Annotated in this window: 46 protein-coding genes and 2 pseudogenes (2 of these 48 running past the window's edge); 20 read left to right on the forward strand and 28 right to left on the reverse strand. The window is 73.3% G+C overall.

Annotated elements, in window-relative coordinates:
- Positions 1-1,575, reverse strand: the 5' portion of a protein-coding gene (locus R6Y94_RS12825) for a RecQ family ATP-dependent DNA helicase (protein ID WP_318396018.1). Its footprint begins 627 nt before the window's first position; the window shows 1,575 of its 2,202 coding nt (coding positions 1-1,575); the start codon lies at positions 1,573-1,575; the stop codon falls past the left edge of the window.
- Between the two features lie 132 nt (positions 1,576-1,707).
- Here R6Y94_RS12825 and R6Y94_RS12830 point away from each other — a divergent pair, with 132 nt between their 5' ends.
- Positions 1,708-4,425: a hypothetical protein gene (locus R6Y94_RS12830; RefSeq protein WP_318396106.1), complete on the forward strand. Its 2,718-nt coding sequence runs from the start codon at positions 1,708-1,710 to the stop codon at positions 4,423-4,425.
- 50 nt (positions 4,426-4,475) lie between these two features.
- Here R6Y94_RS12830 and R6Y94_RS12835 read toward each other — a convergent pair whose 3' ends face one another.
- On the reverse strand, positions 4,476-6,488 hold the full coding sequence (locus R6Y94_RS12835) for a BTAD domain-containing putative transcriptional regulator (RefSeq protein ID WP_318396019.1): 2,013 nt from the start codon (positions 6,486-6,488) through the stop codon (positions 4,476-4,478).
- Between the two features lie 164 nt (positions 6,489-6,652).
- Here R6Y94_RS12835 and R6Y94_RS12840 point away from each other — a divergent pair, with 164 nt between their 5' ends.
- Entirely contained in the window at positions 6,653-7,450 is a 798-nt protein-coding gene (locus tag R6Y94_RS12840) for a hypothetical protein (RefSeq protein WP_318396020.1), read from the forward strand.
- Between the two features lie 118 nt (positions 7,451-7,568).
- On the opposite strand, the gene R6Y94_RS12845 is transcribed toward R6Y94_RS12840, so the two are convergent.
- Both R6Y94_RS12845 and R6Y94_RS12850 read right to left on the reverse strand, forming a co-directional pair.
- A complete protein-coding gene (locus R6Y94_RS12845; protein ID WP_318396021.1) occupies positions 7,569-8,315 on the reverse strand; it encodes an SDR family oxidoreductase in 747 nt (248 codons plus the stop codon).
- 102 nt (positions 8,316-8,417) lie between these two features.
- Positions 8,418-8,987: a TetR/AcrR family transcriptional regulator gene (locus R6Y94_RS12850; RefSeq protein ID WP_318396022.1), complete on the reverse strand. Its 570-nt coding sequence runs from the start codon at positions 8,985-8,987 to the stop codon at positions 8,418-8,420.
- 124 nt (positions 8,988-9,111) lie between these two features.
- Between R6Y94_RS12850 and R6Y94_RS12855 the strand changes: the two genes are divergently transcribed.
- Together R6Y94_RS12855 and R6Y94_RS12860 are read left to right on the forward strand one after the other, a co-directional pair.
- A complete protein-coding gene (locus R6Y94_RS12855) occupies positions 9,112-10,530 on the forward strand; it encodes a DHA2 family efflux MFS transporter permease subunit (RefSeq protein ID WP_318396023.1) in 1,419 nt (472 codons plus the stop codon).
- Between the two features lie 159 nt (positions 10,531-10,689).
- The gene (locus R6Y94_RS12860; protein WP_318396024.1) at positions 10,690-11,628 is read left to right on the forward strand and encodes a hypothetical protein; all 939 of its coding nucleotides are present in this window, start codon (positions 10,690-10,692) and stop codon (positions 11,626-11,628) included.
- A 44-nt stretch (positions 11,629-11,672) separates the two neighbouring features.
- Here R6Y94_RS12860 and R6Y94_RS12865 read toward each other — a convergent pair whose 3' ends face one another.
- The 13 genes from R6Y94_RS12865 to R6Y94_RS12925 form a co-directional block, all read right to left on the reverse strand.
- Entirely contained in the window at positions 11,673-12,818 is a 1,146-nt protein-coding gene (locus R6Y94_RS12865) for a branched-chain amino acid ABC transporter permease (protein WP_412102748.1), read from the reverse strand.
- Between the two features lie 146 nt (positions 12,819-12,964).
- Positions 12,965-13,855: a branched-chain amino acid ABC transporter permease gene (locus R6Y94_RS12870; protein ID WP_318396025.1), complete on the reverse strand. Its 891-nt coding sequence runs from the start codon at positions 13,853-13,855 to the stop codon at positions 12,965-12,967.
- Complete coding sequence (locus tag R6Y94_RS12875; protein ID WP_318396026.1) at positions 13,852-14,613, reverse strand: ABC transporter ATP-binding protein; 762 nt, start codon at positions 14,611-14,613, stop codon at positions 13,852-13,854. The genes R6Y94_RS12870 and R6Y94_RS12875 overlap by 4 nt, the downstream gene beginning before the upstream one ends.
- Positions 14,610-15,353, reverse strand: coding sequence for an ABC transporter ATP-binding protein (locus R6Y94_RS12880; RefSeq protein WP_318396027.1), 744 nt, complete (start codon positions 15,351-15,353; stop codon positions 14,610-14,612). The genes R6Y94_RS12875 and R6Y94_RS12880 overlap by 4 nt, the downstream gene beginning before the upstream one ends.
- Before the next feature lie 3 nt (positions 15,354-15,356).
- Entirely contained in the window at positions 15,357-16,562 is a 1,206-nt protein-coding gene (locus R6Y94_RS12885) for a substrate-binding domain-containing protein (protein ID WP_318396028.1), read from the reverse strand.
- Between the two features lie 172 nt (positions 16,563-16,734).
- Positions 16,735-18,480 carry a protein kinase domain-containing protein gene (locus R6Y94_RS12890; protein WP_318396029.1) on the reverse strand — a complete coding sequence of 582 codons (1,746 nt, stop codon included), beginning with the start codon at positions 18,478-18,480 and terminating at the stop codon, positions 16,735-16,737.
- A gap of 114 nt (positions 18,481-18,594) precedes the next feature.
- Positions 18,595-20,160 carry a fused MFS/spermidine synthase gene (locus R6Y94_RS12895; protein ID WP_318396030.1) on the reverse strand — a complete coding sequence of 522 codons (1,566 nt, stop codon included), beginning with the start codon at positions 20,158-20,160 and terminating at the stop codon, positions 18,595-18,597.
- Positions 20,161-20,196: 36 nt separating this feature from the next.
- Positions 20,197-21,165 (reverse strand): hypothetical protein, encoded by a 969-nt coding sequence (locus tag R6Y94_RS12900; protein WP_318396108.1) that lies wholly within the window; start codon positions 21,163-21,165, stop codon positions 20,197-20,199.
- Between the two features lie 404 nt (positions 21,166-21,569).
- Positions 21,570-22,391, reverse strand: a complete 822-nt coding sequence (locus tag R6Y94_RS12905) for an inositol monophosphatase family protein (protein ID WP_318396031.1) — start codon at positions 22,389-22,391, stop codon at positions 21,570-21,572.
- Positions 22,384-22,836, reverse strand: coding sequence for a response regulator (locus R6Y94_RS12910; RefSeq protein ID WP_318396032.1), 453 nt, complete (start codon positions 22,834-22,836; stop codon positions 22,384-22,386). Before R6Y94_RS12910 ends, R6Y94_RS12905 begins: the two co-directional genes overlap by 8 nt.
- A gap of 28 nt (positions 22,837-22,864) precedes the next feature.
- Positions 22,865-24,574 (reverse strand): sensor histidine kinase, encoded by a 1,710-nt coding sequence (locus R6Y94_RS12915; protein WP_318396033.1) that lies wholly within the window; start codon positions 24,572-24,574, stop codon positions 22,865-22,867.
- Positions 24,571-25,815, reverse strand: a complete 1,245-nt coding sequence (locus R6Y94_RS12920) for a PP2C family protein-serine/threonine phosphatase (RefSeq protein ID WP_412102749.1) — start codon at positions 25,813-25,815, stop codon at positions 24,571-24,573. The genes R6Y94_RS12915 and R6Y94_RS12920 overlap by 4 nt, the downstream gene beginning before the upstream one ends.
- Before the next feature lie 176 nt (positions 25,816-25,991).
- Positions 25,992-26,354, reverse strand: a complete 363-nt coding sequence (locus R6Y94_RS12925; RefSeq protein ID WP_318396034.1) for a hypothetical protein — start codon at positions 26,352-26,354, stop codon at positions 25,992-25,994.
- A gap of 171 nt (positions 26,355-26,525) precedes the next feature.
- Here R6Y94_RS12925 and R6Y94_RS12930 point away from each other — a divergent pair, with 171 nt between their 5' ends.
- Positions 26,526-28,883, forward strand: a complete 2,358-nt coding sequence (locus R6Y94_RS12930; RefSeq protein ID WP_318396110.1) for a M28 family peptidase — start codon at positions 26,526-26,528, stop codon at positions 28,881-28,883.
- Positions 28,884-28,915: 32 nt separating this feature from the next.
- Positions 28,916-30,319: a glycosyltransferase family 2 protein gene (locus tag R6Y94_RS12935; protein ID WP_318396035.1), complete on the forward strand. Its 1,404-nt coding sequence runs from the start codon at positions 28,916-28,918 to the stop codon at positions 30,317-30,319.
- Between the two features lie 134 nt (positions 30,320-30,453).
- Here the strand turns inward: R6Y94_RS12935 and R6Y94_RS12940 are convergent, their stop codons facing one another.
- Positions 30,454-32,739 carry a glycoside hydrolase family 9 protein gene (locus tag R6Y94_RS12940; RefSeq protein ID WP_318396036.1) on the reverse strand — a complete coding sequence of 762 codons (2,286 nt, stop codon included), beginning with the start codon at positions 32,737-32,739 and terminating at the stop codon, positions 30,454-30,456.
- Positions 32,740-33,319: 580 nt separating this feature from the next.
- Here R6Y94_RS12940 and R6Y94_RS12945 point away from each other — a divergent pair.
- The 5 genes from R6Y94_RS12945 to R6Y94_RS12965 all read left to right on the forward strand — a co-directional run bounded on the left by R6Y94_RS12945 (position 33,320) and on the right by R6Y94_RS12965 (position 40,048).
- Positions 33,320-34,270, forward strand: a complete 951-nt coding sequence (locus R6Y94_RS12945; RefSeq protein WP_318396037.1) for an FAD-dependent oxidoreductase — start codon at positions 33,320-33,322, stop codon at positions 34,268-34,270.
- A 173-nt stretch (positions 34,271-34,443) separates the two neighbouring features.
- Positions 34,444-35,319 carry a hypothetical protein gene (locus R6Y94_RS12950; RefSeq protein WP_318396038.1) on the forward strand — a complete coding sequence of 292 codons (876 nt, stop codon included), beginning with the start codon at positions 34,444-34,446 and terminating at the stop codon, positions 35,317-35,319.
- A 95-nt stretch (positions 35,320-35,414) separates the two neighbouring features.
- Positions 35,415-35,798: a hypothetical protein gene (locus tag R6Y94_RS12955; RefSeq protein WP_318396039.1), complete on the forward strand. Its 384-nt coding sequence runs from the start codon at positions 35,415-35,417 to the stop codon at positions 35,796-35,798.
- A 176-nt stretch (positions 35,799-35,974) separates the two neighbouring features.
- Entirely contained in the window at positions 35,975-36,631 is a 657-nt protein-coding gene (locus R6Y94_RS12960) for an HNH endonuclease family protein (protein ID WP_318396040.1), read from the forward strand.
- Between the two features lie 204 nt (positions 36,632-36,835).
- Complete coding sequence (locus R6Y94_RS12965) at positions 36,836-40,048, forward strand: BTAD domain-containing putative transcriptional regulator (protein WP_318396041.1); 3,213 nt, start codon at positions 36,836-36,838, stop codon at positions 40,046-40,048.
- Positions 40,049-40,063: 15 nt separating this feature from the next.
- Here R6Y94_RS12965 and R6Y94_RS12970 read toward each other — a convergent pair whose 3' ends face one another.
- The 4 genes from R6Y94_RS12970 to R6Y94_RS12985 all read right to left on the reverse strand — a co-directional run bounded on the left by R6Y94_RS12970 (position 40,064) and on the right by R6Y94_RS12985 (position 42,618).
- Complete coding sequence (locus R6Y94_RS12970; protein ID WP_318396042.1) at positions 40,064-40,633, reverse strand: dihydrofolate reductase family protein; 570 nt, start codon at positions 40,631-40,633, stop codon at positions 40,064-40,066.
- Between the two features lie 209 nt (positions 40,634-40,842).
- Complete coding sequence (locus R6Y94_RS12975) at positions 40,843-41,097, reverse strand: Smr/MutS family protein (RefSeq protein ID WP_318396043.1); 255 nt, start codon at positions 41,095-41,097, stop codon at positions 40,843-40,845.
- A 91-nt stretch (positions 41,098-41,188) separates the two neighbouring features.
- Entirely contained in the window at positions 41,189-41,557 is a 369-nt protein-coding gene (locus tag R6Y94_RS12980) for a tetratricopeptide repeat protein (protein WP_318396044.1), read from the reverse strand.
- 302 nt (positions 41,558-41,859) lie between these two features.
- On the reverse strand, positions 41,860-42,618 hold the full coding sequence (locus R6Y94_RS12985) for an ROK family protein (protein ID WP_318396045.1): 759 nt from the start codon (positions 42,616-42,618) through the stop codon (positions 41,860-41,862).
- Positions 42,619-42,682: 64 nt separating this feature from the next.
- Here R6Y94_RS12985 and R6Y94_RS12990 point away from each other — a divergent pair, with 64 nt between their 5' ends.
- The 5 genes and pseudogenes from R6Y94_RS12990 (at position 42,683) to R6Y94_RS13010 (ending at position 46,922) form a co-directional block, all read left to right on the forward strand.
- Positions 42,683-44,320: an ABC-F family ATP-binding cassette domain-containing protein gene (locus R6Y94_RS12990; RefSeq protein WP_318396046.1), complete on the forward strand. Its 1,638-nt coding sequence runs from the start codon at positions 42,683-42,685 to the stop codon at positions 44,318-44,320.
- Positions 44,321-44,379: 59 nt separating this feature from the next.
- Positions 44,380-44,628 (forward strand): annotated as a pseudogene (locus R6Y94_RS12995) (hypothetical protein); the annotation flags it as partial.
- A 150-nt stretch (positions 44,629-44,778) separates the two neighbouring features.
- Positions 44,779-45,501: a methyltransferase domain-containing protein gene (locus tag R6Y94_RS13000; RefSeq protein ID WP_318396048.1), complete on the forward strand. Its 723-nt coding sequence runs from the start codon at positions 44,779-44,781 to the stop codon at positions 45,499-45,501.
- A gap of 122 nt (positions 45,502-45,623) precedes the next feature.
- Positions 45,624-46,556 carry an NADP-dependent oxidoreductase gene (locus R6Y94_RS13005; protein WP_318396049.1) on the forward strand — a complete coding sequence of 311 codons (933 nt, stop codon included), beginning with the start codon at positions 45,624-45,626 and terminating at the stop codon, positions 46,554-46,556.
- A gap of 78 nt (positions 46,557-46,634) precedes the next feature.
- Positions 46,635-46,922 carry a YciI family protein gene (locus tag R6Y94_RS13010; protein WP_318396050.1) on the forward strand — a complete coding sequence of 96 codons (288 nt, stop codon included), beginning with the start codon at positions 46,635-46,637 and terminating at the stop codon, positions 46,920-46,922.
- Between the two features lie 52 nt (positions 46,923-46,974).
- On the opposite strand, the gene R6Y94_RS13015 is transcribed toward R6Y94_RS13010, so the two are convergent.
- Positions 46,975-47,817, reverse strand: coding sequence for an alpha/beta hydrolase (locus R6Y94_RS13015; RefSeq protein WP_318396051.1), 843 nt, complete (start codon positions 47,815-47,817; stop codon positions 46,975-46,977).
- Positions 47,818-47,961: 144 nt separating this feature from the next.
- Here R6Y94_RS13015 and R6Y94_RS13020 point away from each other — a divergent pair, with 144 nt between their 5' ends.
- The 4 genes from R6Y94_RS13020 to R6Y94_RS13035 all read left to right on the forward strand — a co-directional run bounded on the left by R6Y94_RS13020 (position 47,962) and on the right by R6Y94_RS13035 (position 52,052).
- Positions 47,962-48,750, forward strand: coding sequence for a TetR/AcrR family transcriptional regulator (locus R6Y94_RS13020; protein ID WP_318396052.1), 789 nt, complete (start codon positions 47,962-47,964; stop codon positions 48,748-48,750).
- Positions 48,751-48,794: 44 nt separating this feature from the next.
- The gene (locus tag R6Y94_RS13025) at positions 48,795-50,081 is read left to right on the forward strand and encodes an MFS transporter (protein WP_318396053.1); all 1,287 of its coding nucleotides are present in this window, start codon (positions 48,795-48,797) and stop codon (positions 50,079-50,081) included.
- A gap of 241 nt (positions 50,082-50,322) precedes the next feature.
- Positions 50,323-51,096: a DUF6071 family protein gene (locus tag R6Y94_RS13030; RefSeq protein ID WP_318396054.1), complete on the forward strand. Its 774-nt coding sequence runs from the start codon at positions 50,323-50,325 to the stop codon at positions 51,094-51,096.
- Positions 51,093-52,052 carry a glycosyltransferase family 2 protein gene (locus tag R6Y94_RS13035; RefSeq protein ID WP_318396055.1) on the forward strand — a complete coding sequence of 320 codons (960 nt, stop codon included), beginning with the start codon at positions 51,093-51,095 and terminating at the stop codon, positions 52,050-52,052. Before R6Y94_RS13030 ends, R6Y94_RS13035 begins: the two co-directional genes overlap by 4 nt.
- 69 nt (positions 52,053-52,121) lie before the next feature.
- On the opposite strand, the pseudogene R6Y94_RS13040 reads toward R6Y94_RS13035, so the two are convergent.
- The 5 genes and pseudogenes from R6Y94_RS13040 to R6Y94_RS13060 form a co-directional block, all read right to left on the reverse strand.
- Positions 52,122-53,081, reverse strand: a pseudogene (locus R6Y94_RS13040) (Gfo/Idh/MocA family protein); the annotation flags it as partial.
- 26 nt (positions 53,082-53,107) lie between these two features.
- On the reverse strand, positions 53,108-54,028 hold the full coding sequence (locus R6Y94_RS13045) for a sugar phosphate isomerase/epimerase family protein (RefSeq protein WP_318396056.1): 921 nt from the start codon (positions 54,026-54,028) through the stop codon (positions 53,108-53,110).
- Positions 54,028-55,035, reverse strand: coding sequence for a Gfo/Idh/MocA family oxidoreductase (locus tag R6Y94_RS13050; protein ID WP_318396057.1), 1,008 nt, complete (start codon positions 55,033-55,035; stop codon positions 54,028-54,030). Before R6Y94_RS13050 ends, R6Y94_RS13045 begins: the two co-directional genes overlap by 1 nt.
- Positions 55,032-56,480, reverse strand: a complete 1,449-nt coding sequence (locus R6Y94_RS13055; protein ID WP_318396058.1) for a hypothetical protein — start codon at positions 56,478-56,480, stop codon at positions 55,032-55,034. The genes R6Y94_RS13050 and R6Y94_RS13055 overlap by 4 nt, the downstream gene beginning before the upstream one ends.
- Positions 56,477-57,671, reverse strand: partial view of an ROK family protein gene (locus R6Y94_RS13060; protein ID WP_318396059.1) — the 3' end only. The gene runs 1,271 nt beyond the window's last position; the window shows 1,195 of its 2,466 coding nt (coding positions 1,272-2,466); its start codon lies off the right edge, out of view; its stop codon occupies positions 56,477-56,479. Before R6Y94_RS13060 ends, R6Y94_RS13055 begins: the two co-directional genes overlap by 4 nt.

Here is a 57,671-nt window from a genome sequence, read left to right on the forward strand (position 1 = left end):
CTGCGCGGCGGCGAGCGCCGGCGCCGACACGTCGGCGTCGAACCGGGCCCCGGTGCAACGGTCGCAGCGCCCGCAGGCGGTCGCCGCCGGGTCGTCCAGGCAGCGGCGGAGGAACTCCATCCGGCAACCGGCGGTCGCGGTGTATTCCCGCATCGCCTGCTGCTCGGCGGTGCGCGCCTGCGCCACCCGGCGCAGCCGGGCCGCGTCGTAGTGCCACGGCTCACCGGTGGCCAGCCAGCCGCCCCGGACCCGGCGTACCGCGCCGTCGACGTCGAGCACCTTGAGCATCAGCTCCAGTCGGGTCCGGCGCAGGTCGACGATCGGCTCCAGGGCCGGTGTGGAGAGCGGACGGTCCGGATGCAGGGCGGCGAGGACGGCCCGGACCTGCTCCTCCGGCGGAAAGGCCAGCGAGGCGAAGTACCGCCAGATGGCCTGGTCCTCGGCACCGGGCAGCAGCAGCACGTCGGCCGCTGCGACGGCCCGGCCGGCCCGGCCGACCTGCTGGTAGTAGGCGATCGGCGACGGCGGCGCACCCAGGTGCACCACGAAACCCAGGTCCGGCTTGTCGAATCCCATGCCCAGCGCCGAGGTGGCGACCAGGGCCTTGATCTTGTTGTCGAGCAGGTCCTGCTCGGCGGCGCGGCGGTCGGCGTCGTCCGCCTGGCCGGTGTACGACGCGACGGCGTAGCCCCGGCCGCGCAGGAACTCGGCGGTCTCGCCGGCCGCCGCCACGGTCAGGGTGTAGATGATCCCGGAGCCCGGCAGCCGGTCGAGCTGGTCGGCCAGCCAGCCGAGCCGGTGCGCCGGGCTCGGCAGGTCGAGTACGGCCAGCCGCAGCGACTCGCGGTCCAGCGGTCCGCGCAGCACCAGTGCGTCGCCGAGCTGCTCGGCCACGTCGTCGGTGACCCGGCTGTTGGCGGTGGCGGTGGTGGCCAGTACCGGCGTGCCGGCCGGCAACCCGGCCAGGAAGGTACGCAGCCGCCGGTAGTCGGGACGGAAGTCGTGCCCCCAGTCGGAGACGCAGTGCGCCTCGTCCACCACCAGCAGCCCGGTGGTGGCGGCGAGCCGGGGCAGTACGCCGTCCCGGAAGTCCGGGTTGTTCAGCCGTTCCGGGCTGATCAGCAGTACGTCGACCGTGCCGGCCTCGATCTCGGCGACGATCTCGTCCCACTCGTCGAGGTTGGCCGAGTTGACGGTGCGGGCCCGGATCCCGGCCCGGGCCGCCGCCTCCACCTGGTTGCGCATCAGCGCCAGCAGCGGCGAGACGATCACGGTAGGCCCGGTACGCCCCGCCCCCGCCTCGGCGGACTGCCGGAGCAGGGCGGTCGCGACGAAGTAGACGGCGGACTTGCCCCAGCCGGTCCGCTGCACGCAGAGCACCCGGCGCCGCTGCACCACCAGCGCCTCGATGGCCCGCCACTGGTCGTCCCGGAGCCGGGCGTGCTCGCCGGCCAACCGGCGCAGTACGCCCTCGGCCCGCTCGCGTACCGACCCCGGCTCCGCGGCGGCCGGCCCCCGATCGTCGGGCTGCCCGCCGGTCGGCTCGTGGTCGTCGGGGGTCCGGTCTGCATCCATCCGGCCTTTCTACCAGGACACCACGGCGGACCCCCGGCGCACCGTTACCCGGGTGAGGCCCGTCCGGCCTTGTCCCCACCTACCACACTGTGGTGATCTGTGGAGCACGCATAGCAACGGCCGGAGGTGAGCATGCGAGGAGCGGCGACGACCCAGGGGCAGCCGACCTCGGGACGGGAACGCCTGCCGTCCGGCGGTTCGGAGTTCCTCGCCCTGCTGGCCCGGCTGCTGCGCCGGCCGCGTCGGGGTGACCGGCGGCTGCCGCTGATCTGGCTGGTCCGCTCGCCCGCCTCACCGGACCTGATCGCCCTGCTGCGCCGGGTACTCGGCCGGGGCCAGCGACGACGCATCCCGCACGCGGTCCTCGACCTGACCGAGCTGACCGCCACCGACATCGCCGGTGAGCTACGGGAGGTGCACCGGCAACTCTCCCTGGAGGCGTTCGGGGGCGAGCGGTTCAGATTCCGGCACTATCCGCTGGCCGACTGGCTGCTGCACCAGCCCGTGCCGGAGTCGGCGGAGGCGGGCGAGGACCGCCGCCCCGCCCTGGCCCGGCAGCTCCGGGACCGGCGCGGCACCCGGCCGGGCAGTGACCCGGCCGGTGGCGGCGACGGCGACGGCGACCTCTTCTCCACCGTCTACCAGCTCGTCTTCTGGCTGGTCCGGCGGGCGATCCCGAGCGCCGTGTTCCGGGTCGCGGTCTCCGGTCGGGTGCCGTTGCTCGGGCCGCACTACCGGTGGTTCATGCGGCAGCAGTATCTGGCGCCCCGGCAGTCGGTGACCTTCCTCGGGTTCGCCGAACGACTCACTGCCGGCTGGCGTGACGGGGAACAGCCGGACCAGGTGAACAAGCTGCTCGTGCACGCTTTCCTGGAGGACCTCCGGCAGGCGTACCGGCGGCGGCTCTGGCGGCCGTCGAGCTGGCGGCGCACGGCGTATCCGGTGTTGCTGCTGAACAACGTGACGGCCGACGATCCGGGGCACACCCTGATCCGGCTGGTCAACGACGTCCGCAACGAGACCGGCCGCAACGACCCGCTCCTGGTGGTTGCGGCCGGTGCCGAGCCACCGCCGGAGCTACCCGAGCCGTACGCCCTGGTCGACGCCGAGGAGGCGTACGACGAATGGGTGGACGTGCTGCCGGAGACCCGGCGGCTGCGCCGGCCGGCCGCCTGGCTGATCGCCCTGCTGCTCGGCGACCCGAGCGCGGGCTCGGAGCCGAGGGGCGGGCTGCTCAACTTCACCCCGCCGGGTCCGCCGTGGTGGAGTCGCCGGTTCCTCCCCACCGCGCTCGTCCTGCTGCTGGCCGCCGTCGTGGGAGTCTGGGTGAACTCGCGCTGGAGCCTGGACTGCCATCCCCGGCCGTTCGACGGCGCGGTCTCGGTGGAACGGGTCGGCGGCGAGTGCATCGGCTACAGCGACACGGCCGGGCATGTCTTCAACCGCGACCCGGGGCAGGACCGGCTCCGCGCCGTGCAGCGCCGCATCTTCGCCCAGAACGCCGCCGCCGAGCAGGTCTGGCAGCGCAGCGCGCAGCGCCGTCCGCTGGTCACCCTGGTCTACCTGGGCACGCTGACCGGCAACCGGACCCGGGCCGACGAGGAGTCGTACGTCTCCGAACGGGAGGAACTGGAGGGCATGGCGACCGCCCAGTACGCGCTGCTGCGCGAGTCGGCCGGTGCCGACGGTGCCGCGCTGCTCCGGGTGGTGGTCGCGAACGCCGGACAGCAGATGCGGCACGCCGGCCGGGCGGTGGCGATGCTCGAAGGGCTGGTCCGGGACGACCCGACCGTGCTCGGCGTGGTCGGGCTGGTGGAGAGCCGGACCAGTACCGCGGCGGCGCTGCGGGAACTCAACCGGATCGGCCTGCCGGCCCTGGCCCCGACGCTCTCCGCCGACGGCATGCACGAGAACTCCAGGCTCTACCTCCAGATCTCCGCGCCCAACCGCGACCAGGCCGCGCTGATGGACGAGTACGCCCGGCAGGTGCTCCGGGTCAGCGGTGCGCACGTCTACTACACCACCGGGGAGAACAGCTCCCTGACCGAGGACCTGTACGTCGGCACGCTGGTCAACGATCTGCGCCAGCGGTTCGGCAACCGGCTGACCCGGGTGGAGGAGTGGCGTACCGGCCAGCGGATGACCCAGGAGTGCGGCTACACCGGCGTGCTGATCTTTGCCGGCAGGTGGTCCGAGTTCGACGGCTTCCTCCGGGCGCTCAAGGAGTGCGGCCCGAACCCGCCCCGGCACCTGGTCGGCGACGACTCGGTCAACCGGTACATGGCCAATCCCGGGCTACGGGCCAGCGCGCCCGGCAACCTCCCGGTCACGTACGTCTCGAAGGCGGCCCTGGCCACCTGCGCCTCGCTGCGTACCGCCCGGGACCAGCGCGACGACGTACGCGGCAGCTTCCTCTCCTGGATCCAGGCCGACGACCTGCTCGACTGGCCGCGCTGCCGGGACGACGGCCCGAGCGCCCAGGTCGGGGAACGGGTCAGTCTCGCCTACGACGCCGCCACCATGGTGGTACGCGCGGTGGAGAGCCTCGCCGCCCGGCTGCGGCACGGCAGTCCGCGCGAGGCGTGGGATCCCCGGGCCGTCAACCCGGCCGGGGTGCACACCGAGGTACTGCGGCAGAACGCCGAGAACGGCTATCCGGGGGTCAGCGGCCTGATCCGGTTCGCGGCCGACTCGGGCGAGCCGGTGGCGAAGCGGCTCTCCCTGGTCCGGGTCGAGCGGGTGAATGACATCAACACCGAACCGGTCGAGGTCTTCCACTGCGGCTCGGCCGACGACCCCGCCGAGCAGCGCTGCCAGCCGGTGCAGTCCGGCCGGGCCGGACCGGCCTGATCCCGCAGACCCGGCATGCTCATCCGCAGCCGCCCGAGAAACCCCTGGCTTTAGCCATGGGGGTGGTCAGGCGTGGTGTTGGCCGGCCGGCCGAGCGGGGGCAGGAAGACGAGCACCTCGCGGAGCGAGTCGGCCACCTCCATCGGGAGCAGACAGCGGGCGACCAGTTCCTCCATCGAGGCGTACGGCCCGCGTACCAGGCGGTCCACCAGGATGTGCCGGCTCTGCTCCGGTGACGGCCCGGGCAGCCCCAGCACCACGTGTTCACCGACGGCGTTGATGTCGATCAGGCCACCGTCGTCGAAGTTGCGCGGCAGGTCCGGCCGACCGATCCGCAACTCGGTGCGGGCCGTCGGGTAGTGGTAGAGCAGGTACCGGGCGTGCTCCCGGCGTACCCGGTGGTCGGCGGCGCTGCGCGGGGCGGCCGGCGCGCGCTGGCGCCGCCCGCCGCCGAGTACCCGCTGCACCCCACGGTTGAGCAGGATGACGTGCAGCATGCCGCCGAGCCAGTTCACCAGGAAGAGTCCGAGGATCGCGAACACCTGGCCGGTGCTCGCCGGAGCCGCCGGGTCGGGATCGCCGCTCTCCATCCCGAGGACGAATCCGACCACCATCGCGAGATACCCGACGCCGGCCGCCACCAGCCACCTGCTGCGACGTCGCCAGGCGTAGACGAAGACGACCAGCCAGGTGAGGAGTCCGAAGGTGAGCAGGACGCCGACCGCCCCGAGTACCGTGCCGACGGTGCTGGTCCAGTGCCTGCCGCCACCGTCCTGCCGGCCGGCACCCGGCGGCGGCGCGATCGGCAACAGCGGTGGCGGTAACGCCGACGGCGGCAGTGGCACGGCCGCCGGCGGCGCTCCGGGAGACGGCACCGCCGGCCCGGGCTCGACCGGGGCCGCCGGCCGGGGCTCCGGCACCACCGGCACCGCCCGCACGGCCGGCCCGACTCGCCCGTCCTGCGCCGCTGGCTCGACCGGCACGGTGGGCTGAACCGGCACGGTGGGCTGAACCGGCACGGTGGGCTGAACCGGCACGGTGGGCTGAACCGGCGCGGTGGGCTGAACCGGCACGGTGGGCTGAACCGGCACGGTGGGCTGAACCGGCACGGTGGGCTCGGCGAGAGTGGCCGGGGCAGGTGTCGTCGGCTCGGATAGCCGGGGCGAGGTCTCGGCTGTCGGGGGCTGACCGCCTGGCAGCGTGGCGCGGACCGATGGCTCGCCGGCCGGGGATCGATCGACCGCCGCCCCGGTGACCTGCGCAGGTGCGGCACTCCCGGACCGGTCGGGAACGGCCAGCGTCGGGTCGGAGCGCAGGATCCGGCGATGCAGCTCCTGAAGCTGCTCACCGGGCTCCAGCCCGTGCTCCTCCCGGAGCAGCGTGCGTACCTCGCGGAACGTGTTGAGCGCCTCCGCCTGCCGTCCCTCGCGATACAGCGCCAGCATCAGCAGGCCGCGCAGCCGCTCGCGTACCGGGAACTGGGCGACCAGCCGGGCCAGTTCGCCGACCACCTCGTGGTGGTGGCCGAGCCGCAACTCGAGTTCGGCCCAGCTCTCCAGGGCGGCGGTACGCATCTCCACCAGCCGGTGCCGGGCGGAGTCGAAGAACGGCCCGGTCAGGCCGGGAAACGGCTCGCCCCGCCAGAGGTCGAGCGCGGCGCGTAGTCCGGCCGCCGTCTCCGGCCACCGGCCGGCGTCCCGGGTCGCCGCCGCCTGCCGGGTCGCCCGCTCGAACCGCAGTGCGTCGACGTCATCCCGGCCGACCCGCAACAGGTAACCGGCGTCGGTCAGGCTCAACACCTGCCCCGGGGTACGCGGCGACCGGTCCGGTTCCAACACCCGGCGGAGCCCGGCGACGTACTTCTGCACCACGTTGGGGCCGTTCGCCGGGGGATCCTCGGCCCAGACCGCCTCGATGATCCGGCTCGTCGGCACCGGCCGCCCCGCCTGCAGCAGCAACACGGTCAGTACGGCCCGTTGCTTGCCCGGCCCGAGTTCAAGTTCGCGATCGGCGTGCCAGGCGCGCAACGGCCCGAGGATCTCGAAGCGCACCGCCTCCACCATGCGCCCATCACCCCCCGGCTGCTCGCGGACCAGCGCACGGCAGTCCGACGGCAGCATAACGGCAGTGGCCGAGCGCAGGTACGCAGTGACAGGTCAGTACGACGGCAGTCCCGGTCGGCAGCATTTCCGGCGTCGAACCACGACACCGGTGAGAAGGGAAAGCAATGAACAGAGATATCCGCGCAGCACGCTGGGTCCGGCACACCGCCGGCCCGCTGGCCGCACTGCTCGGCGTGACGGTCCTGCTGGGCGGCTGCGGGAAGCTGAAGGAGGAAGTGGCCGCCGTCACTGCCAAGCAGACCCTGCTGGAGACGGTGCCGGACGGCAGCGAGGGACCGTTCCGGTTCAGCGGCAAGGACGGTACGGACGACGTCTCCGGTTCGGTGGACCCGGCGGCGAAGGGGCTGGAACTCTCCACCGCGATCAAGGATCCGGAGCACGGCTTCACCACCACCATTGCGTTCCGGGTCCTCGGCGAGGACATCTGGACGAAGATCTCCTTCACCGGGACCGAGGGTCTGACCGGGCTGCCCAAGCTCCCGAACAAGTGGCTGAAGCTGGACCCCGCGAAGCTCACCGAGGCGGAGAGCGTGCCGAAGTACGAGGGGGCCGACCCGGGCAACGCCGGCCCGCTGCTCCAGGCGGCCACCTCCGTCACCGACGCCGGCAACGGGAAGTACTCCGGCGGCATCGACCTCACCTCCGGGGAGGCGGCGAAGGTGCTGGAGGCGGAGCGGATGACCACGCTCGGCGAGGCGGCGAAGCAGGTGCCGTTCACCGCGACGGTCGACGGCGAGCACCTGACCTCGCTCACCCTCGACGTGCCGGCGGCCGGCAGCGCCAAGGCGTTCCAGTACGTCGTGCACTACCGGGACTTCGGCAGCGCGCCGAAGCTCGCCGCACCGGCGGGCGCGCAGGCCCAGAACGCGCCGGCCCTGGCGTACGAGCTGCTCAACGGCTGAGCGCAGTAGAGGCCTGCGGGCCGGGTGGTGGCCACGGGGGACCGCCACCCGGCCCGTTCGCGTCTCCGGGTCCGTTCCTGGCTCGGCCCGTTCGCGTCTCCGGGTCGGCTTCCGGCGGTCAGCGGCCGAAGACGGAGCCGCCGTTCACCCCGAGCACCTGGCCGGTCACGTACCCGGCGGCCGGGCTGGCCAGGTATCGGACCGCCGCCGCGATCTCGGCCGGCTCGCCGGCCCGTCCCACCAGCGTCGCGTCGACCCGCCGCCGGTGCCCCTCCGGCGTCATCCGGTCACCGAAGAACTCGGTGTCGACGACGTAACCCGGACTCACCACGTTGACCGTGATCTGCTCCGGTCCGAGCTCCTGGGCAAGGTGGTACGCCCAGCCGTGCAGCGCCGCCTTCGCCGCCGAGTACGGTCCGCCGCCGCCCCGCTGCGCGGCGATCGAGCTGAGCAGCACCACCCGTCCACCGGGCCGGCGCAGTGCCGGCCGGAGCGCCTCGGTCAGCAGTACGGCGGTGAGCACGTTGCTGTCGAGGTTGGCCCGCCACTGCGCCGCCACACCGTCCAGGCTGGACAAGTCGCCGCCCAGGTAACCGCCCGCGTTGTTGACCACCACGTCGACGGTGCGCCCGCCGACCGCCTCGGTGACCCGACCCAGTTGCGCCGGGTCGGCCAGGTCCGCCTGCACCGCCTCGACCGAGCCCGGTCGACCGACCTGCGCCCCGATCCGGGCGGCTGCCTTCGCCAGCAACTCGGCCCGGCGGCCGACCACGATGACGTCGTACCCGTCCTCGGCCAGGCCCTCCGCGATGGCCGCGCCGATCCCGGTCGCGCCGCCGCTGACCACCGCCAGTCTTTCCGGCATCCGCTCTCCCCGCTTTCCGTCGCGCCTGCGGCGCCGGCCAGGCCCCGAGATCTTCCACCGAGCCGGCGGGCCCGGAGCCGTCGGCCGGGCCGGCGAGCCAGGCTACCCGCCGGGTTCCGGCTCCGTACAGGTGTCCTGGATCGATGCGGCGATCTCCGCCATCCACGGTTGGGCCGGCACGGCGCCGGGCCCGACCACCTGCATCGCGGCCAGCACGGTGAGCAACATCCCGGTGCCCAGGAAGTCCCGGGTCTCCTCGGCGCTCGCTCCGGTCAGTTCGCGGACCAGCCGGTAGATCCGGCCGAAACAGTCGCGTACGGCGCTGCCGATCACCGGGTCGGAGCTGGCCGCGAAGCCGTGCAGGAGTACGGCGAGCAGGTCCCGTTCGGCCAGCAGGTCGTCGTACGCCTCGCCGAGGGTCTCCAGGTCGGCCGAGCGCTCGGCGGCGTCCCGGAACACCTGCTCGATCCGGGCGGCGGCGTGCTGGACCGCGGCGACGAAGAGCCGTTGCTTGGAGCCGAACAGCCGGATCACGTACGGCTGGGAGACCCCGGCCAGCCGGGCCACGTCGTCGGTGGAGGTGCCGGCGTATCCGGAGACGGCGAAGGCCTGCACGGCGGCGCCGGCGAGTTGCTCGCCGCGCTCGGCGGCGGTCAGTCGGGTCCTGGGCATCGTCGCCCCTCCTTCCGCGCTCCGTACGCCGGACGCTTCCTGCGTCGGACGTTGACATGTTATCAGCCGATAACTACTTTAGGCAGAAGCTTAGTTATCAGTCGATAACAACTAAGGAGTGATCGTGACTAGCGCACCCGTCCTCGGCGGCGCCGCGCCCCCCGCTCCGGGACGGCCGGCCGGACCCGCCGCCCGACCGCTGGCCGCCGTACTCGCGGCGGTCGGGGTACCGATGTTCATGGTCACCCTGGACAACCTGGTGGTGACGACGGCGCTGCCGGTGATCCGGACCGAACTCGGCGCCTCCCTGACCGACCTGCAATGGTTCGTCAACGCCTACACGCTGCCCTTCGCCGCGCTGCTGCTCACCGCCGCCGCCCTCGGCGACCGGATCGGCCGGCGACGGCTGTTCCTCGCCGGCATCGCGCTGTTCACCGTCGCCTCGGCGGCCTGCGCCCTCGCCACCGAACCCTGGATGCTGACCGCAGCCCGGGCGGTCCAGGGCATGGCCGGCGCGGCCGTAATGCCACTGTCGCTCACCCTGCTCGCCGCCGCCGTCCCCGACCGGCTCCGCGACGCCGCCATCGGGATCTGGGGCGGAATCAGCGGCCTCGGCGTCGCGGTCGGCCCGGTGGTCGGCGGGGCGGTGGTCGAGGGACTCGACTGGACCTGGATCTTCTGGCTGAACGTGCCGATCGGGCTGCTCGCCCTGCTGCTGGCCGCGATCGTGCTACGGGAGTCGCACGGCCCGGCGTCCCGACCGGACCCCGTCGGGCTGGTCCTCTCCGCCACCGGCCTACTCGCGCTGGTCTGGGGGGTGGTGCACGGCCAGGACCACGGCTGGACCTCCGCCCGGGTACTGACCGCCCTGATCGGCGGCGGCATACTGGTCGCCGCCTTCCTCGGTTGGGAGACCCGGACCCCGGTACCGATGCTCCCGCTGCGACTCTTCCGGTCCCGCAGCTTCAGCGTGGTGAACGTGGTGGCCTTCACCTTCTCGGTCGGCGTCTTCGGCTCGGTCTTCCTGCTCGCCCAGTTCTTCCAGGTGGTGCAGGGGCACAGCCCGCTCGACGCCGGGATCCGGACGATGCCCTGGACCATGGCGCCGATGGTGGTCGCCCCGCTGGCCGGGCTGCTGGTGGGCCGGCTCGGCGTGCGTACCCTGATCGTCGCCGGGCAGGCGATGCTGGCCGTCGCGCTGGGCTGGCTCGCCCTGATCAGCACCGCCGACATCGACTACCCGGTGCTGGCCGTCCCGCTGGCGCTGGCCGGGGTCGGCATGGGGCTGACCTTCGCCCCGATGAGCACCGCCACGATGTCGAGTGTGCCCGAGGAGTCCAGGGGAGTCGCCTCCGGCACCAACAACAGCATCCGGGAACTTGGGGTGGCCGTCGGGGTGGCCGCGCTGGCCTCGGTCTTCGCCGCCAACGGCGACTACGCCAGCCGTACCTCCTTCGTGGACGGCCTCGGCCCGGCCGTACTCGTCGGCGCGGCCGTGGTCGCCGTCGGCGCCCTCATCGCCCTCCGCCTCCCCCGCCGTTAACCCCACGATTCGGGGTCTCGTGATCAGGTAGCGTCCGGCCGGTCCGGGCGAGCCGGACGCTACCTGATCACGAAATTACCCCTGGACGGCGCTGGTGGTTATCCACAGGTGGGTGGATGGGGTGGCGGGCAGTCCGGGCAGGTTGGCACGTTGGTGGGCGTGTTCCAGGAGTTGGTGCGGCGGCAGCACGGGGTGGTGAGCCGGCAGCAGGCATACGACTGCGGGCTGACCAAGGCGCAGGTCGAACACCAGGTGCGTACCGGTCGCTGGCGCCCGATGGCCGGACGGGTCTTCGCCACCTTCTCCGGGGTACCGCCCCGGGAGGCGGTGCTGTGGGCCGCGCTCCTGCGCGCGGGCCGGGGCGCGATGCTGAGCCACCACACCGCAGCCGAGTTGCAGGGCCTGACCGACCGGCGCCATCCCGCCGTCCACCTCATCGTTCCCGGTGACCGGCGGATACGGCGGGTTCCCGGCGTCGTCGTACACCTGAGGAGCACGCCGGAGGCGGCCCGTCATCCCACCCGGTCGCCGCCGCAGACCCGCATGGAGGAGACGGTGCTGGACCTGACCCAGCAGGCCGGCACCCTGGACGAGGCGCTGGGCTGGGTGGCCAGGGCCGTCGGCCGCCGGCTGACCCGGCCGCACCTGATCGCCGAGGCGATGCGGTGGCGGGCGAAGCTGCGCTGGCGGGCCGAGTTGCGGGCTGCACTCGCCGACATCGCGGACGGCTGCCACTCACTGCTGGAGTTGCGCTACCTGCGGGACGTCGAACGGGCCCACCGGCTGCCGGCCGGCGTCCGCCAGGCCGCCCGGCCCCGACGCGGCGGACGGTGGTACGACGACGTCCACTATCCCCGCTACCGGCTCCGGGTGGAGTTGGACGGCCAAGCCGCGCATCCGGCTGACCGGCGATGGCGGGATGCGGGTCGGGACAACGCGGCGGCGGTCGCCGGTGAGACCACCCTCCGGTACGGCTGGACGGACACCACCGACGCCGCGTGCGCCGTCGCCCGTCAGGTCGCCGACGTCCTCCGCCGCAACGGCTGGCCCGGCCTTCCCCACCCCTGCTCCCCCACCTGCCCACTGGCCGACCCGTGATCAGGTAGCGTCCGGCCGGTCCGGGCGAGCCGGACGCTACCTGATCACGGAGAGCGGCGGCGGTTTCGGGAGGGGAGGAGGGTGCGGAAGGGGGCTAGGCGGGTGGAGAGGCTGGCCAGGCCGCCGGGGAAGAAGTAGACCGCCAGGATGAAGACCGTGCCGAGCACGAAGAGCGGCTGGGACAGCGGCGCGCTCAGCACGCCGGGGAGCGAGTCCACCGCCGATGAGCTGCCGAACGCGGTCAGCCGGTGGTCCAGGTACATGTAGAGCATGCCGCCGAGCACCGGACCCCAGCGGGTACCCGGCCCACCCAGCACGACCATGACCAGCAGCGAGAGGGTCAGCTCGGAGGAGGTCACGTGCGGCGAGGCGCCGCCGACCAGCAGGCAGTAGATCGCCCCACCGGCGGTGGCGAGCCCGCCGGCCAGGGTGAACGCGAGCAGCTTGAACCGGTACGGGTCGAGCCCGAGTACCCCGATCCGCCGCTCGTCGTCGCGCAGCCCGGCGAGTACCCGACCGGTGGGCGAGCCGGCCACCCGGTGCACCACGAAGACGACCAGGGCCAGGTAGGCCAGTGCCAGCCAGTACAGGTTGACGGTGTTGCCCACCCCGACCAGCGTCGCCGGCAGTCCCGACACGTCCAGCGACAGTCCCTCCTCGCCGCCGGTGAGCCCGCCGAAGTCTCGGGCCACCAGGATCGCGCCGACCTGTGCGAACGCCAGCGTCACCATGGCGAACGCGATCCCGGCGGTACGCAGCGCGATCGCCCCGAGTAACCCGGCCAGGGTGGTGCCACCGACCAGGGTCAGCAGCGCCGCCTGCCAGAGCGGCAGCCCGGCCCTGGTGACCAGGATGTCGGTGCCGTAGACGCCGGCAGCGAAATAGAGCGCGTGCCCGAAGGAGAGCATGCCGGTGCGGCCGAAGAGCAGGTCGTAGCCGGCGGCCAGCCCACCGAAGACCAGACAGATGGCGAGCAGTTGCAGTGTTCCCGGCCCGTTGAGCGGCCCGTCGAAGACCCCCGGTACGGAGACCGTCGAGTACGGCAGCACCGCGAAGACGAGCAGCACCAGCAGCGGTGACCAGGCTCGCAGGGCCGACCGCCAGTCCCGGCGGGGTGCCGGCGCGGGACCGGCGGTCGGCGGTGCGGCGGGCGGGTTGGCCGCCACCGCTGTCTTCAACCCGGTCGTCACGCCGGCCCTCCCGCTCCGCTCGTCGACGCCGGAACCCCCCGACGCGGGCCGGCCCGTTCCTTCGCTCCGCTCGGTCACATGCTCGCCGCCCTTCCGGGTCACGTGCTCGCCGCCCTTCCGGGTCACGTGGTCGCCGCCCTTCCGGGTCACGTGCTCGCCGCCCTTCCGGCGATGCCCTGCGGGCGGAGCAGCAGCACGATCGCCAGCAGTGCGACCACGCAGATATCTCCGGCCCCGGAGACGCCGTAGTAGTTGACGAACTGCTGGAGCAGGCCCACCGCGACGGCGGCGTACGCGGACCCGACGACCGAGCCCATCCCGCCGATCACCACCACGATGAAGGCGAAGATCAACAGTGATCCGCCCTGGCTCGGCGAGACCGAGCCGAAGTAGACCCCGCCGAGCGCACCGGCCAGCGCGGCGGCTGCCCCGCCGATCGCGAAGACCAGGGTGAATGCCTTCCGCACGTCGATGCCGAGCGCGGTGACCATCTCCCGGTTCTCCACCCCGGCCCGGATCACCAGGCCGTACCGGGTGTAGCGGAGGAAGCCGAGCAGCGCGGCCAGTACCAGCGCGGCGGCGAGGATCAGCAGGATGCCGGAGTTCGGCACCTTGGCACCGAGGATCGAGGTGACCCGCTGGGTCCAGTCCGGGCGCGGGAACGGGCGCGGGTCCGCACCCCAGGTGGCCTGGAGCAGCGCCACCCCGGCGAGTGAGAGCCCGACCGTGACCAGCACCTGTTCGATGGTGCGGGAGTAGAGCGGACGGATCATCACCAGTTCGACGGCCATCCCGACCACGGCACCGGCGACGACACCGAACGCGACCGCGAGCACGAAGCCGAGCCCGGACGGGCCGGCACCGGGCAGGTTCCCGGCCGCCCACCAGGTGGCGTACGCCCCGACGGAGAGGAACAGCCCGTGCGCGAAGTTGAGCACGTCGGCCAGCCCGAACACCAGGGAAAGTCCGGAGGCGACCAGGAAGTAGAGCGCGGACAGGCCCAGCCCGGTCAGCGTCAGCAGCACGATCGTGCTCATCCGGCCGACACCTCCCGGTTCTCGGCCGCATGCGGCTCGCCGGCCACGCCGACACCGAGCAGGGATCTGGTCAACTCCGCCTCCCGCAGCAGTTCGTCGGCGGCACCGGACCAGGCGACCCGGCCGGCGGCGAGCACCACCGCATCGCTGGCCAGCCGGCGTACCACCGCGAGGTTCTGTTCGACCAGCAGCACCGGCACGGCGACCGCGACCCGCTCCAGCACCTCGGCCACCTCGGTGACCACCTTCGGCGCCAGCCCCTTGGTCGGCTCGTCGACCAGCAGCAGCCGGTTGTCGTTGAGCAGCACCCGGCCGATCGCCAACATCTGCTGCTGGCCGCCGGAGAGCGAGCCGGCCCGTTGCCGGCCGCGCCGCTTCAGCTCCGGGAACAGTTCGAAGACCCGGTCGTACGCCGGAGCGCCGCCGCGCCGCTCGGCGAGCCGCAGGTTTTCGGTGACGGTGAGGCCGGCGAAGACGCACCGGTCCTCGGGTACGTAGCCGAGGCCGTCCCGGACCAGCCGGTGGGTCGGCTCACCGGCCAGCGAGCGGTCGCCCATCCGCACGGTGCCGCGTACCTCGCCGCCGCGTGGAGTCAGCCCGAGGATAGCCCGCAGCGTGGTGGTCTTGCCGACCCCGTTGCGACCGAGCAGCACGGTCACCCCGCTCGGGGCCACGGTGAACGAGACGCCCTGCAGGATGTGCAGCCCGGCGATCCGTACCGACAGGTCGGAGACCGCGAGGACAGGAGGTTCACTCATAGCGACTCACCTAGGTACGCCTCCTGCACCACCGGGTTGGCCATCACGGTCGCCGGGACGTCGCAGGCGAGCAGTGCGCCGTGGTGCATCACCGCGATCCGGTCGGCGAGCCCGAGGATCACGTCCATGTGGTGTTCCACCATGAGTACGGCCCGGCCGCTGTCGCCGGTCAACGACCGGATCACCCCGACCAGCTCGGGTACGTCCTCGGCGCTCACCCCGGCCATCGGCTCGTCGAGCAGCATCACCCTCGGCTCGCCGGCCAGCAGCAGCGCGATCTCCAGTTTCCGTTTCTCGCCGTGCGCGAGCGTGCCGGCCAGCGCGTCGGCCCGGTGTGCCAGGCCGACCCGGTCCAGTGCCGCGTCGGCGGCGGCGATCACCTCCCGGTCGGCCGCCGCCCGCCGCCACAGCTTCATCGAGCCACCCCGGTGCGCCTGCACGGCCAGCCGGACGTTCTCCCGCACGGTCAGCGAGCCGAAGACCGAGGACGCCTGGAACGTCCGGCCCAGCCCGAGCCGGGCCCGCCGGTGCGGCGGCAGCGCGCTGATGTCGGTACCGTCCAGCAGCACCTGGCCGGTGGTGGGCCGGCGCAGGCCGGAGACCAGGTTGAACAGCGAGGTCTTGCCGGCGCCGTTGGGGCCGATCACCCCGAGGAACTCCCCCGGCGCCAGCTCCAGGTCGACGCCGTCGACGATGGCGACCTCGCCGATCCGCCAGCTCAGGTCGCGGGTGGCGAGCACACCTCAGCCCTTCATCGCCACGGCCGGCGGCGCCGTCTCGTCCGGGGTGAGCACCTTCTGCGACTCCGCCTTCATCGCGTCGCCGGCGCCGCTCAGTTTGGCCTGGAACATCGGCTGGAGCAGCGCGTGGTCCTCGGCACGGACCGTCATCTTGCCCTTGATCCCGTCGAAGCTCCAGCCCTCCAGCGCGGTGACCATCCTGTCGACGTCGTCGCCGCCGGACTGGACCGACCGCACGATCATCTGGGCTGCGGTGAAGCCGTCCGGGTGGAACAGGTCCAGCACCCCGCCGGGTACGGCCGCCTTGGCCGCCTGCGCGGCCGGGTTGTCGGCGGCGCCGTCGAAGAAGTGCGACAGGAAGGAGATCTTGGTGCCGGCCGCCCCGAAGGTCGGCCAGGAGGCCCGGATGTCCAGCCCGGTGACCACGGTGGTGGAGCCGAGTACGCTCTGCTGGTCCAGGGTCTGCCACATCGCCGGGGCGGTGGTTCCGGCCCAGGCCACGAAGAGCAGGTCCGGCTTGGCCGCCGTCAACTGGCTGGCGAACGGGGTGAAGTCGGTGGCGCTGGCCGGGGCGAGCACGCTGCTCACCGTGGCACCGGCACCGCCGATGACCGCCTTGACCGCCGCCTCGTTGCTCTTGCCGAACGCGCTGTCCTGGGCGAAGACCACGACCTTCTTGCCGGCCGCGTCGCCGATGAACGACTTCGCGGTCAGCACGTCCTGGTACGACTGCCGCCCGGAGCGGAAGGTGTACTTGTTGACCCCGGTCGCGCCGTCGGTGGCGGCCGGCCCGGAGATGAAGAGCACCTTGTTCTGCGCGGCGATCGGCGCGACCTGGAGGGCGACGCCGGAGGCGGTCGAGCCGGCGAGGATCTTGTAACCCTTGCCGATCAGGTCCTTCGCCGCCGAGACCGCCTTGGCGGGGTCGCCCGCGTCGTCGACCTCGGTCACCTCGACCGTACGGTCACCGATCTTGTTGGTGCCGTCGGTGGCGTACGCCAGCCCGGCCCGGAACCCTTCGATGTACTGCTTGCCGTAGCTGGCCAACGCCCCCGACTGGGAGTAGACCAGACCGACCTTGACGGGTGCGGCGCTGTCGCCGCCGCCGTTCGCGGTGTCCTGCGGGCTGCCGCAGGCGCTCGTGGCGATCGCCCCTACCAGCAGCGTGGCGGCGGTGACCAGTACCCGCCGCGTCGTCCGGACCGTCATCATCGCTCCACATGGGGGGTGAAGTTGGAGAAGCATCGTCGGCCCACGGTAGGGGTGACGTCACGCACGTGCTATGTGGCTGAAACCCACAAGTAACCGCCAAGGGATGGCCGGCGCAGCCAGGCACCCGGCGATGTTCCGGAGGTCCGGCCGGCATGCGGTACCGGCTGGCTCAGTCCTCGCCGTCGGCGTCGTCGCCCGAGTCGGAGTCGGAGTCGGAGTCGGAGTCGGAGTCGGAGTCGCGATCCTGCTTCGGCTCCTTGCCCTTCGACTTCCCCGGGCCCTTGCCCTTCGACTCGCCGCCCGTCGACCCGGTGCCGGCGGAGCCGGACCGGCCCGCAGATCGGTCCGGCGGAGGCGGGGGCGCCGGCGGCACCGCTCCGACCGCTCCGCCGGCCGCGGCACCGCCGGTCTGGCCCGGCACGCCGGAGACCCGGGCCGCACAGGCGGTCTCGCCGAGCCGGAACTCGACGGGCAACGGATTGCTGCCGGCGTGGCTGCCGGCCAGCGCGAACCGGACGGCCCCGCCGGCCGGCAGGGTCGCCTCCGGGCCGGCGGCGGGCCGGAGCAGCACCTCCCGGCCCTGCTGGTCGGACTCCGGTGACGGGGTCCGGGTGAGCACCTGCTCGCCGGGGAAGGCGAAGCGCAGCGTCCAGTCCCGCACCGCCGAGGCGCCGAGGTTGGTGACCGTGACCTCGGCCTGGAACGACCGGCCGGTGTCCGCGCGCAGCACGTAGTCGACCCGGCACGGGACGGTGCCGCCCATCGCCAGGTTCGTCGCCGTGCCGGCCCCGCCGACCGGCGCCGAGCCGCCGGTGCCGCCCGCCCAGACCGCGCCGCTCACCGCGAGCAGGCCCACCCCGACCGCCGCGACCCGGGCCCGGTTGCCGAGCCGCGCCGGCGACCATCGGGGGCGGGTTGGCCGCGGCAGCGGGTCGGTCGCCGACCGGGGCAGCATCGCGGTGGCCGAGTGCGCCGACGCCGCCGGCCGGTGTTCCCGCAGCGCCGGGGCGGCCCGGCGGGGCGGCGCGACGGGCGTCGGACCGGCGGCCACCTGCAGCACCACCCCGGCGGCCCCGGCCAGGGTACGGGCCAGCTCGGCGCTCTCCGGCCGCTCCCCCGGCGTCTTGGCCAGGCAGCGGGTGATGACCGCCTCCACCTCGGCCGGCAGCCCGGGTACCGGTGGCATCGGCGCCGGCTCGGCGTACAGGTGCGCGCGCAGCGTCTGGGTACGGGTCGACGCCCGCCACGGCATCCGGCCGGTCAGCGCCCGGTAGAGCAGCAGGCCGAGGGCGTACACGTCGGTGGCCGGACAGACCTCCTCCTGGTTGAGCCGTTCCGGGGCCACGTACGCGGGCGTGCCGTACAGCCCGCCCTCGCCGTCACCGTCCCGCTCGCCGACCAGCGCCGAGATCCCGAAGTCGACGACCTTGGCACCCATGGCGGTGAGCATGACATTGCCGGGAGTTATGTCGCGGTGCACCACTCCCCGGGCGTGCGCGGTGGCCAGCGCGGCGGCGACCTGGGCGCCGAGCAGCACTCCGTCCCACCAGGGCAGCGGTCCCTCGCGGTCGAGCCAGCTCGCCAGCGGCTCGCCGTCGACCAGCTCCATCACCACGTACGGCACGGTCCGGCCGTACCGGACCGACTCGCCGTAGTCGTAGACGCCGGTGATGTGCGGATGGCAGAGCCGGGCGGCAGCCCGGGCCTCGGTCCGGAGCCGGTGCCGGAACGCCCGGTCGGTGGCCAGCTTCGGGGCGAGCATCTTCACCGCCACCGACCGGCCCAGCACCTCGTCGTGGCCACGCCAGACCACCGACATGCCGCCTTCGCCAAGTTCCTCGATCAGCCGGTAGCGGTCACCGACCAGCTCCGTGCCGTACCGCTGTGCTCCGCCCCACCAGCCCCACCCGGTCATACAGATCTCTCTTGCCCGGACCGGGCCCGGCTACACCTACCGGCACGGATTCGGGTCCAGCGGTGGTCGGCGGGCGCGGGTTACCGGCGCCCGATCGACCCGCGCAGCGAAGGCTCAGGCGGTGGCGAGGAGTTGGTCGACCGGGGCGTACTCGTCGGTCAGCACCATGGCGTCGTCGACGAACTCGTCGAGCGCGGGGCCGGAGAGCACGGTGACCGGCTGGTCCGTCGAGGTGATCAGGCGTTCCCGTACCTCCTCGACCGGCAGCGGCCGGTCGGAGGCGAGGATCACGAAGTTCGCGCCGTGCGTGCCGGCCAGCGCGGCCGGTGGCGCGACCAGGGCGACGTGCCGAAACTCGGCCGCCACGGTGGCCACCTCGGCCCGGATGAAGCGCAGCGGCGGATGGTCGATCACGTTCTGCGCGTAGATGCCGCCGGGGCGGACCACCCGGCGAACCTCGGCGGCCATCTCCCGGGTGGCCAGGTGCCAGGGCACCACCAGGTGCCCGAACGCGTCCCCGACCACCAGGTCGGCGCTGTGCGTGGCACGCTCACCGATCAGCATCCGGGCGTCGCCGACCCGGGCACGCAACTCCGGACCGGTCCGCACGTCCAGCTCGCGGCGGCCCAGCTCGACCAGCTCACCGTCGATCTCGTAGACCTCGTTGCGGGTGCCGGGCCGGGTCGCGGTCAGGTAGCGCGGCATGGTGAAGCCGCCACCCCCGAGGTGTACGGCCGAAAGCGGTGTCCGGGGCGACGCCATCACGTCGGCGACCGCCCCGATCCACTTCGTGTACTCGAACTCCAGGTGCCCCGGGTCGGCCAGGTCGACATAGGAGTGCCAGGCCGAGTTGAGCACCAGCAGCCGCCCGGTGGAGTTGTCCGGGTCCGGCTCGACCGAGGCGCAGTGGTACGCCGTCTCCACGTCGCACGGGTTCGGCGCGACGGCGCTGAGCGAGGCACCGACCAGGCCGAGCATGGCCGCGGCGGCGGTGATCCGGGACGGCTTCGGCAGCGTGGCCCCGGACTGCCGGCGCAGATAGACCGCGAGCACCAGTCCGGTCACCCCGAGCAGCACCGCCAGGCTGATGATGATCGCGGTACTCGGCAGGGCGGCGACCAGCACGAAACCGGTGCCCAGCGTCGCGGTGATCGCGCCGAGCGTGCCGATGCTGGAGAGCCGCCCGACCACCTGCCCGGTCTGCCGCAGGTCACCGAGTTGCAGCTTCACCACCAGCGGGGTGATCGCGGCGAGCAGGGCCGCCGGCAGGAAGATCGCCAGCGCGGTGAGCAGCAGGATGCCGACGGCGGCACCGCCGCGCAGCACCTCGCCGGCGTACCGGACGATCGGCAGGGTCAGCGCGGTGCAGATGCCGGCGAGCACCAGCGCCGGGGCGAGCAGCCGGCGCGGGTCCCGGCGGTCGGCGAGCCAGCCGCCGATCCAGGCGCCGTACGCGATCGCGGCCAGCGCCACCCCGATCACCGAGCTGGTGACCTGGAGGGTGACCCCGACGTACGGGCCGACGAGCCGCAGCGACGCCGTCTCCAGCACGAGTACGGCACCGCTGGCGACGAAGACCAGGGTGGCGGCCAGGCCGGTCGGCAGGGCCCGGGCCGGTGACCCGGGCGGCTCGTCCGCGACGGTGGTCGTGCCCGCCACGTCAGGTGGTGAAGAGTCCATCGCAGCGATGGTACGCATCCCACCGCCGGCTCCGGGCTACAACATCGACAGATGAACGTGGTTCGTGTGGTCGGAGGCCGGATCGCCGTTGCCGTTGTACGCCCGCCACCCGTTGCCGGGCATCCAGATCTGCCGGTACCAGATCACGTAGAGCACCCCGAGCCGGCTCGCGTTCTTGACGTAGAACGCGGCCACGTTGTTGCCGTACGTGCGGTCGCCGCCGCTCGCGTCGACGTTCTCGAACCCGCCGGCCGCGGCCGAGAAGTCGCAGGCGCGTCCCTTGGGATGTTCACCCCCGCCACCGCTGCGGTGGCAGGAGGTGTGCCGCTTGAAGCCGTTGGCCTTGGCCTGGTTGAGCGCGTGCAGGGTGCGCGGCGTGATGCACCCGCCGGTGGTCGGGTCGTCGATGCTGCAGGACTCCTTGGGCCAGGAGCCGTCGGAGTTGCGCGGGGCGGCCTTGGCCAGCGGCGAGTTGGCGCTGATCAGCCCGCCGGTCGGGTTGCCGCCGACGGCGGCCAGGGCGCGTTCGGCGTCCTTCTTCTTCCGGGCGATCACCTCGACCTGCCGCTGCTGCTCGCGGACCTCGGCGTCGATCGCCTTCTTCGCCTTGGCCGCCTGGTCCAGCGACTCGGCGAGTTCGCGGAGCTTCCGGTCGTCGCGCTGGGCGATCACTTCGAGCCCGGCGGCCCGCTCCACGAACGACTGCGGCGAGGCGCTGTTCAGCAGGGCCGAGATCGGGGTGAGCCGGCCCCGGCGGTACGTCTCGGCGGCGATCACCCCCACCTCCTGGGTGAGCGCGGCGATCCGGGTCTCCACCTGCTTGAGCTGGGCGCCGAGCTGACTCTGCCGCTTCTTGGAGTTGGTCAGCCTGGCGGTCGCCTCGATGTGCCCCTTGGAGGCGGACTCCAGGGCGTCCCGGAGCTTTTTGGTGCCGCCCTCGTCGCCGGGCGAACTGGGCGCGGCGGTCGCCGGAGCGGCGGCCGTACCGACCAGGGCCGCGGGCATCCCGGCGAGGACCGCGGCGGCGACGAGCAGCGCCGTGAACCGGCGTGGGCGGTGCAGCCGGGCGATGGCCGTTGTGCGCACGAAAGCCGTTCCTTTCGTAGGCCGCCGACCCCGGAGGGCCCACACTGACCATTGGACCTTCTTCCGCCTCCCCTTGCCGTCCGGCGGACCGCAAGGTCGGACGCGGTGCGTGAGCGCCGCGGTTCAGGTGGAAAAAGGTTCATTCGGCGGCGGTCGCCACCGGCACCCTCGACGGTGCCACCTGGCGGAGACCGCCGGTCAGCCTACCGGAAGCCGGCCGCGCTGTCGGCCCGCCTTGAAACGGCCTCAATACCACAAGATAGGCCATACAGCAGACAAACACGCTTTTGTTTCTGCTGCCGTCCCGTGCCCGGGTCGTCCGGTCAGGACGTGGTCAGTAGGGCAGCGTGCACCGTGTGCCAGATCGACTCGTTGGCGGCGGCCAGCAGCCCGGCCCGCCCGTCGGCCGGGTCGTACGGGCTGCCGTCGAGCCGCCGGACCACCCCGCCGGCCGCCTCGATCAACAGCGCTCCCGGTGCGTGGTCCCAGGGCAGCGTCCGCCAGAAGATCGCGAAGTGCTGCCGGCCGTCCACAATATCCGCATATTCCTGACCAGCGCAGTGTTGGCCGGGCAGCACCGCGCCGATCCGCCCGGCCCCGGCCAACACCCGCTCCCGGAGTTCCGCCGGCAGGAACCGGGTCGCCACCACGCCGCGCAGCGCCCCGGCCGGGAGCGGCTCGGTGGTCGTGCGCACCGCGTCCCCGTCCCGGTACGCCCCGTCCGCAGCCCGGGCCAGCAGCAGCCGGTCCGCCATCGGGTCCAGGATCCAGGCCGCCTCGGTACGCCCACCGCGGCGCAGCGCCGCCATCACCGCGAACGGCTGCCGCCCGGCCGCGAAGTTCGCCGTACCGTCCAGCGGGTCGACCAGCCACACCTCTCCCGGCCCGGCGAGCAGATCCAGCACCGCCGGATCGGCGGCCACCCCCTCCTCGCCGACCACCTCGGATTCCGGCCGGAGCCGGCGCAGCTCGGTGGCGATGATCTCCTCGGCCCGGCGGTCGGCCACCGTCACCACCTCGCCCGGTGCCTTCTCCGAGACGTCGGAGTCGGCCAGGTGCCGGAACATCGGCAGGATTGCCTCGGCGGCGGCCCGGCGGAGCAGCGCCCCGACCTCCTCGACGAGCCGCGCCTCGGGATCAGCCACGCGGCGGAAGCTTCACGACGCTGACGAAGAACTCGTCGATCTGCCGTACCACCGAGATGAACCGGTCGAAGTCGACCGGCTTCGTCACGTACGCGTTCGCGTGCAACTGGTAGCTGCGCAGGATGTCCTCGTCGGCCTGCGAGGTGGTGAGCACCACCACCGGGATCCGGCAGAGCTGTTCGTCCCGTTTGATCTCGGCCAGCACCTCCCGGCCGTCCCGGCGGGGCAGGTTGAGGTCGAGCAGGATCAGATCCGGAGGTACGGCGTCGGCGTACTCGCCCTCCTGGCGCAGGTAGGCCAGGGCCGCCGCACCGTCGGAGACCACGGTGAGCCGGTTGCGCAGCTTGTGCTCCTCGAACGCCTCCTGCGTCATCAGCACGTCACCCGGGTCGTCCTCGACCAGCAGCACCTCGATCGGGCTCTTGCCGTCCGCCGGTGCCGTCATCGGCCCTCCTCGTCGATCCACTCGTCCGTCACACAGTCTGCTTCATGTCGCCGGCCGGCCGGGCCGACTCACCCGGCGGTGTGGCGTCCGCCTCGCTCGCGGTCGGCGACCCGCCGGCCGGTGCGGGCACGGTCGTGCCGTCCCCCTCGCCGTCCGCACCGGGGGCCTCGGACGGCTCGACCGGCTCCCGCAGCTCCGGCGGTACCGGCAGGGTGAACCGGATCATCGTGCCCTCGGCCACCGCGTCGGGGTCCACCCAGACCCGGCCGCCGTGGTACTCGACGATCTTCTTCACGATGGCCAGCCCGATGCCGGTACCCGGATAGGCGTCCTTGGCGTGCAGCCGCTGGAAGATCACGAAGATCTTGTCGGTGAACTCGGGTTCGATGCCGATCCCGTTGTCCTGGCAACTGATCTCCCACTCGTCGCCCAGCCGCCGGGCCGAGACGTGCACCTTCGGCGCCACGTCCGGCCGGCGGAACTTGAGCGAGTTGCCCACCAGGTTGACCAGCAGGTTGGTCAGCAGGGTCTCCTCGCCCCGGATGACCGGCAGGTCCGACCAGGTGAGCTCGCCGCCGACGTACCGCCGGGTGGGCTCCGTCTGGCCGGCTACGTCGGCCATCACCGCGTTCAGATCCACGTCGGTGAAGCCGGTGGTGAGCCGGCCGATCCGGGAGAACGCCAGCAGGTCGTTGATCAGCCGCTGCATCCGCTGCGCCCCGTCGACCGCGAACGCGATGTACTGGTCGGCGCGCTCGTCGAGCTTGCCCGCGTACCGGCGTTGCAGAAGCTGGCAGAAACTGGCCACCTTGCGCAGCGGCTCCTGGAGGTCGTGCGAGGCGACGTAGGCGAACTGCTCCAGGTCACGGTTGGACCGGACCAGTTCCTCGGCCTGCCTCTCCAGTTGGCTGTTGACCCACTCGATCCGTTCCCGGGCCTGCCGCACCTCGTCCAGGTCGGCGGCGATCCGGCGGCGCATCCCGTCGATGTCGCCGGCCAGCGCGGCCAGCTCCGGCGGCCCGACCTGCTCGATCTCCCGCTGGTACGCCCCGCCGGCCACCTCCCGCACCTGGCCGGCCAGCGTGGTGACCGGACCGATCACCAGCCGGTTCAGCGAGGTCAGCAGGGCAAGACCGGCCAGCACCACCACGACCGCGGCCAGGATCAGCAGCAGCACCAGGGTGTTGCCGGTCCCCCGCGCGTTCTGCGCGACGGAGTTGCGCAGCTCGAGGATCGACCGCTGCAACGCCTCCACCTCGCCGCGCAGTTCGGTGAAGCGGCCGTCGGGCTGAGCGGTCAGGTACGCCTGTGCGGCCTCCGGCCCGCTCCGCACGGTCAGCTCGATCGCCGGCTCGGCCACCACCTCCCGCCACTGCTCGGCGCGGTCCCGCACCGTGTGCAGCTCGCGACGGATCTCCGGCTGGTCGTGCAGGAGCGCGTCCATCGAGGCGATCAGCGCCGTCTCGCGTTGCAGGCCCTCCCGGTACGGCGCGAGGTCGGCGTCGTTGGCGGTGACGGCGTAGCCGCGTACCCCGGTCTGCTGGTCGACCAGGGCACTGAGCAGCGCCTGACCGTCGGTGCGCAGCGGGCCGGTCTTGGTGAGCAGGGTGTCCAGGTGTTGCCGGTTGCTGGTGGCGACGACCGTGGCGCTGACCGCCAGCATGCCGAGTACCACGCCGACGATCACGCACAGCGCGGTGACCCGACGGTGCAGCGTCCACCGGACCGGTGAGCTCACCGCCCCTCCCCCCGGCTGACCAGCAGCATCGCCACGTCGTCGGAGAACGGCCCGCCGTTGCGCTCCTCGGCCTGCTCGACCAGCCAGCCGGGCAGCTCCGGCAGGCCCACCCCACGGGCCCGCGGATCGGCCACCAGCCCGCTCAGCCCGGGTACGTCCAGCCGCTCGTCGCCGTCGCCGACCCGGCCCTCGATGAGCCCGTCCGTGTACATCAGCAGTGACCAGTCCTCGGTGTCGAAGCGCAGCTCGTGGGCGACCGGCGGCCGTGGCCGTACCCCGAGCAACAGCCCGTGCGGCGCCGGCACCGGCACCACCCGGCCCCCGGCGAGCAGCAGCGGCGGCGGATGCCCGGCGAGCCGGACGGTTGCCCGGTTGCCGGACAGGTCCAGCCGGACCGCGGCGACGGTCGCGAAGATCTCCCGTTTCGACCGCTCGCTCATCAGCACCTGCTCCAGCGCCGGCAGCACCTGCTCGTCGGGCACTCCGGCGAGCACCAGCGCCCGCCAGGCGACCCGGAGTTCGACGCCGAGCGCGGCCTCGTCCACCCCGTGCCCGCAGACGTCGCCGACGATCAGGTCGATCCGGTCCGGGCTGGTCTGCACCACGTCGTAGAAGTCGCCGCCGATCAACGCCTCGTGCCGGCCGGGGCGATAGAAGGGATGCACCTGCACCAGGTCGGTGTCGATCAACGGCTGGGGCAGCAGGCCGCGCTCCAACCGGGCGGACTCGGCCTGGCGCAGTTCCACCTCACGCAGCCGCCGGGCGTTCTCGTCGGCCCGCTTCCGCTCCACCGCGTAGCGCAGGGCCCGAGCCAGCAGCACCCCGTCGACCTGACCCTTGACCAGGTAGTCCTGGGCGCCCTCGGCGACCGCGCCGATGCCGAGGTGCTCGTCCGAGCGGCCGGTCAGCACACAGACTGCGGCACCGCTGGACATCGCGAGCACCTGGCGGAGCCCGTCCAGGCCCTGCGCGTCCGGCAGGCCGAGGTCCAGCAGCACGCAGTCGACACCGCGGATCTGCACCCGGGCGGCGTTCAGGCTGTTCGCGACGAGCAGGTCGATGCCGTCGCCCGTCTCGGCGAGCAACTCGCCGACGAGGAAGGCGTCGGCGTCATCGTCCTCGATCAGCAACACCCGCATCCGCTCCCGGGGCGGCAGCTTGGCATGCCGCCCTAGCCCGCCGTGCGGGTACGCCGGCGCGGGTACGACGGACGACCCGGTCACCGGTTCGTCCCCCTCCATCCGGTCACGACGCCTCCTCGCTCCGTCCCTCACCGTCACGACCGAACCGCCCCATCAGCGGGCCCCCGCGCCCGCCCGGTCGGGTCCGGCCCACGCCCACGACGACGATCCGCGCCGATCCTGTACCACCCAACGCTGCCACACAACACAGGTCGCGCCGACACGGCGGCACGGCGTCACCGCGAAGCTTCCGCCGAGCCGGCCGGGTCCCGTAGCCGCACCTGTTCCGCCTGGTGCGCGAGCACCTCACCGAGCACCCCGTGCAGCCGCCCGCAGTCGAGGCAGTGCAGGTTCTCGTCCAGCCGCCGGCCACCGCACCCCGCGCAGCGGCCCCGGTCGGCCGGATCCCGGTAGCCGGCCAGCGCCTCGGCCAGGGCCCGGGCCAGGTGCGGGGTGAGCGGAACTGTCCCGGCCTCCCCGGCGGACCGGACATCGACGACGCCGACCGGGACGGCATCCGGCTCGGGGTCGTACGGCGCCACCCGCGCGACGAAATCGCGCAGCACGGCGACGGGTTCGGTCACTCGGTACGTGGACATGCGTATCACGCTATGCGACCGGCTGCCAGCAGGGTGACCCGGCCGGGCGGGGAACGGGTGAACCGCGATGATGGCATTCGCTGCCGACCCCTGGAGGCACCCGTGTCCGCCCCTGACCACCACTCCCCCGCCGATCCACCGCCGCCCGCCACACCCTCCGCGACGACCCTCCTGTCCGCCTCCGATCGGGCGCTGGCCCGACCCCGGCGCCGGTTGCCGGCCGCGCTGGCGGCCCTGGCCGCGCTGGCGGCGGTCGGTGTGGTCACCGTGCTCGGCGTGGGTACGCCGCGCCCGGCCGGCCTCGACGCGCCGGCCGACGAGTTCAGCGCGGAGCGGGCGTACCAGCACCTCCGGACGGTCGCGGCGGAGCCGCACGCCGCCGGCAGCCCGGCCGCGGAGCGGGTACGCAGTCACCTGGAGAGCACCCTGCGTGGTCTCGGTCTCACTCCCGAACTGCAGGACACCGTCGCCGAGGAGGCGGGGCAGCTCAGCGGCGGCGCGGGCGGCGCGACGCTGGCCCGGGTACGCAACGTGGTCGCCCGGATTCCCGGCACCGACCCCACCGGCCGGGTCTTCCTGGTCGCCCACTACGACTCGGTGCAGGTCGGCCCGGGCGGCAACGACGACGGGGCCGGCACCTCGGCACTGCTGGAGGTGGCCCGCGCGCTGACCTCGGGCGAACGCCCGCGCAACGACGTCGTGCTGGTCTTCACCGACGCCGAGGAGGCCTGCCTCTGCGGCGCCTCGGCGTTCGCCGCCGACCATCCGCTGGCCGCCGGCGGCGGCGTGGTGCTCAACCTGGAGGCGCGGGGCAGCACCGGCCCGGTGATCATGTTCGAGACCTCGCTGCGCAACGCCGGCCTGGTGGAGGTCTTCGGCCGGGCCGCGCCGTACCCGGTGGGGACCTCGTTCGCGGTCGAGGTCTACCGGCTGCTGCCCAACGACACCGACTTCACCGCCTTCCTCGACCACGGCTTCACCGGGCTGAACGCCGCCTACATCGACGGCGCGGCGCTCTACCACACCCCGCTGGACACTCCGGCCAGCGTCGACCGGGGCAGCCTGCAACAGCACGGTGCGAACGCGCTCGGGCTGGCCCGGGAGTTCGGCGCGGTCGACCTGACCCGGCTGGCCGCCGACGGGGACGCCACGTACTTCCCGGTGCCCGGCGGGCTGGCCCGGTATCCCGGCTGGCTCACCCTGCCGCTCGCGCTGCTGGCGCTGGCCGGGGTCGGCGTACTCGGCTGGGCCGTCCGGCGGCGGGGGCGCGCGTCGTGGCCCCGGCTCGCCGTCGGGTTCGGGCTGGCGCTGCTGCCGATCGTGGTCGCCCCGGTCGGGGCGCAACTGCTCTGGGCCGCGATCACCGCGATCCGGCCGGGCTACGCGACGCTGCTCGACCCGTACCGTCCACTGTGGTATCGGCTGGCGGTGGTGGCGCTCGCCGCCGCGGTGCTGTTCGGCTGGTACGCGCTGACCCGTCGGCGTACCGGGCCGGCGGCACTCGCCGTCGGCGGGCTGGGCTGGCTGGCCGTGCTCGGGGTGCTGCTCGCCGCCGTGGCCCCCGGCGGGGCGTACCTGACCACCCTGCCGGCCCTGGCCGGCGTGCTGGCCGGACTGGTGGCCCTGGCCGTACGCCGGGACGGCCCGTGGGCGGTGGTCGCGGTGACCGCCGGCGCGGCGGTCGGAGTACTCGTGCTGCTCCCCACCGTCGTACTGCTCTTTCCGGCGCTCGGCATGGCGATGGGCGGAGTCGGCGCGCTCTTCACGGTGCTGCTCGGGCTGGCCGCGCTGCCCGTGGTGGACCTGCTGCACCCGGTGGCCGGCGGCCAGCGCGGGATGGCCGCGCTCCGGGCCCGGCGGCGCGGCGCGCTACCCGCCCTGGCCGCGCTGCTCGGCGCCGTGCTGTGCGCCGGAACCGGCCTGGTGGTCGACCGGTTCGACGCCGCGCATCCGGTGCCGACCCACCTGATGTACGCGCTGGACGCCGACACCGGAACCGCCCGCTGGCTCAGCGAGGAGGCCGACCCGCAGCCCTGGACCGACCGGTACGTCGACGGCCGGACCCGGATCGGCGACACCTTCCCGGTCTTCGGCGACGAGGAACTGCGCACCGGCCCGGCCGAACCGGCCGCCCTGCCCCCGCCCCGGCTCGACCCGCTCTCCGACGTCACCGGATCCGGCGTCCGTACGCTGCGTGTCCGGCTGGTCCCACAGCGCCCGGTGCGGTTCGCCGCGCTGCACGTCGACCCGGCGACCGCCGCCGTCGTCTCGGCCCGGGTCGACGGCCGGGAGGTCCGGGTCGACGGCCGGGAGCCGTTCGGTGTGGTCTTCCACGCCCCGCCGGCCGAGGGGATCGAGATCGAGTTGCGGCTCCGCCCGGCCGGGGGCGGCCCGGTACGGCTGCGGGCGATGGATGCCAGCGACGGCCTCGCCGGACTGCCCGGCTTCCGCCCGCGCCCGCCCGGCGTCGGCATCGTCGGATCGCACAGCTCCGAACTGGTCGCGGTGGCCCGGACCTACCCGCTCTGAGTCGATCTCCGGTTCGGCGGATGTGACACCGGGTGCGGGCCCGACGCTCTAGTGCACGAGATGAGAAATCAGAATCCTCGACCGGGGACCGGCTGCGCGGCACCGCCCTGCGGTACGCCCACACCGGTGCCGGCTGGCTGGCCACCGCGATGAGCTGGCTGCTCGCCGTGGCGCTGCTGCTCAGCCTGGCCCGGCTGGTGGTCCGGGTGGTCTGCGCCGAGCTGCACCGGCGGCGGATCCGCACCCGGTCCCGGTCCCGGCCGGCCGGCCGGTTCTACGCCCCGGTGACGGTGATCGTGCCGGCGTACAACGAGGCCGCCAACGTCGGCGCGACGGTGTGGTCCCTGGTGAACAGCGACTACCCGGCGATCGAGGTGATCGTGGTGGACGACGGCTCCACCGACGACACGGCCGGGGTGGTGGAACGGATGCGGCTGCCCGGGGTACGAGTGGTCCGGCAGGTCAACGCCGGCAAGCCGGCGGCGTTGAACACCGGCATCCGGCACGCCCGGGCCGACCTGCTGGTGCTGGTGGACGGGGACACGGTGTTCCAGCCCGACACGGTGTACCGGCTCGTGCAGGGCTTCGACGATCCCTCCGTCGGGGCGATCTCCGGCAACACCCGGGTGGCCAACCGGCGCCGGCTGCTCGGCCGCTGGCAGCACCTGGAGTACGTCATCGGGTTCAACCTGGACCGCCGGATGTACGACGTGCTGCGCTGCATGCCCACCATCCCGGGCGCGATCGGTGCCTTCCGCCGGAAGGCCCTGCTGGACGCGGGCGGTGTTCCGGCGGACACCCTGGCCGAGGACACCGACCTGACCATGGCGGTACTGCGCGCCGGCTGGCGGGTCCGGTACGAGGGGCGGGCCATCGCCTGGACCGAGGCGCCCGGGTCGCTGCGCCAACTGTGGCGGCAGCGCTACCGCTGGTGCTACGGGACCATGCAGGCGATGTGGAAGCACCGGCACGCCCTGGTGGAGCGCGGCCCGGGTGGGCGGCTGGGTCGCCGCGCCCTGCCGTACCTCGCCGTCTTCCAGGTGCTGCTGCCGCTGGCCGGGCCGGCGGTCGACGCGTTCGCGCTCTACGGGCTCTTCTTCCTGCCGTGGAGCCATCTCGTGCTCGCCTGGCTCGGCCTGCTGCTGGTCCAGGCAGGGACGGCGGCGTACGCGCTGCGGCTGGACGGTGAGCGGCTGGGTCCGCTCTGGAGCCTGCCGTTGCAGCAGCTCGTCTACCGGCAGTTGATGTTTCTGGTGGTCGTCCGGTCGGCGGTCACCGCGCTGCTGGGCGGCCGGCTGCGCTGGCACCGGATGGTCCGGTCCGGCGAGGCGGCGGCGTTGGTCGACCCCGGCACCGCCGACCGGTCGGTGGGCTGGCCGGGAAACCCGAACGGCTACCGGTCGACCCGGCGGGTGCGCGCCGGCCGGCCGGGTTGAGGACCCACCGACCCACAACGGGCCAGGTGCGGTGGGGCGGCCCCCGGCCGGCGATGATCCGCCGACCGGGGGCTTCGCCCGGCCGGGCGGAGGGCCCGGGTGTGCCGGGCCCTCCGTCAGATCTCGTCGGGCGGTCAGTGCCGGTGGTTGCGGGCGTCGCCGTTGTCCTGGTCGGCGATGAAGGCGGCGATCCAGGACAGCGGTGCGTTCCAGTTGATGGTCAGCTCGTTCGTCGCCCAGGACTCGATGTCGTCGATGTAGCAGAACTGCGGTGCGCAGCCGCGCAGCTTCTGCTGGGCGACCGGGTCCTGGATGGCCGAGTTCGGGCCGCCGGAGAGGGTCCCCCGGGGCGGGTTGGGCAGGTCGGGGTTGAGCTGGCGGGCGTACCAGCGGCTGTGCTGGTTTCGCGACGCCACCTCGCCGTAGCCGGTCACGTACGACTGGTTCAGGGCGTTGCGGCCGAGGATGTAGTCCATCGTCTGCAACACCCCGTCCCGGTAGCGGTCCTTGCCGGTCAGGTCGAACGCGGTGGCCAGCACGATGGCGTTGTTGACGATCAGGTTGTTGGAGCCCCAGTCGAAGAGGTTGTCCGACGGGTTGTACGGGATGCCGTACGGGTGCGCCAGGAGGGTGGCCAGGTAGCGGTCCGCGCCCTGGGCGACCGAGGCGCGTACCCGGGCCCGGTCCGGCAGGTTGTTCGGGATGGTGGCCAGTTGCAGCCGGCCGAGCGCGGCGGTGTTGCCCCAGTCCATCCCCCGCTCCTGCCAGACGTCGCCGGCGTGGTGCGGGGAGGCGAGCACGAAGTCGCGGTACTCCTTCGCCCCGGTGCTCAGGTACAGCTCGGCGGCGGCCCAGTAGAACTCGTCGGTCACGTCGGCGTCGTTGTACGCGCCGCCGCCGTTGGCGTCGGCCGGGTCGGCGTACCGCTCGGGATTGGCCTTCGCGGCCGCCCAGGCCGTCTTCGCGGCGGCCAGGTTGCGGTCGGCGAACCGCCGGTCGTACGGCCGGAAGACCCGCGCCGCCTGTGCGGCGGTGGCGGCCAGGTTGAGCGTGGCGGCGGTGGACGGCGGGTGCAGTTCGCGCCGCTTGTCGTCCAGGTGTGGCAGCAGCGGCAGCCCGGTCCACGAGTCGTCGTGGATCTTGTGGTGGGCCATCCCGGCCAGCGGCTTTCCGGCCGGCACCTGCATGCTGAGCAGGAACTCCTGCTCCCAGCGCGCCTCGTCGAGGATGTCCGGCACCCGGTTGCCGCTCTCCGGCAGCGCCAGGGTCCGGTCGCCGAGCCGCCACGGCTCACCGGTGGCGGCCCGGATCGAGCGCTCGTACTCGCTCATCAGCTGGTGCACCGAGATGCCGCCGTTGACCACGTACTTGCCGTGGTCGCCGGCGTCGTACCAGCCGCCGGAGACGTCCAGGGTGTAGTCGCAGACGCCGGGCTGGCAGGGCACCGCCGTGTCGCCCTGGTTGGGCGCCACCCCGACGTGTCCGGCCGGGCGGCCGTAGCCCGGGCGGAGCGCGTCGGAGATCTCGGTGCCGCTGCGCTGGGTGTAGTAGAACTTCAGCGCGTCGGTGCGGAGCTGCTCGTAGAAGTCGGCGCCGATGTCGAACGGCCGGCTGGTCTCCCCGTCGGCGGTCAGCGTGTAGCCGGTGCCGGGGCGGGTGAAGTGCCCGAAGTCGATGGTGTGCACGTGCTGCCCGGAGGAGCGCTCCAGGCCGCGCGGCGTCGTCCGGCCCTGCTTGACGAGCCGGCCGGCACCGTCGCGGAGCTGGAACGGCAGCGGATCGGTCGCCTCGGTGACCACGGTGGCGTTCTTCGGCCCCTTCGGCAGGTAGCCGACCTGGTTGACCCGGACTCTCGGGCCGGTGTCCGGGACGTAGACGTCCGGCTCGGCACCGCCGGTCAGCGAGACGTCGTCCAGGCAGACCGTCCAGGGTTCGGCGCTGCCGCCGAGCTGGAAGGCGACCTGGGCGTTCGGCAGGTCGACCGGGGAAGTGAAGGTGTAGCGGTACTCGTTGCCGGAGACGCTCAACTCGGGGCTGGCCGACAGGTACTGGGTGTACGGGTCGACCGGCAACTGCACCAGTGCCCGGCCGACCTTGTTCGGGGTGGCCCGGCCAAAGAACCGGAACTCGTACGACTCGCCGGCGACCAGCGCGACGTTGTCCTGGCCGATGATCACGTCCCAGGGGTTGACCGTGCCGCCGGGCACCTCGGTGCAGAGCTGCCCGGTGCTGGAGTCGAGGGTGAGGTTGGCAGTGCCCCACCAGGGGGCGTGGCCGTTGTCGAAGGTGCCGTTGACGATCTGTTCCGGTGCCTCGTCGGCGGCGGACGCGGCGCCGGGTGCGGTCAGCACGGTGGCGGCCAGGGCCGCGATCGTGGCGGCGGCGAGTGGAGCGGTATGCGGCGAGCGGGGTCTGAGCACGTCATTCCTTCCGGTGGGCGCGGTGACCGGTGGCCGGCACCGCCGGGCAGGGGTGGTACGGCGTGAACCAAGATCTATGGAAGCGCTCCCAGTCCGGGAATACCGGGAGATTGACATCGAGTTTCTTGGCTGTCAACCGGCTACCCGGGAGCAGGGCGACGGATGGCGACGATAAATCCCACCGAAGCGGGACAGCCCGGCTCCGTCCAACCCGGACGACGGACCGATCGGCCGACCGAGCGGCCCACCGACCGGCACCCCTTCGGCCCGCGCGTACCGGCGCAGCGGCACGCCGGCCCAGAACGACCGACTCCGGCAACCGCCCGAATCCCTGTGGTCACGGATGGTAGCCATCGCAGGTCAGGGTCGAATGAACTCCCTGGTCTTCGCGAATTCGACTGGTCGAGTGACGGGGAGTTCCACCACCGACGGTAATTCACCGCTGCAATTTCCAGCCGGCACCGGCGTCCGCGAATCCATATTGATGTGTCGACGTGCCGACCCACGCCGCCGCAACCAGGCATCCGGCAGGAGGCGACCACTGGACGGGTAAGACCTCCGTTAATATGGCCTAATGGCGATGTCCCGACGACCCGACGTTCTGGTTATCGGTGCGGGCGTCATCGGACTGTCCACCGCGGTCCGGCTCGCCGAGGCGGGACTCTCGGTCCGGATCCGGGCCGCCCGGCCGCCGCAGGAGACCACCTCCGCGTCCGCCGGGGCGAGTTGGGGGCCCTACGAGTTGACCGACGAACGGGTCCTGCACTGGAGCGAACAGACCCGACTGACTCTGGAGAAGATCGCCGAGGACGCGTCGTCCGGCGTCCGGCTCGTTCGTGGCCTGGAGGTGGCGCCCTTTCCACTGGAGCCGCCGGCCTGCGTCCGCGACCTGAGCGACTTCGAACTCTGCCCCGCCGACCAGCTACCGCCCGGCTATGTCAGCGGCTGGCGTTACACCAGTCCACTGGTGAGCATGCCGGCCTATCTGGAATACCTCACCGGGCGCCTGATCGACCAGGGCGGCACTATAGAAATCGGCACTGTCGGCTCTTTCAAGGAACTCGTCGGCGCCGCCGACGTACTGGTGAATTGCACCGGACTCGGCGCCCGCTATCTGGTCCCGGACGACCAGGTCTTCCCCACCCGGGGCCAACTGGTGGTGGTCGACAATCCCGGAATAGAAACGTTTTTCCAGGACTGGGCCGAACACGAGGACATGACCTACATCCTGCCGCACGGCAGTCACGTCGTACTCGGCGGCAGCGCGACGCCCGGCTCGGAGGACCTCACGCCGGACCCCGTCCGGGCAGCGGCGATCGTCGAACGCTGTGCCGCCGTCGAGCCGCTGCTCCACTCCGCCCAGATCCGGCGCATCCTGGTCGGGCTGCGACCGAGCCGGCCGAGCGTACGGATCGAACGCGATCATGTCGACGGCAACCCCCTCATCCACAACTACGGTCACGGCGGCTCGGGGCTCGCCCTTTCCTGGGGATGTGCCGACGAGGTGCTGGCGTTGAGCGGGTTGGTCTGACCGGAGACGCCCGGCCCCGGCTCCGAGCCGGAGAGCCTTCGAGACCACCCAAGCTATTCTGAAAGTTCGTCGCACCCGTCACCGCCGACGGCTTCGCGTTTCCCGCGCCCCGGTCCCCGCCATCTGCCGGCAGCCCGCCAGGGGAGATTCGAGACCATTCGACGGGAGGTCGTGTGACCAGCAGAAGACGCTCTCTCGGCAGTACTCCACTCTGGCTCCTCACCGCGCTCGGCCTCGCCACCACCGCATTCGGGGTCTATCTCCAGACCAGCGGCAAGGAGCAGATCTTTCAGATCATCGCCGGCGCGCTCGCCGCGTTCGGCGGCGCCATCGTCGGTGCCGCAACCAGCCTCTATGTCGCCTCGGGCGACGGCCGCGACACGTTGCTCGCGGTCCGCGAGATGCTCGCCCACTCGCTCGACGTGCGACTGCGCTCGACGGAGGCGGCCCTGTCCCCGATCCGGCGACACTGGCACTACTACCACCTGACGAAGCGGGGCGGCCGGTTCCGCTGGCGGCACACCGACTACCACTTCGAGCAGACCGGTACACCCGGCTCGATCGTGCTCAACATCGCCGACGCCGACCCGAGCGGCGACCAGCGGTACCGGAGCGAGGCGGCCATCCGGGGCGACCGGCTGATCCTGGTCGAGTCGCCGGAGGAGGGCAGCACCGAAGGACCCATCGTCGCGATCACCCCGTTCTTCACCGAGGTGTTCCGGCGGGTCCGGCCCGGATTCGCGCTGCTGCGCTCCTGGGACGGCGAGGACATGGTGACCCGGTGCATCTGGAGCACCAGCGCCCTGGTGCCGTCGACCGATCAGGACGTGAGCGACGAGGACGGCCGTGTCCTCGACGACATCTGGGAGCGGTCGTTCCTGGCCGGTCACCACATCTTCCCGTCGGTCGGCCATAATCCGCCGGACCCGGCCGGGACAGCGGAACCCGGGCCAGGCGTACGGCCAGCGCGGCCGGTCGACCTGGCGGCGCCGCTGTCCCCGGCGGTACCAGCCGGAGATCCGACCGCAAAACCGCAGATGTCCGACTGACAGGTGCGGATCCCCTGTTACAGCATCTGGACAGGACAGATGGTTGTGTACTGTGTCCGGTCGATCGGTCGCGGGGAAGGCGCAAGGAGATGAACATGGTCCGCAAGTACGGCAAGGCCCTCGCCGCCGTCGCCGGGGCGGCGCTCACGGTCGCGTACGGCGCGCTCTCGGGGGACCAGCGCATCGAGCCGGACGAGGCGGTGCAGATCGCGATCGCCGCCGCGACCGCGATCGGTGTCTACCTGGTGCCGCTGACTCCGCAGTACCGGTGGGGCAAGACCGCCGTCGCCGTGGTGCTGAGCGTGCTACAGGTGCTCGCCACGGTGATCCTCGGTGGACTGGACTCGAACGAGTGGATCGCGCTGCTGCTGGCCGCACTGACCGTGCTCGGCGTCGGCGCGGCTCCGGCGGTCTCCAGCAACGGGACCAGCAACGCGACGCCCCGCCAGCCCACCCCCACCACGAGCCAGCCGGCCTGACCGACCAGGATCGGCGCCGGGCGCGGCCCGTCCCGGACCGGACGGGCCCGCCGCCCGGCATCGGGCGCCCGGGATTACGGCGCGCGTCGATGGCCGGTTACGTGACCGTGGCGGTCCGGTCACGATGATCAGTTACGTTGATCCCTCCCGTACCCCCAGAGCCTCGGGAGGCATCCATGCCGCACATCCGACGTCGCCGTATCCGGCTGACCCTCACCGCCACCGCCGCCATCGCGGCGATCGCCGCGTCCCTGCTGGTCGCGTCCCCGGTCGGCGCCACTCCGCCCGGCATCCCGTCCAAGGCAACCGCCCAGTCGAACCTGAACGCGCTGACCGTCGCCGCCCAGGGCTCGATGACCGGCTACAGCCGCGACCTGTTCCCGCACTGGATCACCATCAGCGGCGCCTGCAACACCCGGGAGACGGTGCTGCGGCGAGACGGCAGCGGGGTGGGCGTGGACAGCTCCTGCTACCCGACCTCGGGAAGCTGGTACAGCCCGTACGACGGGGCGACCTGGACCAACCCGGCCGACGTCGACATCGACCACATCGTCCCGCTCGCCGAGGCGTGGCGCTCCGGGGCCAACTCGTGGACGACCAGCCGCCGGCAGTCGTTCGCCAACGACCGGGGCGGGCCCCAGTTGATCGCGGTGACCGACAACGTCAACCAGGCCAAGGGCGACCAGGACCCGTCGACCTGGAAGCCGAGCCGCACCGCCTACCACTGCACGTACGCCAAGATGTGGATCCGGACCAAGTACAACTGGGGTCTCCGGTTGCAGTCGGCGGAGAAGAGCGCGTTGCAGACGATGCTGAACACCTGCTCCTCCTGATCCGACGTCCCGTCCGAGCCGGCCGGTCCCGGGTACTCCGACCGGGGCCGGCCGGCTCGTCGTGCCGTCGGCCGTGCCCGTGACCGCCGTTCGGCGGCCGGCAGGGACCACATCTCCACTACTTGATCTCCAATCCACTACTTGATCTCCAAGTCGCCACGGTGCACCGCCGCACCGGTGAGACGACTTCCGTAGCCTGGGTCGGTGCGATTCGGGTTGTTGGGGCCGCTGGCCGTCTGGACCGACCGTGGCGAGCCGGTCACGATCCCGGGCCGGAAGGTCCGGGCCCTCCTGGCCGACCTGTTGATCTCGCAGGGGCACCCGGTCTCGGTCGACCGGCTGGTCGAGGACCTGTGGGGGACGGCGGCGCCCGCCGACCCCAACGCCGCGCTGCACGTACGGGTGTCGCAGTTGCGCCGGGCGCTGGCCGGCGCCGAGCCGGACGCGCGGGAGCTGGTGGTCTCGCAGGCTCCGGGATACGCGCTGCGGACCACCCCCGACACGGTGGACGCGGGTACCTTCGCGGCGCTGGTCGGGCAGGCACAGGCGGCCGGAGATCCGCGTACCCGGGCCGGGCTGCTCGGCAACGCGCTCGCGCTGTGGCGGGGAACCGCGCTGGCCGACTTCGCCGACGAGGAGTTCGCCCGTACCGCCGTGGCCCGCTGGGAGGAGCAGCGACTGACCGCCGTCGAGGCGTACGCGGAGGCGCGGCTGGAGCTGGGCGAGCACGGTGAACTCGCCGGCGAGCTGGCCGAGCAGGTGGCCCGGCATCCGTACCGGGAACGGCTGCGGGCGGCCCACATGCGGGCGCTGCACCGGTCCGGCCGGGCGGGCGAGGCACTCGACAGCTTCCAGGAGCTACGGCGCAGCCTCGCCGACGAGCTGGGCCTGGATCCGGGGCCGGAGTTGGGGGCCCTGCACCGGGCGATCCTGGCCGGGGATCCGGCCGAGGACCCGCCCGCACCGGCCCGACGGCGCCTGCGGGCCGGCACCGCCCTGCCGGCACCCGTGACCGAGCTGATCGGACGTGACCAGGCCGTACAGCGGGTACGCGGGTTGCTCGCCGCCGGCCGGCTGGTCACGTTGACCGGGCCGGGCGGGGTCGGCAAGACCAGTGTGGCGCTCGCGGTCGCCCGGGCGCTGGTCGAGGCGTACCCGGACGGCGTCTGGCTGGTCGACCTGACCGCCTGGGACGGCTCGGGCGACCCGGCCGAGCCGGTCCTCTCCGTACTCTCCATCCCGGACGGTTCCGGCGGCGCGGAATCGCCCGGCGAACGGCTGGCGACCGCCCTCCGGGAGCGGCGGATGCTGCTGGTGCTGGACAACTGCGAGCACGTCGTCGAGCCGGTGGCCGGGCTGGTCGGCGAGCTGCTGCCGGCCGCACCCGGGCTGGCGGTGCTGGCCACCAGCCGGGAGCCGCTGCGGCTGCGTGGCGAGACCCGCTGGGAGCTGCCGCCTCTGGACCTCCCCGACACCGACGACCCGGACCGGCTGGCCCGGTCGTCCGCCGTACGGCTGTTCCTGGCCCGGGCCGGGCTGGGCCCGGAGCCGGAGACGGTGGCCGAGGTGTCCGAGGTGTGCCGGCGGTTGGACGGCATCCCGCTGGCGCTGGAGCTGGCCGCGACCCGGGTACCGGTGCTGGGCGTGGCCGAGCTGGCGGCCCGGTTGCAGGTGCCGCAGGACCGGTTCGGGCTGCTCGCCACCGGCCCGCGCGACGCGCCGGCCCGGCAGCGCACCCTGGCCGCCGTGATCGACTGGAGCTGGCAACTGCTGACCGAACCGGAGCGGGCGGTACTGCGCGGGCTGGCGGTGCACTCCGGCGGCTGCACGCTGACCGCCGCCGGGGCGGTCTGCGCCCGGGACCGTACGCCGGCCGGTGAGGTGCTGGAACTACTGGCCGGGCTGGTCGACCGTTCGCTGGTGGTACGCGCCACCGCGCCGACCGCCGGCGACGGGCCCCGGTTCCGGCTGCTGGAGTCGGTCTCCGCGTACTGCCTGGTCCGGCTCCGCGAGGCTGGCGAGGAGGAGCCGCTGCGACGCCGGCACGCCGAGCACTACCTGGCGTTGGCCGAGCGGGCCGACCCGGAGCTGCGCGGTCCCGGGCAGCGGGAGTGGCTGCGCCGGCTGGACGCCGAGGCCGCGAACCTGCGGGCCGCCGGAGAGACGTTCCGGCGCGCGGGTGCGGCCGAGCCGGCGTTGCGGCTGGCCACCGCCCTGGTCTGGTACCGGTTCCTGCGTGGGCGGCTCACCGAGGCCCGCCGGGCGCTGGCCGGCGCGCTCGGCGTACCCGGTGAGGTGCCGGAGGTGCTCCGGGCCGGCGCCGAAGCGTGGCACGCCGGGCTGGCGATCCGGCAGGGTCAGGCCGGTCCGGAGCTGGCGGCGGAGGTGCTCCGCGGCTACGACAAGGTGGCGGAGCCGCTCGGCCGGGCCCGGGCGGAATGGTTCCTCGCCATGTCCACGATCGACTTCGGGGACCTGACCGCCACCGGCGAGCTGCTGGCCCGGGCGCTGGAGACGTTCCGGGCCGCCGGCGACCGGTGGGGCGAGGCGGCGGTGTTGAGCAACCGGGCGATGCTCGGGCACATCCGGGCCGACCGGGCCGCGCTGGAATCCGACGCCCGGCGCGGCGCCGAACTCTTCGGCGAGATCGGCGACGACTGGGGAGTACTCCAGGCGACCGACTGGCTGATCGGCCTCGCCGACCTGACCGGCGACCGGGCCGAGGCGGCCCGGCTGAGCCAGCAGGGCCTGCGGATCGCCGAGGAGTTGGGGCTCTGGTCCGATGTGGCCGGCCGGCTCGGCTGGCTGGGCTGGATCTCGACGCGGCTCGGTGACCACCCGCGCGCGATCGAGTACGCCGAGCAGGCGCGGCGGTTCTCCGCCGAGCAGGGGCAACTCTCCGGCGAGGTCTTCGCCACCATCACGCTGGCCTTCGCCGCCCGTCGCGACGGCCGGCTCGACCTGGCCGAGCAGCACCTGCGCTGGCTGCTCGCCACGGGCCGGCAACAGCAGGGCGGGGACGGGCACCCGCCGTACCTGGCGATGGTGCTGATCGAACTGGGCCTGTTGGCCGGAGAGCGCGGCGATCCGGCGGTGGCGCTGGCCTGGCACCGGGAGGCGTTCGACGTCGCCTGGACGCAGGATTCGGGGCCGGAGACGGCCTCCGCGCTGGCGGGCATGGCCGACGCGCTGGTCCGGGCGGGGCGAGCCGAGCTGGCCGGGCAACTGCTCGGCGCCGCCGACGCCGCCCGCCGGAACTCCGACTACCGGCTCTCCGACCCGGACCGGGCCGAGCTGGACCGGCTCACGGCGGCGGTCCGGGCCGCCACCGGCCCGGACTTCGACACGCTCTTCGCCGATGGTGGCGGTCTCACGACGGCTCAGGCCCGGTCCCTGGTGGAGGGGGACCGGGCCTGACGTCGGCCGCCGGGCCTACTTGGGTACGTAGATGTGCACGACGATGCCGGAGTCGAAGCGCTCGACGTCGGCGAGCTTCAGGTGGGTGGTGTCGAATCCGGCGCCCTCGAAGAGGTGCTTGCCGGCGCCGACGACGACCGGGAAATACCAGAAGTGGAACTCGTCGACCAGGCCGTGCTGCACCAGCGTGCGGTCCAGCTCGCCGGTGCCCCACTTCAGAATGTTCCGGCCGGGCTGCTCCTTCAGCTTGGCGACCTCCTCGGCCACGTCACCCTGCAGCAGGGTGGCGTTCCAGGTGGTCTCGGTGAGGGTGCGCGAGGCGACGTACTTCGGCATCGCGTTCATCACGTCGGCGTGCGGGTCGCCGGCCCGGGACGACCACGCCTCGGCGAACCCCTCGTACGTCACCCGGCCCAGCAGCATGGCGTCCCCGGAGTCCATCAGTTTCTGGGCGTAGCCGGCGTGGGCGGCGTCCCAGTACGGCTGGCCCCAGTGTTGCGGCTGCGCCCGGGACGCGGTGGACGGGCGGGTGTCGTCAATGATCCCGTCCAGCGAAACGAAGGTCGACTCGACGATCTTGCGCATGGTCTCTGCTCCCTGTGGTCTCTGCCGGCGCTCCTCGTTGCCGCCCGCGGATGACCTCACTCTGCCGCCCGCCCCTTACGGTTTCCTTCCGCTGCTCCTACCGTGCCGGCCACACCGGGTGCACCAGGTCGCAGAGCTTCGACGGGCTGCCGCGGGGCGTCGGACGGGGAGGGCGATGGGATTGAATGCACCTCTTGACCGTGTCGCCGTTACTTCCAGCGGAAGTGTACGAAGAGGCGGCCGAAGTTCTTGGAGTCCTTCTCGACCCGGTGGTAGAGCTGCTTGATCTCCTTCTGGTCGAGGAAGCGCAGCACCCGCTTCTTGAGCTGCCCCGACCCCTTGCCCGCAATGATCTCGACCATCGTCGCCTTCTTGGCCACCGCCTCGTCCATGATCCCGCGCAGCGCCCGGTCGATGTCCTGGCCACGGTTGAAGATGTCGTGCAGGTCGAGCTTGAGCTTCATCGGCGGGTCACCGGCCGGGCAGCGTCCATGGCACCCGATCGTAGGCGGAGCCGCCGGGCGGTGCCGCTGCCCGGCGCGCCGCTGCGACGGGTCACCGCCGACCGCCGACCCGGGTCTCGACCCGCTCCAGGGCGATCCGGTAGTCGTTGTTCTCCGCGTACATCGCGGCGGCGATCCGGAGGTGCCGCAGGGCCTCCTCCGGGCGGCCGACCCGTTCCAGGGTGCGGCCCAGCACGTGGTGCGCGTAGTGGTCGCTCGGGTCGCGCTGCACCAGCGTACGCAACTGCTCCTCGGCCCGGGCGAGCTGCGCCGACTGGAAGTACGCGCGGGCGAGCAACTGCCGCACGGAGGCGTTGTCGGGCTCGGCCTCGACGATGGGCTCCAGCAACCGGGCAGCTCCGGACGGGTCCCCGGTCTCGAAGTACATGGTCGCCCGCCGGTACTCGGCCAGAAGATCCACTAGACCCACCTCCTCATGTCGCGATACTTCCCCCCGACGCTGGCACAACACCGCCAGTACCGCGACTGTTCCGATCGACGAGATCACGACGGCAGGATGTGACGGTCCGCCGCTGTACGTACCCGAATGGGCCAGTATTCGGAGAGCGCTGGGCGGGCACCTCCCTGTTACCCGTGATACCGCGGAGTCATCATGATGACTCCGCGGTATCACGCTCGTCCGACATATGCCGGCCAGCGGGTCCGGCACCGGGCCCGAGGTACAGCGGCCTCCACCGCGCCGCCGGGGTGAGCGAGGTCCGGTCAGCCCCGGCGGGTGCCCAGCTCCCAGGCGCGTACCCCGCCGAGGATGCCGGCGCTGTTCGGCACCACCACCACGTCGTCGCCCATCCGGGCCAACTGCTCCGGGCGGACCAGCCGGGAGTTGCCGCCGCCCAGATAGAGCCGGTCCCAGAGGAAGACCGGGCGCAGCCCGTCCACCACCCCCCGGACCCGGCGCGACCAGAAGGCGTCGCCGAGCCGGCGCCGCTCGTGCTCGCCGATGTAGGTGTCGTAGCTCATCCCCCACCGGACCGGTGCCTGGGACAGCTCCAGGTGCGGGGCGAGCAGCCCGCCGTCGAAGAGCGCGCAGCCCAGCCCGGTGCCGAGGGTCAGCACCAGTTCCAGGCCGGTCCCGGCGACCACCCCGGCGCCGTGCACCTCGGCGTCGTTGAGCACCAGCGTCGGCAGCCCGAACGCGTCGGTGAGCGCGCTGCGCACGTCGAAGCCGGACCACTCGGCGACCAGGTCCGGGTCCGGCTTGGTGCGCGGTCCAGCCCGTGTGACGTAGTGCGGGGTGGCCACCACGACGCCGTGCCGGAGCATCCCGGGCATCCCCACGGTGACCCGGTCGGCCGCCGGCAGCCGGCCGGCGAGCGCGAGCAGCGTCTTGACGAAGAGCGCGGTCGGCAACGGGTACGGGGTCGGCACCCGGAGCGGCCGGGTGCGCATCGTGCCGGCGTCGTCGAGTACGGATGCCTTGATCCCACCGCCGCCGCAGTCGATCGCCAACGTGGTCATCACAGGGATCAGTCTGCTCCTCCACCGCCCGGCCGCACCCGGACGGGCGGATAGGATCTGAGGTCTCATGAGCGCCACACTGATCACCAAGGACCTCGCCGCCGGACACGGCGACCGGGTCCTCTTCGCCGACCTCGAACTCGTCGTCGCCCCCGGTGACGTGGTCGGAGTGGTCGGAGCCAACGGCGCGGGCAAGTCCACGCTGCTGCGTACCCTGGCCGGGCTGCAACCGCTCGAACACGGCACCCTGGCCCTCAACCCGCCGTCGGCGACCGTCGGCCACCTGCCGCAGGAGCCCGACCGGCGGCCGGGCGAGACGGTCCGGGGATTCCTCGGCCGGCGGACCGGGGTGACCGCCGCGCAGGCCGAACTCGACGCGGCGACCGAGGCGCTGACCGACGGCGTCGCCGGAGCCGACGACCGGTACACGACCGCGCTGGAGCGCTGGCTCGCCCTCGGCGGCGCCGACCTGGACGAGCGGGCCGACCAGATCGCCGCCGAGCTGGCCCTGGCGGTCGACCTGGCACAGCCGATGACGGCGCTCTCCGGCGGCCAGGCGGCCCGGGCCGGGCTGGCGTCACTGCTGCTCAGCCGCTACGACATCTTCCTGCTGGACGAGCCGACCAACGATCTCGACCTGGCTGGGCTGGACCGGCTGGAGGAGTTCGTCACCGGACTGCGCGCCGGCACGGTGCTGGTCAGCCACGACCGCGAGTTCCTGACCCGGACGGTGACCCGGGTCCTCGAACTCGACCTGCACCAGCAGCAGGTGCGGCACTACGGCGGCGGCTACGCGGCCTACCTGGAAGAGCGCGAGGTGGCCCGCCGGCACGCCCGCGCCGACTACGAGGAGTACGCCGACACCCGCGCCGCGTTGGAGGCGCGGGCCCGGTCCCAGCGGGCCTGGATGGAGAAGGGTGTCAAGAACGCCCGGCGGAAGGCGACCGACAACGACAAGATCGGCCGGAAGTTCCGCACCGAGGCGACCGAGAAGCAGGCGGCCAAGGCCCGGCAGACCGAACGGCTGATCGAGCGGCTGGACGTGGTCGAGGAGCCGCGCAAGGAGTGGCAACTCAAGATGGAGATCGCCGCCGCGCCCCGGGCCGGCGCGGTGGTGGCGGCGCTGCGCGGCGGGGTCGTCCGGCGCGGCGACTTCACCCTCGGCCCGGTCGACCTCCAGGTGGACTGGGCCGACCGGATGGTGATCACCGGCGCCAACGGCTCCGGGAAGTCGACTCTGCTGGCGGCCCTGCTGGGTCGGCTGCCACTGGACACCGGGCACGCCTCGCTCGGTCCCGGCGTGGTGGTCGGCGAGGTCGACCAGGCCCGGGGGCTCTTCGTCGGCGGGCAGCCCCTGCTGGACGCCTTCGGCGCCGCCGTACCGGAGCTGAACCCGGCCGACGTGCGGACCCTGCTGGCCAAGTTCGGGCTGCGCGCGGCGCACGTACTGCGGCCCGCCGACACCCTATCGCCGGGTGAGCGGACCCGGGCGGCACTGGCCCTGCTCCAGGCCCGGGGCGTGAACCTGCTGGTCCTGGACGAGCCCACCAACCACCTCGACCTGCCGGCGATCGAGCAGCTCGAATCGGCACTGGAGTCGTACCCGGGGACGCTGCTGCTGGTCACCCACGACCGCCGGATGCTGGAGACGCTCCGGGCCACCCGGCACGTCCGGGTCGACGCCGGCCGGGTCGCCGAGTCCTGAGCACCCCGCCGGCATCGACGGCTGTTTCTTCCGCCGCCCGGCTGGGCAAGAACCACCCCATGCTCAGATGGGAGTACGCCCTGTTGGTGCGCCGGCGCCAGCCCCGGTTGGACGACAGCGGCTGGGAGCTCGCCTACACCTGGTACGGCCCGGACGGTGCCGTGCTCGACGTGTCCCCGTACGGGGACACCGCACTCGCCCACCTCAACCGGGCCGGGGCCCAGGGTTGGGAACTGGTCTCGGTGACCGAGGACGGCAGCCAGCAGGGTAGCGCCGAACTGCACCGCTACCACCTGAAACGGGTACTCCGCCCGGTCGCGTCCCGGCCGAGGCTGCGCAACCTGCGGGCCGGCCGGCGCGCCACCACCGGCTGACCCCTCGGCCCACCGATCGCCGGAGGCAGGGCCGGGCCAGGCGTAGACCGGCCAATTCCGGGTAGCCCCGGCCGGGAGGTGGTGATGGTCGCGCAACTGCAGAGGGCGCCCTCCGGCGAACGGTTGCGGGCGATCGACGAGTTCCTCGGCATGGCGTACGCCGACCTCGTCAAGCACGACGACCGGCTGCGTGGCACGGCGGTGGAGGTGCGGTTCGACCGGGGCGTGGCGCACCTGACCGGCGAGGTGGCCGACCGGGACGAGTTGGCGCTGGTCCGGCGGCTCGTCGGCCGGCTCGACGGCGTACTGGCCGTCTGGTCCCGGGTACGGGTGGGTGGGCGCGACCCGGTGGTGATGGATCTCGGCTGCGGCGCCGCCAAGCAGTACCCCGGCAACCTCGGCCTCGACCTGCGGGTGGCGCCGGGGGTGGACGCCCAGGCCGACCTCTCCGGCCCGCTGCCGCTGGCCGGCGACTCGGTCGACGTGATCTTCACGGTGCACATCCTGGAGCACCTGATCGACTTCCTGACCCTGGTCGACGAGTGCCACCGGGTACTCCGGCCCGGCGGCGTACTGCACGTGATGAGCCCCTGGTGGGGGCATGTCAACGCGGTCGCCGACCCGACCCACGTACGCCTGCTCGACGTGCAGACGATCAAGCACATCTGTCAGCGCCATCCCGGCGCGCCCCGGTGGTACCCGCTGCACGCCGGCTGCGACGGCGCGTCGATCTTCGCCGACCTCACCCCGCTGGGCCCGGACGACCCCGGCCCGGACCCCAGCCACCTGGCCCGGTTCTTCGACTGAGCCGGACCGGTCCGGAAATAGGGGCATCCGGCGAGCTGGAAGGCATGTAGCGGAGCCCGGCGGGAATGCACCGATGTCGGATCGGGCGAGCGTTCGGGGAGGGCCGGTAGATGCGTGCCGTCATGTCTGAGTCGTTTGGGGCGATGCCGGAGGTCCGGGAGATGCCGGAGCCGACGCCCGGTGACGGCGAGGTGAAGATCGAGGTACAGGCCTCCTCCCTGAACGGCTTCGACGCCAAACTGGCCGGAGGCTTTCTGGCCGGCGAGATCGAGCACCAGTTCCCGGTGGTGCTCGGCCGGGACTTCGCCGGCATCGTGACCGAGGTCGGGCGGGGCGTCAGCGGCTTCATGCCCGGCGAGAAGGTCTTCGGGGTGGTGACCAAGCCCGCGCTCGGCGACGGCTCGTTCGGCGAGTACGTGGTCGTGCCGGAGGAGATCGGCCTCGCGCCGCTGCCGGCCGGGCTCGACTACCGGGCCGCCGGCGTACTCGGCCTGGCCGGGGTCGCCGCACTGGCCAGCGTGGACGCGGTCGCCCCGGTGCACGGCGAGACGCTGCTGATCTCGGGAGCCACCGGCGGGGTCGGCCACTACGCCGTCCAGCTCGCCGCCGCGCGGGGCGCGACGGTGATCGCCACCGCCGAGGCCGGACCCGCCGCCGACCTGCTGCACGAACTCGGCGCCGCGCACACCGTGGACCACCGGGCCGATCTGGCCGCACAGGTCCGGCAGCTCGCCCCGGACGGGGTGGACAGCGCGGTGCACCTGGCCGGCGACCCGGAGCTGATCGCCGACCTGATCACCCCCGGCGGCCGGTTCTCCTCCACCCTCGGGGTGGACCCGGAACAGCTCGGCGACCGGGCGTTGAACGTCACGGCGGTCGACGCGATCCCGGACCGGATCGTGCTCGACCACATCGCCACCGAGGCCGCCGCCGACCGGCTGCGCCCGTCCATCGCCCGCACCTACCTGTTGGACGAGGTCCCGCAGGCGTTCGCCGACTTCAACAACAGCGGTACCGTCGGCAAGCTCGCCGTGGCGATCGGCTCGGCCGGATAGCGGCGCGACGCGCCGAACCGCACCGTCAGGTATCAGCGGTTACTGCGACGGCCCCCGGGCCGGTCGTAGGGTCTGCACATGATCGTTGTGGAACTGCGCTTCGCCGGCGACCCCGCGGCCCGGCTGGCCGCCCGGCCGGCCCACCGGGAACTCCTGGCCCGACTGCACGCCGACGGCGCTCTGCTGGCGGCCGGGCCGTGGGCGGACGACTCGGGCGCGCTGCTGCTCTTCGACGCGGACGAGTCGACGGTACGGCGGGCCCTCGACGTCGACCCCTACTACCGGACGCCCGGGGTCAGCGTGGTCGCGGTACGGTCCTGGACACCGGTGGTCGGCGGCCCGGCGGCGGCTGGCGGCGCGGCCTGAACCACGCCGTCCGGTACCGGTGCGGGCCGCGCGGCCGGAACCGGTCCGCCCGCTACCGGCCGGGCTGCGGCTGCCCGGACTTCGCCGCCTGTACGGCCCAGTTGAGCGCGTAGTCGGCGACCTCCTCCCAACCGGGCTGGCCCACCGTGTAGTGCGGCCGGCCGGGAAACTCCTTGTATCCGGTGACCGCGCTCGACTTCCGGTACCGCCCGGCGGTCGCCTTCGTCACCGACGGCGGCACCACGTGGTCTGCGCCGCCGGCGATCAGCAGCAGCGGTGCCCGGCGCTCGTTGCCGAAGTCCACCCGCAGCGCGGCCCGGGGGTTCAGGTTCGCCAGCGCCGCCTCGAACAGCACGTGCCCGGCGGCCGGTACGTGGTAGCGCCGGTAGACCCGCTCCGCGTCGGCCCGGGACATCGTGTTGGCGAAGGCGTAGTGGAACTCGGCCAAGCTCAGCGGTACGGCCCGGTGCCGGTTCGCCGGGTTGCGCAGCACCGGCAGGCTGGCCCTGAGGGTGGAGAGCGGGAGCCGGACCACCCCCTTGACCGCCGCCGGGTCGATCGCCACTGCGGCCGCGCCCAGTCCACGGTCCAGCAGCATCTGGGCGAACGCGCCGCCGAACGAGTGCCCCATGATGATCGGCGGGGTGGGCAGGTCGCGGATGATCCGTTCGTAGTGGTCGACGATCCGACCCGAGGTCAGCTCCGCGATCGATCCGGAGTCGCGGCGCAACGCCTCGACGTCGGAGTCCATGCCGGGCCAGGCCGGCGTCAGCACCTCGAACCCGGCGTTCCGGTACCGGTCGGCCCAGTGCTCCCAACTTCGGGAGGTCAGCCACAGGCCGTGGATCAGCACGATGGTGTCGGGTCGGGTCGGTTCGACGGGTAGGAGGGGCATGATCTCCTCTTCCGGCGCGATGTTCTCTTCCGGCGTGCTGGGCAGCCACTTCCGGGCCTGCCGTCGGATACCCCTGACCGGCTGCGGCAACCCGGCAGACTTCGGCGTACGTTGTAAGGAATTCAGGCCGGGGAGAATGACGAGGTGACGACGGAGTACAGCGGCAGTGGCGACCCGAAGCGGAGCATGGAGCTGCTCTGGGGCGTACCCGATCGCCCTCGGCGGGGTCCGAAACCCAAGCTCACGGTGGACCGGATAGTCCGGGCGGCCATCGAAATCGCCGACCGCGAGGGGCTGGCGGGCCTGTCCATGCGACGGGTCGCCGACGAACTCGGCGTCACCGCGATGTCCCTCTACACCTACGTGCCGGGCAAGGCCGAGCTGATCGACGTGATGCTCGATACCGTGCACGCCCGGACCGCCCGACCGGACGACGACCAGGGCGACTGGCGGAGCCGGCTGGAACGGCTGGCCCGGGAGAACTGGGACCGCTACCGCCGGCACCCCTGGCTGCTCCAGGTCTCGACCAGCCTCCCGGTGCTCGGCCCCAACTCGGTGGCCAAGTACGACCGCGAACTCACCGCCGTCGCCGGGCTCGGCCTGACCGACATCGAGATGGACTTCCTGGTCGGCCTGGTCGCCGACTACGTACACGGCGCGGTACGCGGCGCAGTGGAGGCCGCCCAGGTGCAGCAACGCGCCGGGATGACCGTCCAGGAGTGGTGGGAGCGCTTCGCACCACTGCTGGAGCAGGTGTTCGATCCCGAGCGGTATCCCGTGGCGGCCCGGGTCGGCGCGGCGGCCGGTGCCGAGCACAGTGCGCCGGCCGACCCGGCCCGCTCGTTCGAGTTCGGGCTGCAACGGGTGCTGGACGGCATCGAGGCGTTCGTGCGGGCCCGGGCCGCCGAGCAGGGGCTTGCCGAGCGACCGTGACGGGTGTTGGCTGAGATCCCTTCCGGTTCCGTTGGGGGGTCTCCGTGCCGCCGCTGTCCCTCGACGACCCCGCCGCGCTGCGCCGTGGCCGGGTCGCGGTGTCGCTACTGTTCCTGCTCTTCGGGATGGCCATCGGCACCTGGACGGCCCGGATCCCTGCGGTCAAGGAGGAGCTGGGACTGACCGACGGCCAGCTCAGCGTGGGCCTGCTCGGGCTCGCCGCCGGCGCCATCACCGGGATGCAGCTCACCGGGCGCCTGGTCGACCGGTACGGCAGCGCCCGGGTGATGCTGCCGGTCGCCTTCGCCGAGGGCGGTTGCCTGCTGCTGCCCGGCTACGCCGTCAACCTCGCCACGCTGGCCGGGGCACTCTTCGTCTTCGGTACGGTGCACGGCACCCTGAACATCGCGATGAACGCCAACGCGGTCGAGGTGGAGCGGGCGCGGCGCCGCCCGATGCTCTCGTCGTGCCACGCGGTCTACAGCATCGGCGGCTTCCTCGGTGCGGCAATCGGCGGTCTTTTCGCCCGCGCCGACGCAGATGTCACCACCACCTTCTGGACGACCGCACTGGTCGCGCTGGGTCTCGCCGCCTGGGCCGCCCGTTGGGCCCTGCCGCAGGCCGGGCACGCCGCGACACCGCCGGCCGCACCATCACCTCCGGCCGCCGCGCCGACGATCACCGCGCCTTCCGCCGGCGTACCGGAACCGGCCGGCGAGCGGCGGTCCGGGGAGCGGCGGGAGCCGCCGGGCGTGCTGTTCCTCGGTGTACTGGCGTTCTGCTGCCTGGTCGGCGAGGGCGCCGCCGCCGACTGGAGCACGGTCTACCTTCGGGACAGCCTGGGCAGCGGCCCGGGCTTCGCCGCGGCCGCGTTCGCGGCCTTCTCGATCATGATGACCGCGGGTCGGCTCGTCGGCGACCGGCTGGCCGCCGCCCTCGGGCCGGTGGTCCTGGTACGCGGCTGCGGGATCCTCGCCGCCGTCGGGCTCGGCGGCGCGCTGCTGGTCGACCACCCGGTCGCCGGGCTGCTCGGGTTCGGCTGTCTCGGCGCCGGCCTCTCCTGCATCGCGCCGCAGGTCTTCTCGGCCGCCGGTAACCGGAACCCGAGCCAGGCCGGCCGGGCGCTGGCCCGGGTCGCCGGCCTGGGCTATCTGGGCTTCCTCGTCGGGCCGGTGGTGATCGGCGGCGCCGCCGAATTGATCGGGCTGCCCCGCGCCCTGGCGCTGCCGGCCCTGCTCGCGCTCTTCGTCGCGCTCGCCGCCGGAGCGGTCCGCCCCCGGCCGGGACGGCCGCACCCCGCCGAACCGGTCAGCTCGGACCCACAGTCCTGACCTCGGACCGGTGCTCCTCGCCGGCCAGGCGACGCGGCAGATATCGAGACCCCCGACAGCTCCCGGGGGACTGCGACCTGGGGCGGGCGCATCGCCTTCCTCGGCGCGGGCCCCCGAATCGGCCGGGTCAGCGCCCCCGGTTGCCCGCCCCGGCGGCACTGGATATATTTACCTTCGTCGTCATGTGGGAGCGTTCCCAGGACGGTGGGCCAGCGAGCGCGGACGGGGTGAGGTCGGCGGCATGAGCACGATCCGGCTGCTCGTGGTGAACGGCTGCAGCTTCGCCCGGGGTGCCGAACTGGCCGAGCCGGAGCGGGACGCCTGGCCGGCCGTACTCGGCCGGGAACTCGGCATCGGCGTGGTCAACCTGGCCTGCGACGGCGGCTCCAACCGGCGGGCCGTCCGGACCACGGTGCAGCACCTGGAATCGATCCGGGCGGCGCACGGGGTCGGGTACGACCAGCTCCTCTTCGTCAACATGTGGACCGCGTTGAGCCGCAACGAATACCACGACAGCGAAAACGAGGACGGGCCGGTCCGCCCCGACCTCGGGGTACGCCCGGCGCTCCCCGGCGAGTTGCACTGGCAGCGGGTGGCCGACTGGAAGGCCGCCGAGGGGGACAAGCCGTCGAAGGCGTACCTCCGGCACCTGTTCAGCACCACCGGCGAGACGGTCAACTTCTTCGTGGACTGGCTGCTGCTGGAGCACCACCTCACCGGTCGCGGCGTACCGAGCCGGTTCGCGTTCGCCTGGGAGATCCTGCCCGACCCGATCCCGGCCGAGGCGGTACCGGTGATGCGCGCGCTCCGCGCCGACCTGGTCTTCGGAGCGCTGCCGCCCCGACCGGAGGAGACGTTCCGGGAGATGGTCTTCGGCCGGGTGCCGTTCGGCGACTGGGACCATCCGCTCCGGGAGGGGCACCGGCACTTCGCCGCCGCGATGTTGCGCTGGCTCGACGGCGACGAGCGGCTGCGCTTTCCACTGAGCGGACGGAGCGGACGGAGGGGCCGATGACCGTACAACCGATGACCGTACGGCCGACGACCGTACGGCCGACGACCGCGGCCGGGCCCGGCACGGTGGCGGATCCGGACGGGCCGGCCGGCCCCGGGCTGGTCTCGGTGATCATGCCGGCCCGCAACGGCGCCGCGACGATCGGCGCGCAGCTGGCGGCGCTGGCCCGGCAGACCTACTCCGGACGCTGGGAACTCGTCGTGGTCGACAACGGCTCCACCGACGGTACGCCCGAACTGGTCGCCGCCAACGCCGGCCGGTTGCCCGGGCTCCGGCTGCACCGGGCGGGCGCCCGGGCCGGCACCAGCTATGCCCGCAACGAGGGCTGCCGGGTGAGCCGGGGCGAGCTGCTGCTCTTCTGCGACCAGGACGACGTGGTCGCGCCCGGGTGGGTGGCCGAGATGGTACGCGGACTCGCCGAGTTCCCGGCCGTCGGCGGCCACGTCGAACGCCGGCTGCTCAACGACGACGTCTCGCTGGCCACCCGCCCCGAGAAACCGGCCGGATCCCTCCAGTCGGGATTCGACTTCCTCCCGTACGCGCTCGGCGCAAACTGCGGGGTACGCCGGGCCGTCTTCGAGGAGCTGGGCGGCTTCGACCCCGCCTACCGGTACGGCTCGGACGAGGTGAGCTTCTTCTGGCGGGCCCAGCTCGCCGGGTACCCGATCGGGGCGCTGCCGGACGCGGTGGTGCACTACCGGCTGCGTCGCCGGCTCCGGGAGATGGCCCGGCAGTACTACTCGTACGGCCTGAGCCACCCCCGGCTGTACCGCGACTTCGCCGCCGCCGGGCTACCCCGCTCGGTCCGGCCGGCCGCCCGGGAGTGGCGCTGGCTCCTCGGCCACCTGCCCGACCTGGTCCGGTCACGCACGTCCCGGGCCGTCTGGGTGACCCGGTGCGCGATGCGCTGCGGCCGGATCGTCGGGAGCCTGCGCAACCGGGTCGTCTTCCCGTGACCTGGACGGCCAGCCCTCCGCCCCGGCCGGCCGACGGTCCAGCACCGCCGGCGGGTCGTCGTCGGCCGGGTAGCGCACCCCGGTGCGGGCCCGGACCTCGTCCAGGATCCGCAGCACCGCCACGGTGTCGGCCAGGGTGGCGAGCGGGCTCTCGGTCAGCCCGGCCCGCAGGCAGCGCATCACCTCGACCGCCTCGTGCACGAACCCCTCCCCCTGGTAGGGCACCTCGACGATCCGCGGCTCGTCGTCGCCGGAGTGCAGCCTCAGCCGGCCGGGCCGGAAGAACCCCCGGTCCAGCTCGATCCGGCCGGCGCTGCCGCAGACCGTGGCCGTCCACGGCGTGTCGGCGACGATCGAGCAGGAGAGGCTGGCCAGCGCCCCGTCCGGATAGCCCAGCACCAGCGCGGTGGTCTCGTCGACGCCGTACGGGCTCAGCGTGGCGAGCCCGGTGACCGAGTCGGGCACCCCGAGCAGCAGGTGGGCCAGGGTCACCGGATAGACCCCGAGGTCCAGCAGGGCACCGCCGCCGAGCGCCGGGTCCCGCAGCCGGTGGCCGGGGTCGACCGGTCCCACCAGGCCGAAGTCCGCCTGCACCAGCCGGGGTACCCCGACCGCGCCGTCCCGGACCAGGGTGACCAGCCGGCGGATCGCCGGTACGCAGCGCATCCACATCGCCTCCATCAGGAAGAGGCCGGCGGAACGGGCCCGGGCCACCAGGTCGACGGCCTGGCCGGCGTTGAGGGTGAACGGCTTCTCGCAGAGCACCGGCCGCCCGGCGTCCAGGCAGAGCGCGGTGGCGGCGTGGTGGCTGGCGTGCGGGGTCGCCACGTACACCACGTCGACCCGGTCGTCGGCGGCGAGCCCGGCCCAACTGCCGTGGGCGTGCGGGATCGCGTACCGGGTGGCGAACCGTTCGGCCGCCTCCCCGGTACGGGAACCGACCGCCACCACCTCGGCGTCCGGCAGCCGCAGCAGGTCCTCGACGAACCGGCCGGCCATCCAGCCGGTGCCGAGCACCCCCCAGCGCACCGGCCGGACGGGTGCCTCCGGCGCGCTCACCGACCGGACCCCGCCGCGGCGGCCAGTGCCGCCGGCCCGGTCGCCAGTTCCCCGGCCGTCTCGGCTGCCGCGTGCCGGCGCGCGAGGTCGGCGCGGAGCGCCAGGCAGTCGCGTACGTAGTCGCCGGCCCGGGCGATCGGTGGATGCGGATCGCCGTCCCCGCAGTACTCGACGCAGATCGCCGGTACGCCGAGCGAGTCCGCCTTGGTGATCCAGGCGTAGTTGTCCAGCACCCCGTCGGCGGTGTCCACGTTGAAGTCGGCCCGCCCGCCGTCCGGGCGCAGGTTCTTCAGGTGGAAGTAGCCGAGCCGGCCGGCGAGCTGGTCGAGCACGGCCGGATCCCGGTCGGCCGGGCTGACCACGTAGGCGTTGCCCGGGTCCGCCGTGGCGACCACGGCCGGATGGTCCACCATCGCCAGCAGCTTCGCGGTGCCGGCCACCGTGTCGTGCACCGAGCCGGGATAGACCTCCACCCCCACCCGTACGCCGTGCCGGGCCGCGTACTCGCCGAGCCGGCGGTAGCCCTCGGCGGCCCGTTCGTAGTGCACCTGTTCGGCCAGGGCGCTGCCGTTGACCCGCCAGTCGTCCGGATCCCGTTCCAGCGTCCCGGACCAGCCGTTGACCAGCTCGATCCCCTGCTCGGCCGCGGCGGAGACGGTCCGCTCGACCAGGGCCAGCGAGGCGGCCCGGGCCGCCGGGTCGTCGCCGACGAAGTCACCGGTGTAGCCGACGCAGTGCACGCCCACCCCGTAGCGCCGACCGAGCGCCGCCGCGGCCGCGACCTCGGTCTCGACCCGGGCCGGATCGAAGTGGAAGTGCACCAGCTCGACGCCGTCCCAGCCGTGCCGGGCCGCGACCGCGAAGACGTGCCGCAGGGGGTACCGGCGGAAGGTGTAGCTGTGCAGGACGAGCTTCATCAGTTCTGCCCTCCGGTCAACGCCAACCGCACTCCGCCGTTGGCGACGCTTCGTTCGAGTGCGTGCAGCACCCGCAGGTCCCGCAGCCCGCGGGCGACACCCACCTCGGCCGGTACCGGCTGCCCCGCCGCGCTGGCGGCGAACGCCCGGTACTGGGCGAGGTACGGATCCACCGGCTCGGGGCGCAGCCAGCGCCGCCCGCCGTCGTCACAGACCAGCACCGATCCGCCGGAGTCCATCGCCCACGAGTTCCGGACCACCAGCAGGCCCCGCTCGCAGACGACGGTGTAGCGCGACACGCCGGTATGCGGCGGCTCGGTGAAGGACGACTCGACCTGGAGCCGCCGCTCCTCGCCGAACCACACGGTCGCCTCGACAAAGATCTCGGTCTGCTCCCGGTCGCCGGCCGGATAGCCGGTGGCCCGGCAGGCGGTCGGGGCCGCGTCGAAGACGTCGACCGCGGTCAGCAGCGGATAGACGGCCAGGTCGCCGAGGCAGCCGAGGCCGCTCTCGGCCCGCCGGTTGCGCCAGTCCCCCTGCCGGTGCCCGAGGTGGCAGGCGGAGATCGACCGGGGCGCGCCGAGCCGCCCGGAGCGGACCAGCTCGACCACCGCCCGGTTGTAGGCGTTGTACCGGGACATGTAGCCGACCATCGCCGGTGCGCCGGAGGCCGTCGCGGCGCGCAGGATCCACTGTCCACCCGCGACGGTGTCGGCGAGCGGCTTCTCCACCAGGGTCGGGATGCCCCGGGCCAGCGCCCGGCAGGCGTACTCGGCGTGCCGCCGGTTGGGCGTGGCCACGTGCACCCCGTCCAGCGGCGTACGCAGGAAGTCCCGGACGTCCGTCCCGGACCAGATCTCCGGCGCCTCGGCGGCCACCGCCCGCAGCGCCGCCTCGTCGCAGTCCAGTACGGCGACCAGGCGCAGGTCGTCGGCGGCCGCGATCGCCGGCAGCAGCGCCCGGCGGGTCAGGAACCCGGCGCCGACGATGCCGATCCGGAACGTCATCGGACCCGCTCCGGTACGCCGTGCCAGTCCAGCAGCAGGCTGCGCGGGGCGAGCGAGCGGTGGGTGGCACCGGCGATCGCGTCCAGGGTGTGCCGTTGGGCCGTGAGCGCACCGTCCAGCGCCGGATCACCGGTGCCGACCGGCCGGGCCGGGTCGAGCAACACCGCCACCCCGACCGAGCGGGTGTGCCAGACCAGTTGATAGGAGTGGTGGTTCCAGCCGCTGCCCTCGTGCACCTCGACGGGGCGGCCGAGCCGCTGCGCCAGCCGCTCCGCCCCGACCGCACCGGCCGAGCGGGCGCCGTAGCCGACGACGTGCACGGCGGTGAGGTCGGGCCGCTGCGCCAGCCAGCCGGCGAGTACCCGGGCCAGTTCGTCACCGCTGGCCACGCCGGCCCCGGCGGGCCGGTCGGCGGCGGTCGGCGTCAGCGGCAGCAGCCGCTTGTAGTGCTGCACCGCGTCGTGGGTGGCGAACCGCAGCCCGTGCCGCACCGCGACGCAGGCGACCAGGGCGGCGACGGCGTAACAGGCGGCCATCGCGGCGGCGACCGCGCCGGCCGGTCCACCGGGCCGGGACAGCCCGGAGATGCCCGCCGCGACGTCGACCGTCAGCGCACCGGAGGCCGGCTCGGCCGCCACGTCCGGCCACGGCCGGAACCGCTCGGACTTGCCGCCCCAACCCTGCCGGGCGGCCTGGAGCGTCCAGAGTCGCAGTCCCGGGCCGGCGCCGGAGGGCAGCCGGAACAGCACCCGGGGGCGGCCGGCCGCCGGCAACCGGGCGGACTCCTCGCCGGCCCACTCGCCGATCGCCCGGGCCGCACCGGCGAACGCCCGGTAGGCGTCGTCGAAGTGCGGCCAGCTCAGCATCCGCGCCGCGAGCAGCGCCGGCACCGAGAGCGGGGCGTGGTAGAGGGCCACCTGGTCGGGCCCGCCGCCCACCGAGAGGGTGCCGCCACGCTCGCAGAGCCAGGCCGGGGCCGCCCCGCCGGTCCGGTGCCGGGCCAGCGCGAGAGTGGCGGCCAGCAGCCGGGTCTCCCGGGTACGCCCGGAGGCGCTGACCGCGAACCCGGCGACGGCTCCCCGCCCGCCCCACTCGCCGAGTGTCCGGTGCACCGTCGCCGGGTCGAGAGAGTCCAGCACCCGGACCACGGACTGCCCCGGCACCGCCTCGCAGATCGCCCGCAGCCCGAAGGCCCAGCCCCCGGTGCCGGCGAAGACCGCCCGGCGGCAGCCGCGCAGCAGCGTACCGCCGCCCCGTTCGGCGGTGTGCCGGGAGACCCGGAGCCAGGAGGGCGGGCGTACCCAGCCGAGCCGGGGCACTCCGGCGAGGCTGGCCAGCGCGGCGACCGTACCGGCCGGCCCGTGCCGTTCACCGCTGGCGGCCGCCCGCACGTACGCCCACAGCTCGGCGCCGCTCGGCTCGGCTCCCCAGCGCCGGGCGGTCACGGCGTACCCCGTCGGGTCGGTACCGGGCGAGCCGGGGCCACCACCGTGCCGTCGAGCCGGAAGTCGACCACGACCCGCAGCGCCGGGCCGCCGGCGACCGTACCGTGGTCGAGCAGTTCGGTCGCCACGCCCGGCAGCGCGGGCAGCGAGACGAGGTGGCTGACCAGCGGCGCAAGGTCGAGCGCGGGGGCGGCCGGGGAGCTGCCGCCGGTGAGCAGCTCACGGGCCGCGGCGAAGTCGCCGGGCCGACCGCCCCGGGAGCCGACCACGGTGCACCGGCCACCGGCCGGGTTCCGCACCACCCGGCGCCCGCCGCCGGCCCGCACCGGCCCCGGGTCCAGCGCCGTATCGCCGCCGACCCGGAGCAGCCGGCCAGGCCGGAAACCGCCGAACAGGTGCAGGCCGGCCCCGTCCGCCAGCGCCGGCCAGCTCAGTTCGGCCGCCGCCGGCCCGCCGTCACCGGCCACCGCCAGCACGGCCAGCTCGGCGCCCCGGCCGCAGGTGGCCGAGCGGACCCCGGCGGCGAGTCCGGGGGCGAGTGGCAGCACCGCGTCCGGGGCCGGCAGGCCACGCTCGACGGCTGCTCGGAGCCGCCGGTCGGTCCGGGCGGCCACGGTCACCGTACGGGCGCCGCGGGCGCGGGCGACGGCGACGTGCAGCAGGCCGAGTACGCCGGCACCGACGACGAGGACGTCCCGGCCGGCCCAGTCCCCGGCGAGTACCCGGTGCGCCCGCAGCACCGCCGCCAGCGGTTCCAGCAGCACCCACTCCGGGCCGCAGCCCGGCGGTACCCCGACGAGCTGCCCCTGGGCCAGCGCACCGAGGTCGCTGACGAGGAGGTCCCGGAACACTCCGGGCACGTTGTGCCCGAGCTTGAGGTAGTCGTCGGTCGGGTGGTTGGGGTTGAGCGTCACCAGGTCACCGGGGCGCGGGCCGGAGACCGAAGCACCCACCTCGACCACCTCGGCCACGCACTCGTGCCCGAGCACCCCCGGCTCCAGGCCCCGTTCACCGCGCAGGATCTGCAGGTCCGTGGTGCAGAGGCCGGCGTACCTGGGCTTGAGCAGCAGTTGCTCGCGACCGCAGCGCGGCCGGGTGCCGGCGGTCAGGACCAGCCGCGACTCGCCGACCGGCTTGACCACCTCGCGGGTCTCGGCCTGTCGCGCGGCGAGGTAGCCGGCCATCCCGGCC

It is taken from the genome of Plantactinospora sp. KLBMP9567 (assembly GCF_033446045.1).
In the GTDB taxonomy this organism is placed as follows: Bacteria; Actinomycetota; Actinomycetes; order Mycobacteriales; family Micromonosporaceae; genus Plantactinospora.

Excerpts from the sequence above, each read along its gene's own strand:
- R6Y94_RS12850 (WP_318396022.1), bottom strand. The coding sequence starts at position 8,987 with ATGCCCAGGACCCGACTGACCGCCGCCGAGCGCGGCGAGCAACTCGCC.
- R6Y94_RS12945 (WP_318396037.1), top strand. The coding sequence starts at position 33,320 with ATGTCCCGACGACCCGACGTTCTGGTTATCGGTGCGGGCGTCATCGGA.
- R6Y94_RS13005 (WP_318396049.1), top strand. The coding sequence starts at position 45,624 with ATGTCTGAGTCGTTTGGGGCGATGCCGGAGGTCCGGGAGATGCCGGAG.
- R6Y94_RS12920 (WP_412102749.1), bottom strand. The coding sequence starts at position 25,815 with ATGGAGGGGGACGAACCGGTGACCGGGTCGTCCGTCGTACCCGCGCCG.
- R6Y94_RS12960 (WP_318396040.1), top strand. The coding sequence starts at position 35,975 with ATGCCGCACATCCGACGTCGCCGTATCCGGCTGACCCTCACCGCCACC.
- R6Y94_RS12900 (WP_318396108.1), bottom strand. The coding sequence starts at position 21,165 with ATGCCCGCGGCCCTGGTCGGTACGGCCGCCGCTCCGGCGACCGCCGCG.
- R6Y94_RS12970 (WP_318396042.1), bottom strand. The coding sequence starts at position 40,633 with ATGCGCAAGATCGTCGAGTCGACCTTCGTTTCGCTGGACGGGATCATT.
- R6Y94_RS12845 (WP_318396021.1), bottom strand. The coding sequence starts at position 8,315 with ATGCCGGAAAGACTGGCGGTGGTCAGCGGCGGCGCGACCGGGATCGGC.
- R6Y94_RS12885 (WP_318396028.1), bottom strand. The coding sequence starts at position 16,562 with ATGACGGTCCGGACGACGCGGCGGGTACTGGTCACCGCCGCCACGCTG.
- R6Y94_RS12835 (WP_318396019.1), bottom strand. The coding sequence starts at position 6,488 with ATGGTGGAGGCGGTGCGCTTCGAGATCCTCGGGCCGTTGCGCGCCTGG.
- R6Y94_RS12870 (WP_318396025.1), bottom strand. The coding sequence starts at position 13,855 with ATGAGCACGATCGTGCTGCTGACGCTGACCGGGCTGGGCCTGTCCGCG.
- R6Y94_RS12890 (WP_318396029.1), bottom strand. The coding sequence starts at position 18,480 with ATGACCGGGTGGGGCTGGTGGGGCGGAGCACAGCGGTACGGCACGGAG.
- R6Y94_RS12830 (WP_318396106.1), top strand. The coding sequence starts at position 1,708 with ATGCGAGGAGCGGCGACGACCCAGGGGCAGCCGACCTCGGGACGGGAA.
- R6Y94_RS13050 (WP_318396057.1), bottom strand. The coding sequence starts at position 55,035 with ATGACGTTCCGGATCGGCATCGTCGGCGCCGGGTTCCTGACCCGCCGG.
- R6Y94_RS13045 (WP_318396056.1), bottom strand. The coding sequence starts at position 54,028 with ATGAAGCTCGTCCTGCACAGCTACACCTTCCGCCGGTACCCCCTGCGG.
- R6Y94_RS12990 (WP_318396046.1), top strand. The coding sequence starts at position 42,683 with ATGAGCGCCACACTGATCACCAAGGACCTCGCCGCCGGACACGGCGAC.
- R6Y94_RS12910 (WP_318396032.1), bottom strand. The coding sequence starts at position 22,836 with ATGACGGCACCGGCGGACGGCAAGAGCCCGATCGAGGTGCTGCTGGTC.
- R6Y94_RS12975 (WP_318396043.1), bottom strand. The coding sequence starts at position 41,097 with ATGAAGCTCAAGCTCGACCTGCACGACATCTTCAACCGTGGCCAGGAC.
- R6Y94_RS13035 (WP_318396055.1), top strand. The coding sequence starts at position 51,093 with ATGACCGTACAACCGATGACCGTACGGCCGACGACCGTACGGCCGACG.
- R6Y94_RS12955 (WP_318396039.1), top strand. The coding sequence starts at position 35,415 with ATGGTCCGCAAGTACGGCAAGGCCCTCGCCGCCGTCGCCGGGGCGGCG.
- R6Y94_RS12840 (WP_318396020.1), top strand. The coding sequence starts at position 6,653 with ATGAACAGAGATATCCGCGCAGCACGCTGGGTCCGGCACACCGCCGGC.
- R6Y94_RS12875 (WP_318396026.1), bottom strand. The coding sequence starts at position 14,613 with ATGAGTGAACCTCCTGTCCTCGCGGTCTCCGACCTGTCGGTACGGATC.
- R6Y94_RS13010 (WP_318396050.1), top strand. The coding sequence starts at position 46,635 with ATGATCGTTGTGGAACTGCGCTTCGCCGGCGACCCCGCGGCCCGGCTG.
- R6Y94_RS13000 (WP_318396048.1), top strand. The coding sequence starts at position 44,779 with ATGGTCGCGCAACTGCAGAGGGCGCCCTCCGGCGAACGGTTGCGGGCG.
- R6Y94_RS13015 (WP_318396051.1), bottom strand. The coding sequence starts at position 47,817 with ATGCCCCTCCTACCCGTCGAACCGACCCGACCCGACACCATCGTGCTG.
- R6Y94_RS12925 (WP_318396034.1), bottom strand. The coding sequence starts at position 26,354 with ATGTCCACGTACCGAGTGACCGAACCCGTCGCCGTGCTGCGCGATTTC.
- R6Y94_RS13030 (WP_318396054.1), top strand. The coding sequence starts at position 50,323 with ATGAGCACGATCCGGCTGCTCGTGGTGAACGGCTGCAGCTTCGCCCGG.
- R6Y94_RS12895 (WP_318396030.1), bottom strand. The coding sequence starts at position 20,160 with ATGGACTCTTCACCACCTGACGTGGCGGGCACGACCACCGTCGCGGAC.